Genomic DNA, 54693 nt, shown 5'->3' with positions numbered 1-54693 from the left:
TGGTCGTCAACGTGCTCGACCAGAGCGCCGCGCAGACCGTCGAGGAGGCCGGCGCCAAGGCGAGAGTCGTCGAGAACTCGCTCGCCGACCTGAAGAGCGCGCGCAGCACCCTCACCGAGGACGCGACCATCCCGGGCACTTCCTGGGCGACCGACCCGACCACCAACAAGGTCGTCGTCACCGCCGACCGCACGGTCTCCGAGGCCGAACTGGCCAAGCTGACCAAGGTGGTCGACGGACTGGGCGCCAAGGCCGAGCTCAAGCGGACCAAGGGCGAGTACAAGCCCTTCGTCTCGGGCGGCGACGCCATCACCGGAGGCGGCGGGCGCTGCTCGCTCGGCTTCAACGTGACCAAGGGCGGCGAGCCGTACTTCATCACCGCCGGCCACTGCACCGAGTCCATCTCGACCTGGTCGGACTCCTCCGGGAACGTCATCGGCGAGAACGAGGCGTCCAGCTTCCCGGACAACGACTACGGCCTGGTCAAGTACACCGCCGACGTGGACCACCCGAGCGAGGTGAACCTCTACAACGGCTCCTCGCAGGCCATCTCGGGCGCCGCCGAGGCCACCGTCGGCATGCAGGTGACCCGCAGCGGTTCCACCACCCAGGTGCACGACGGGACGGTGACCGGCCTGGACGCCACCGTGAACTACGGCAACGGCGACATCGTCAACGGCCTGATCCAGACCGACGTCTGCGCCGAGCCCGGCGACAGCGGCGGCTCGCTCTTCTCGGGCGACCAGGCCATCGGCCTCACCTCCGGCGGCAGCGGCGACTGCACCTCGGGCGGCGAGACCTTCTTCCAGCCGGTGACGGAGGCCCTGTCGGCCACCGGTACGCAGATCGGCTGAGCAGCACCCGCACACCTGTGAAGTCCCGTCCCGCGCGCGAGGGGCGGGACTTCCGCGTGTCCGGCCGGAATTCCCGCGCGCGTACGACGGTCAGGCGGCCGGCGGCGCGGGCAGGTCCGTCTCCGGCCGCGCGTACGACGGTCAGGCGGCCGGTGACGTGGGCAGGTCCGTCTCCGGCCGCCCCCGGCGCGGCAGCACGGCCGCCAGCATCGTGATCACCGTCCCCGCGACCGCCCACGCCCACAGCACCAGCAGGGAGACGGTCACGTCGTTCCCCTTGAAGTAGGCGATCGAGCGGGCCGTCCAGGTGCCCGCACCGGGCGGCAGCCACGGGCCGATCGCCTTCCAGAACGGCGGGAGCAGCGGCAGCGGGAAGGCGCCGCCCGCGCTCGGGTTGCCCGCGATCACCACCAGCAGGATCGCGAGACCGATGCCGACGATCCCGAAGACGCCCTGGAGGGCCAGCGTGGCGGCGCCCACCGCGAAGGTGATCAGCGCGCCGAGCCCCCACAGGTCCAGCACGCCGCCGGGCAGTGCGCCCAGGATCGGCCCGATGATCACCGCGCCGCCGAGCCCGCCGACGATCGCGACCAGGGCCATCACGATGAGCCGGATCGCCGCCCGGCGCGGGTTGGCCGGCCGGGCACCGGTGCTGATCGCCAGGATCGAGGCGCACAGGTAGCCGCCGACGCACCAGCCCACGACCAGGTAGAAGGACGACAGCCCGTCGAAGTCGTGACGGGAGGCCGGGGCCACGTCGACCGCCCGCACCGCGCGTCCCTCGGCCTGCTCCGCCTTGCCGACGATGCCCTCCAGGGTGGTGGCGAGGACGGTGCCGCCGCCGGAGGCGACCAGCAGGGTGTCCCGCCTGCCGTCGGGGTCCAGGACCAGGGCGCCGTCGATCTCCCGGTTCATGATCTGCCGCCGGGCGGCCGCCTCGTCGGCCACCGTGCGCGGGTCCAGCGGGGAGCCGGGCAGTCCTTCCAGCCGGTCCACCGTCTGCCCGGCGGCCGCCCCGGGCGCGACCACTCCGAAGGGCACGTCCTTGGGCCGCGGGTCGTGCAGCGCCCCCACGTAGGAGGCGATGAACAGCAGCTGGAGCGCGATCACGCCGAGCACGAGCAGGGTGGCCCGCGGGGTGACGGCGTCCTTCACCTCACCGAGGAAGGAGCCGCCTCGCGTGCCTCTTCGCGTGCCGGGGCCCGGTGTGTGCGACATGTCCCCACAGTCCGGGTCGGGGAGCGTTTGCGCAGGTGGGACGGGGCCGAACGGATGTCGCACACACATTCGACGATGGGGGTATGGTGGGTGGAGTAGCTGAGAACAGACGTTCGATAATGGCGTTCGGGCATACGTGGTCATGCGTCGGTTCATGAGTCGGGAGGTGCGTGATGCCGGGTTTCACGCATCTGCACACCGTCTCCGGGTTCTCCGCCCGCTACGGCGCCTCCCACCCGGAGCGGCTGGCCGAGCGCGCCTTCGAGCGGGGCATGGACGCCCTCGCCCTCACCGACCGCGACACCCTCGCGGGGACGGTCCGCTTCGCCAAGGCCTGTGCGAAGGCGGGCGTCCGTCCGCTGTTCGGCGCGGAGCTGGCGGTCGCCGCCCCCGAGCCCGAAGCCGACCGCACGGACACCTCCGTACGCCGGGACCGCCGCCGCGTCCCCGTGCGCGGCGGCGCCTTCGTCGACGAGTCGGCCCCGAGGGTGACCTTCCTCGCCCGTGACGGCGCCCGCGGCTGGGCCGACCTGTGCCGCCTGGTCTCCGCCGCCCACACGGCCGAGGGCACCCCGCTGCTGTCCTGGCCCGACAACCACGCCGACGGCCTGACCGTCCTGCTCGGCCCCGGCTCCGACGTCGGCCGCGCCCTCGCCGCCGGGCGTCCCGACCGCGCCGCGCGGCTCCTCGCCCCCTGGCGTGAGGTCTACGGCGACGCCCTGCGCCTGGAGGCCGTCTGGCACGGCCGCGAGGGCACCAGCCCCGGCTCCCTGCGGCTGGCCGCCCGCACCGTCGGCTTCGCCGCCGAGCAGGGGGTGCGGCCGGTGCTCTCCAACGCCGTCCGCTACGCCGACCCCGGCCAGGGCGAGGTCGCCGACGTCCTGGACGCCGCCCGACGCCTCGTCCCGATCGACGCCACCAAGGAACTGGACTCCGGCGAGGCCTGGCTCAAGGACGCCGGTGCCATGCGGGGCGCCGCCGAGCGGATCGTCGAGTCCGCGGGCTTCAGGCGCGACACCGCACACCGGCTGCTGGAGCAGACCCGGGCCACGGCCGCCGAGTGCCTGGTCGACCCCGAGGACGACCTCGGCATGGGCGCCGTCCACTTCCCCGAACCGCACCTGGTGGGCGCCGGCCGCCGCACCGCCCAGCGGGCGCTCGCCTCCCGGGCGGCGTCGGGCATGGTACGGCGCGGCTACGACCGGCGGCCGGACCACCGCGCGTACTGGGAGCGGATGCACCACGAGCTGGACATCATCGCCCACCACGGCTTCGCCTCGTACTTCCTCACCGTCGCCCAGGTCGTGGACGACGTACGGCACATGGGCATCCGGGTCGCCGCGCGCGGCTCCGGCGCGGGCTCGCTCGTCAACCACCTGCTCGGCATCGCGCACGCCGACCCGGTCGAGCACGGGCTGCTGATGGAGCGGTTCCTGTCCAAGGAGCGGGTGGTGCTGCCCGACATCGACATCGACGTGGAGTCCGCGCGCCGCCTCGAGGTCTACCGCGCGATCATCGGCCGGTTCGGCACCGAGCGGGTCGCCACGGTCGCCATGCCGGAGACGTACCGGGTGCGCCACGCCATCCGCGACGTCGGCGCCGCCCTGTCCATGGACCCGGCCGAGATCGACCGGGTCGCCAAGTCCTTCCCGCACATCCGCGCCCGCGACGCCCGCGCGGCGCTGGAGGAGCTGCCCGAGCTGAGGGAGCTGGCGGGGGAGAAGGAGAAGTACGGGAAGCTCTGGGAGCTGGTCGAGGGCCTCGACGCCCTTCCGCGCGGTGTCGCCATGCACCCCTGCGGCGTCCTGCTGTCCGACGCCTCCCTGCTCTCCCGTACGCCGGTCATGCCGACCAGCGGCGAGGGCTTCCCGATGGCCCAGTTCGACAAGGACGACGTGGAGGACCTCGGGCTGCTCAAGCTGGACGTGCTCGGGGTGCGGATGCAGTCGGCGATGGCGCACGCGGTCGCCGAGGTGAAGCGGGCGACCGGCACCGAGGTCGACCTGGACGCCGTACCGGAGGGCGACCCGGCGACGTACCGGATGATCCGGTCCGCCGAGACGCTGGGCTGCTTCCAGATCGAGTCGCCCGGCCAGCGGGACCTGGTGGGGCGGCTCCAGCCGGCCACCTTCCACGATCTCGTGGTCGACATCTCGCTCTTCCGGCCGGGGCCGGTCGCCGCCGACATGGTGCGGCCGTTCATCGAGGCCCGGCACGGTCGGGCGCCGGTGCGCTACCCGCACGAGGACCTGGCGGAGCCGCTGGAGGGCACGTACGGGGTCGTCGTCTTCCACGAGCAGATCATCGACATCGTCGCCATCATGACCGGCTGCGGACGCGGCGAGGCGGACCGGGTGCGCCGCGGGCTCTCCGACCCGGAGTCGCAGGGGCGGATCAAGGTGTGGTTCGCCCAGCACGCGACGGCGAACGGCTACGACGCGGAAACGATTCAGCGCACCTGGGAGATCGTCGAGGCCTTCGGCAGCTACGGCTTCTGCAAGGCGCACGCCGTCGCCTTCGCGGTGCCGACGTACCAGTCGGCGTGGCTGAAGGCCCATCACCCGGCCGCCTTCTACGCGGGCCTGCTCACCCACGACCCCGGCATGTACCCCAAGCGGCTGCTGCTGGCGGACGCGCGGCGGCGCGGGGTGCCGATCCTGCCGCTGGACGTGAACGAGTCGGGGGTCGCCCATCGGATCGAACTGGTGTCTGAATCGGGTAAGCCGCGCAGGGCGAAGACCTGGGGCCTGCGCCTCGCCCTCTCGGACGTGCACGGCATCAGCGAGGCCGAGGCGGAGCGGATCGCCGAGGGGCAGCCGTACGCCTCCCTGCTCGACTTCTGGGAACGGGCCCGCCCCAGCAGGCCGCTGGCCGGGCGGCTCGCCCAGGTCGGCGCGCTGGACGCGTTCGGCGCCAACCGCCGCGACCTGCAACTGCACCTGACCGAACTGCACCGCGGCGCCCGGGGCGGACGCGGCGACCAGCTCCCCCTGGCCGGGGGCCGCAAGACCGCCTCCGCCGGACTGCCCGACCTCACCTCGGCGGAGCGGCTCAGCGCCGAACTCGGCGTGCTCTCCATGGACGCCTCGCGCAACCTGATGGACGACCACCGCACCTTCCTGCGCGAGTTGGGCGTGGTGTCGGCCAAGCGGCTGCGCGAGGCACGGCACGGGGAGACGGTGCTGGTCGCGGGCGCCAAGGCGGCCACCCAGACCCCGCCGGTCCGCTCCGGGCGACGCGTCATCTTCTCCACCCTGGACGACGGCTCCGGCCTGGTCGACCTCGCCTTCTTCGACGACTCGCACGACGCCTGCGCGCACACCGTCTTCCACTCCTGGCTGCTGCTGGTGCGCGGGGTGGTGCAGCGGCGCGGCCCGCGCAGCCTCAGCGTGGTCGGCTCCGCCGCCTGGAACCTCGCCGACCTGCTGGAGGTGCGCCGGGAGGAGGGCCTGGAGGGCGTCGCCGCCCGGCTGGCCGGAACGGGCGGGACCCAGGGGGCGGACGGGACCGGGGACGACGACCCCGAGGGCGGCCCGGCGCGCCGCCGTCTCGCCGGTTCGGACGGGCGGCCCGCGCCGGCCGGGTCCGCGGCCCAGGACCCGATGGAGCAGCGGAGGATCCGCATGTCCACCGGGTACGAGATGCATCCCTGGGCCGATCTGCGCCCCGCGGGCGAAGGGCCCGCGGTCGGAAGGAAGTTGTGGCACCAGAGTCCGGGGAGTGCGGGATGACGATCCTCTGCGTACGTTTCCAGCTGCCGCCGACGCGCGAGGCGGCCCTGCCCGAACTGCTCGGGCTCCTGGAGGAGTTCACGCCGGTCGTCGAGGCGCTGCCGCCCGACGGCGCGCTGGCCGACCTGCGCGGCGCCGAACGGTACTTCGGGCGCGACGCCGTGGCACTGGCCTCGGTGATCCGGGTCCGCGCCCTCGCGCTGCACGGCGTGGACTGCGCGATCGGCGCCGGACCCGGCCCGATGCTGGCCCGCATGGCCCTGCGCGACGCCCGGCCGGGACTGACCCGCGCGGTGTCCGGCGGCGAGGAGCGCGCCTTCCTCGACGGCAGGCCCGTCGCCGCACTGCCCGGCGTCGGCACCGCGACCGCCCGCACCCTGTGCGAGTACGGCCTCGACACCCTCGGCCGGGTCGCCGCCGCGCCGCTGTCCACGCTCCAACGCCTGGTCGGCGCGAGGACCGGCCGCGAACTGCACGAGAAGGCCCGGGGCGTCGACCGCGGCCGGGTCGTCCCCAACGGCGTCTCCCGGTCCCTGGCCGCCGACCGCCCCTTCGACCGCGACGAACTCGACCCCGACCGCCACCGCCGCGCCCTGCTCTCGGCCGCCGGAGACCTGGGCGCCCGGCTGCGCGCCGTGGACAAGGTCTGCCGCACCCTCACCCTCACCGTCCGCTACGCCGACCGGTCGGCCACCACCCGCAGCCGCACCCTGAAGGAGCCGACCGCGCACTCGGCGGCCCTGACCCGGACCGCGTACGACCTGTACGAGGCGCTCGGCCTCCAGCGCGCCCGGGTCCGTTCGATCGCCCTGCGCGCGGAGAGCCTCACGTCCGCCGAACACGCCTCTCACCAGCTCACCTTCGACCCCGTGGACGAGAAGGTCCGCCGGATCGAGGAGGTCGCGGACCGCGCGCGGGCGAAGTTCGGGCCGAGGGCGGTGATGCCGGGGTCGCTGGCGGCGTGAGGCCCCCGCGGGTCAGTTGGCCCACGGGGGAGTGAGGCGGGTGCCGTCGGCCAGCTCCGCCGTCAGGCCCACGGAGGTGGTGACCCAGGAGGTCGCGGTCCGGTCGGTGGGGTTCTCGACGGCGAGGGTCGCCCCGGAACCGATGATCACGGTGTCGCCCGCGGCGACGCGCTCGGTGCGGCCGTCGAGGGTGATCAGCAGCTCGCCGGTGAGCAGGTGGAAGATCTCCTCCCGGTCGACGGTGTGCGCGGGCGCCTTCGTCCCCGCCGGGATCTCGCCCCGCCAGGCGCACAGCTCCTTGCTGCCGGCGCGGGGACTGGCGTACGAGACGAAGCGGGCGCCGTGGATCTCGTGGGTGACGCCTTCGGACGAGCGGACGACGGGCATGACGGGGCTCCTCTGGACATACGACCAACATGGTCAAGTGGCTTGACTATCCTTACGGCTCTTATGGTCAAGCTGCTTGACCAACGTGTCAAGGGTGTTTCAATGCCCCCGTGCAGAACTCCGACGCCATGGCCCTGACCGCCGCCCTGCTCGCCGCGGCCGGTGGACTCACGCAGCGCATCCATGAAGGGGTCGTCGCCCGCGGCTTCGAGGGGGTGCGGCCCGCGCACGGGTTCGCCTTCGCCCGGCTCGCCCCGGACGGCGCGACGGTCACCGACCTGGCCGTGCACCTCGGAGTGACCAAGCAGGCCGCCAGTCAGCTCGTCGACGAGCTGGTCCGCAAGGGGTACGCCGAGCGCCGGCCGCATCCCGCCGACGCGCGCGCCCGGCTCGTCGTCATGACGGAGGCGGGGTGGGCCTGCACGCGGGCGGCGGAGGCGGCGGCCGCGGAGGCCGTGGGCGCGTGGGCCGACGTGCTCGGCGAGGACGGGGTACGGGCGCTGCGCGACGGCCTGCTGCGCGTGGCGCCGAACGGGCCGATGCGGCCCACCTGGTGATCTGACCCGCTGCCACCTGCGGTGCCGACGGCGTCGGTTATCACTGGAAGTTTTTACTGACGCGTAACTTCACACTTGCACTACTCGCCCGTAACTTGACGAGTGAACAGCATCCCGTGATCCGGATCACAGGGCATCCCTGCCGTCGCAACTCCCCCGATCCGCAAGGAGATCACCCGATGCTGCCCTGGAGTCGAGTGTTCAGACCGCTGGCCGCACTGCTGCTGGCCGTCGCGGTCGCCCTGGTCCCCGCCGTCACCGCCACCGCCGCCCCCACCGCGGACGCCCGCCCCGGCTCCGGCTGGAACGACTACACCTGCAAGCCCTCAGCCGCCCACCCCCGCCCCGTCGTCCTCGTCCACGGCACCTTCGGGAACTCCGTCGACAACTGGCTCGGCCTCGCGCCCTACCTGAAGAACCGCGGCTACTGCGTCTTCTCCCTCGACTACGGCCAACTGCCCGGCGTCCCGCTCTTCCACGGGCTCGGACCGGTCGAGAAGTCGGCGGAACAACTGGCCGCCCACGTCGACAAGGTGCTCGCCGCGACCGGCGCCGCCGAGACCGACCTCGTCGGCCACTCGCAGGGCGGCATGATGCCCCGCTACTACCTCAGGTTCCTCGGCGGAGCCGCCAAGGTGAACGCCCTGGTCGGCATCGCGCCCAGCAACCACGGCACCACGCTGTCCGGCCTCACCCGCCTGCTGCCGTACTTCCCCGGCGTCGAGGACCTGCTCAACGAGCACACCCCCGCCCTCGCCGACCAGGTCGTCGGCTCCGACGTCCTCACCAAGCTCAACGCGGGCGGCGACACCGTGCCCGGCGTCCGCTACACCGTCCTCGCCACGAAGTACGACGAGGTGGTCACGCCGTACCGCAGCCAGTTCCTCGACGGCCCCGGCGTGCGCAACGTCCTGCTCCAGGACCTGTGCCCGCTCGACCTCTCCGAGCACCTGGCGATCGGACTGTTCGACCGGATCGCCTTCCACGAGGTGACCAACGCCCTGGACCCGGCGCACGCCACGCCCACCACCTGCGCCTCGGTCTTCGGCTGACGGGCGCCGCCCCCGCCCCCCCCCGGCGCACGTCACGCGGGGCCCGCCCGGCCTGAGCCGCCGGATGGGCCCCGCGTTTCCCCGTTCCCCCGTGGTTCCCCCGCGTTCCGCGTCAGTGGCCGTGCCGGCCACCGGTCGTCGCGCGTCGCCGGACCGACGCGAACAGGACGGCCGCGCCGAGGGCCAGGGCCGCGGCGCCGCCGACGGCGATGTACGGCGTGGTGCTGTCCCCGCCGGTCTCGGCGAGGTTCTCCGTGCCCCCGCCGGCGGCCTTGACCCGGTTGGGCTCGGCGGCGGTACCGGGCGCCTGCTCCGGGGCGGCGGCCGGGTCCGTCGGGTCCGTGGTGGTCGCCGCGTCCTGGTCGCCGTGACCGTGGTGCTCGATCGTCGACTTCTCCGCCGCGGCCGCGAGCTGCTCCTCGGAGGGCGCGGAGGCCTCCGGAGCCGGGGCGGCGCCCGCCTCCGCGTCGCCGGACGCGGTGCCGTCGCCGCTGCCGCTGCCGCCGTCGCTGCCGCCGAAGGTGACGTCCGAGCAGGAGTAGAACGCCTCCGGGCTGTCCGAGCGCTGCCACACCGCGTACAGCAGGTGCTTGCCGGACCGCTCCGGCAGCGTGCCGGAGAAGGTGTAGAAGCCGCCCGAGGCGACCGGGTCGGTGGAGGTCGCCACCGGGGCGGACAGGTCCAGGTCGCCCCAGCCGAGCGGCTGCGAGGGGTCGTAGCCCGGCTTCGTGATGTAGACCTTGAACGTGCCCTTGTGCGGGGCCGTCACGCGGTACTTGAAGGTGTACGAGCCGCTGCTCACGCCGGTCGCGGGCCAGTCGGCGCGGGCCAGGTCCAGGCCCTTGAACGCCGGGTCGCCCGCGCTGCACAGCTTGCCGTCCGGGATCAGCTCCTGGTGCTTGCCGGCGGCGTTGCCGATGCGGATGCCGTTCCAGTCGTAGAGCGCCTGCGTGCCGCCCGCCGCGACCGCCGCCCTGCACGCGGCCGACTTCGGGCTCTCGGGCCCCTCGGCGTGGCACTGCGACACCCGGCTGACCGGGTCGCCCATCGAACCGTGCGCCGAGGCGGGGGCGGCGGCCAACGTGGTCAGGGCGAGCGGGGCGAGACCGGCGACGACGACGGCTGCGGCCCTGCGGGACGCGGACGGTGCGGGCATGGGGAACTCCTCGAAACGGTCACTGGGGATGCGGCAACTCGGGCCGGAACCCGTGGGGTTGATCAGCAAGCTAGCCCCGGAGGACCGCGAAATCGCCTGTTGGAGGCGGGTGACGGAGATCCTTATGGTCGCGTTAAGGGAGTGCTCAGGCTGGGCTGAGGTAGCTACCGTTCGCGGCATGGAACGAGAACGGATCCGGCCCGCGACCGCCGCGGACGTGCCGGCGGTGAAGGCCGTGACCGACGCCGCGTACGTCCCCTACGTCGAGCGCATCGGGGTGGTGCCGCAGCCCATGGAGGCGGACCACGCGGCGGACGTGGCGGCGGGGAAGGTGTTCGTCACGGACGAGCCCGGCACGGGCCGGGCGGGACCCGTGGGACTCGTCGTCGTCGAGGCGCACGCCGACCACCTGTTCCTCGACAGCGTCGCCGTCCACCCCGACGCGCACGGCAGGGGCGTGGGCCGGCGGCTGCTGCGGTTCGTGGAGGCGCACGCGCGGGCGCTGGGCCTGCCCGAGATCAGGCTCTACACGAACGCGATGATGCGGGAGAACCAGGAGATCTACCCGAGGTACGGCTACGAAGTCGTGGAACGCCGTGTGGACGGGCCCTACGACCGCGTCCACTACCGCAAACGGCTGCTGCTCTGAGGCGTCTCATGCCCGGACCTGCCGGTCAGCTCTCCGGCCACCAGGTGCGCGCGATGTCCTTGCGGACCTCGGGGCGCCCGGAGGGGCGCTCGTCGATCTCCTCGCGGACTCGGCGGGCGTCGGTCTTCTTCAGGGGCTTCTGCACGGTCAGACGGCGCATGGCTGCCTCCTTACGGATCCACCGGGTTCCGCGTTCTCACGGAGGTAGACCCTTTCCCCGAGACTCACTCATCGATGCATGACTGTCAGTGGCGGTTGTCACGTTCCCGCGCCCCGATTCCGTTGTCAGTGGCGGGTGTCACCCTGGGCGCATGAGTGGGAACAGTGACGAAGCGACCGCACCGGGTGCCGACTGGGACGCGCTGGCCGCCTCCTTCGACGACGAGCCGGACCACGGCCTGCGCGACGCGGAGGTGCGCCGGGCCTGGGCGGCCAGGCTGGCCTCCTGGCTGCCCGCGCTCCCCGGTGACGTGCTCGACCTGGGCTGCGGCACCGGCAGCCTGTCACTCCTCGCGGCCGAGCAGGGGCACCGGGTCACCGGCGTCGACCTCTCCCCGGCCATGGTGGAGCTGGCCAGGACCAAACTCGCCGGCCGTGACGCGGTGTTCCTCACCGGTGACGCCGCGGCACCGCCCGTGGGGGAGCAGCGCTTCGACGCCGTGCTGGTCCGGCACGTCCTGTGGACGCTGCCCGACCCCGGCCGGGCGCTGCGGCACTGGCGGCAGTTGCTGCGCCCCGAAGGGCGGCTGGTCCTGGTCGAGGGCGTGTGGGGGAGCGTCGCCCCGGTCGGCATACCGGCCGACAGGGTCACCGCCCTGCTCGGCCCGCTCGCCGGGCAGGCCCGGGTGGAGCGGCTGTCGGACGACCCGTCGCTGTGGGGCAGGGAGGTGGCGGACGAGCGGTACGCGGTGGTGGCGACGTACGGGTGAGCCGCGCGGCGGCCTACTCCAGCAGGCCGGTGAAGCCGTCCCCGCGGGCCAGCCGCTCCAGTTCCTCCAGCGCGGCCACCGCGGCGGCGGCGGCCTCCGGGTCCCGGCCCGCCAGTCCGCTCTCGGCGAACTCGTCCTCGTCCAGGCGCCGTACGTCCGTGCCGTCGGCGGAGCGCCACAGGTCCAGGTCGAGGTCCTCGACGACCAGTTCCGTGCCGGTGAGGACGGCGGGGCGGGCGATGTCGCAGTACCAGCCCTTCAGCACACCGGCGTCGGTCCGGACCTCCTTCACCGAGTACCACCGGTCGCGCCAGTAGTACTCGGTGAAGACGTCCCCGGCCTCGAAGCGCACGAAGCCGAAGTCGCGCACACCGTCCCCCGCCCAGGGGGCACGCACGGCGAGGCGGACGCCGTCGTCGTGCAGCAGCGCGGCCGCGTACCGGATCTTCGTACGGCCCGCCTTGACCAGGATCACGTCCACCTCGGTGGGCGGTTCAGCCGACTTCACGGACATGGCGCACCTCCGTCGCGCAGATCTCGTACCCGAGCCACTTGTTGACGGCGAGCATCGGGCCGTTGTCGGTGTCGTTGCCGGTGAGCGCCTCCGTGTACCCGGCCGCGCGGGCCCGGTGCAGGGAGTCGGTCTTGGCGAGCTTGGCCAGGCCCCGGCCGCGCCGGGCGCGGACCGTGCCCGTCATCGCGGTCGCGTACCGGGTGCCGTCGGTGTGGGCGACGGTGAAGGCGGCCGGGCGGCCGTCGACGACCACGACCGTGGTCAGTTCGCGGTCGAGCAGCGGGTGCCGCCAGGTCTCCGCGAGCCAGGCCTCGTAGTCCGTGAACTCGACGCCGACGTCGCTCGGTTCGTCCGCGACCGTCTCCGCGTCCAGCTCGAACACGGGCCGGGGGTCGTCCGCGTAGTCGGCGGCGGTGCGCAGCTCGACACCCGGGGGAGGGGACGCCAGGGGCGGGAGCGCGGCGTTCGCCAGGTCCAGCCGGAGGAAGTGCGAGGCGCGCCGCCGTTCGTAGCCGTGCCGCTCGGCGAAGGCCAGGTGGGCGGGCCCGTCCAGCACCCAGGAGTACAGCTTCCCGGCGCCCTCGCCGGTCAGGTACTCCTCGGCCGTACGCACCAGCAGTCCACCGGCCCCGCGCCGGAACCGCTCGGGATGGACGTAGACGTTCAGGTAGCCCTGACCGGGCTCCGGGCTGTCGTGCACCAGCCCGAGCTGGGCGGTGCCGATCACCTCCCCGTCCTCCTCCGCGACCAGGGACCGGCTCCGGGCGTCCGGGTGGGTGTGGACGAGCCGGTGCACGACTGCCTCGGGCGTCCACAGCATGAACGGCACGGCGAGATGGCGGACCTGGGCGAAGGCCGCGACGTCGGCCGGGTCGTCGGAACGCAGGTCGCGTACAAGAACGGTCATGGGGGCGCACGCTACGGCGGCCGGGCGGTCGGGTGCCTCTCATTTTCGCGGGGATACGGGACAATCGCCGGGTGACCTTGAAGATCCATGTCGACGACGGCGCGCCGCCCTACGAGCAGGTGCGGGCGCAGATCTCCGAACAGGCCCGCTCGGGAGCGCTGCCGGTCGGGTACCGGCTGCCCACCGTGCGCGGACTGGCCGAATCCCTCGGGCTCGCCGCGAACACGGTCGCCAAGGCGTACCGGGCGCTGGAGGCGGACGGGGTGATCGAGACGCGGGGGCGCAACGGCACGTTCGTCGCTGCCGCGGGCTCTGCGGCTCAGCGGGAGGTGGCCCTCGCGGCCCAGGGATATGCCGAGCGGGCTCGGCGGCTCGGGCTCAGCGAGGGGGACGCGCTCGCCGCGGTGCGGGATGCCCTGCGGGCGGCTTACGGGTGAGCGCCGTTTTGGTTCGGGCCGCCAGCCTGCTGCGGGTTCGTTGTGGCTGGTCGCGCCCACGCGGCGGAGCCGCACATGTCTCAGCCCCGCGCCCCTTTGGGGCGCGTTCGGGTGACCCTGAGGTTCGAAGTGCGGGCCAGTGTGGCCAACAACGCCGCGTCCGTCACTGCTGCCCCCTTCGGGTCGTTGTTGAAGTAGGCGTAGACGTCGCTCGTGTTCGGCCAGGTCGTGGTGATGCGGTCGATCCAGGTGGCCAGGGAGCGGCGGCCGTAGTGCGGCCAGGCCGCGGCCCGGCCCTCGTGGAAGCGGACGTAGCCCCAGTCGGTGGTGCGCCACAGAGGTGTGACGGGGCGGGCCCGAACGTCCGCCCAGCACAGGGCCGCTCGCCGGGACACGAGGACCTCGCGGGTCTCGGGCGTCCACCAGGACGCGTGCCGGGGTTCCACCGCGACCCGGGTGCCCGGCGGGAAGCAGGCCAGGCAGGTGTCCAGGAGGTCCGGGTCGGCGCGCAGGGTCGGGGGCAGTTGCAGCAGGACCGGGCCGAGACGCTCGCCCAGGCCGGCCGCGTGGGTCATCAGGCGGTCGACCGGTTCGGCCGGGTCGCGCAGGCGTTTGATGTGCGTCAGGTAGCGGCTGGCCTTGACCGCGACCGTGAAGTCCGGTGGGACGCGGTCCCGCCATGCGGCGAAGGTCTCCCGGGCGGGCAGGCGGTAGAAGGCGTTGTTGATCTCGACCGTCGCGAAGGCGGCCGCGTAGTGCTCCAGCCAGAGCCGGACCGGCAGACCGGGCGGGTAGAAGGCCTCCCGCCAGTCCCGGTACTGCCAGCCCGACGTGCCGACGAACAGGGTCATATCACTATCAAAGCACCGCGCTGCGGCGGGCGGGCTACAGGTACAGCCCGGCCTCCGTGCCCGCCCGCGGCTCCGGCAGCGCGGTCGGCGAGGTGCCCCGGCGCAGGGCGTACAGCTCCGCCAGGGAGGCGCCCTCGCGGCCGACCCCTTCCTCCGTGCCGAGCCAGTCCACCGCCTCCCGCCGGGTCAGCGGGCCGACCTCGATGCGGGCCAGGCAGCGGCCGGGGCGGACGACGGCGGGGTGCAGGCGCTCCAGGTCCTCGTTGGTCGTGACGCCGACCAGGACGTTGCGACCCTGGCCCAGGAGTCCGTCGGTGAGGTTCAGCAGGCGGGAGAGCGCCTGGCCCGCCGTGTGCTTGGCCTCGCCGCGGATCAGTTCGTCGCAGTCCTCCAGCAGCAGCAGCCGCCAGCGGCCCTTGCCCGCCTCGTCCTCCTCGCCGATGGCGATGTCCATCAGATAGCCGACGTCGGAGAAGAGCCGCTCCGGGTCGAGGACGCAGTCCACCTGGCACCAGTCCCGCCAGGAGCGGGCCAGCGTGCGCAGCGCTGAGGTCTTGCCGGTGCCCGGCGGACCGTGCAGGAGCAGCAGCCGGCCCGCGATGTCCTCGGGCGTCGTCTTCATCAGGCCGTCCATCGCGTCGGCGACCGGCGCCGTGTAGTTGGCCCGGACCTCGTCCCAGGTGCCCGCGGCGATCTGACGGGTGGTGCGGTGCGGGCCGCGGCGCGGGGAGACGTACCAGAAGCCCATCGTCACGTTCTCCGGCTGCGGCTCGGGTTCGTCCGCCGCTCCGTCCGTCGCCTCGGCCAGCACCTTCTCGGCGAGGTCGGCGCTGGTCGCCGTCACCGTGACGTCGGCGCCCCGGTTCCAGCGGGAGATCAGCAGCGTCCAGCCGTCGCCCTCCGCCAGCGTCGCGCTGCGGTCGTCGTCGCGGGCGATCCGCAGTACGCGCGCGCCGGGCGGCAGCAGCGTGGCACCGGACCGTACGCGGTCGATGTTCGCCGCGTGCGAGTACGGCTGCTCACCCGTGGCGAAACGGCCGAGGAACAGCGCGTCGACGACATCGGACGGGGAGTCGCTGTCGTCCACGTTGAGCCGGATCGGCAGGACTTCGTGCGGGTTCACGGACATGCCGCCATGATCGGGCACCCGGCCGCCGCGTGCACCCGCTTTCCCGGGCACACGGGGCAGGCACGTTCCCGTCGGCTTTCGTCCGGACTTGAACGAGTGTCAGCCATTTCTTGGCATGCACACTTCCAGTCAACGCGCGTAGCTGCTACCACGGTTGTGGCAGCAATCCTGCTAAGGGAGGTTCCATGAGACGTTTCCGACTTGTCGGCTTCCTGAGTTCGTTCCTCCTCGCCGCCGGCGCCGCCCTCACCGGGGCAGCGACCGCCCAGGCGGCCCAACCCGCCGCCGCCGACGGCTATGTGGCCCTCGGCGACTCCTACTCCTCCGGGGTCGGAGCAGGCAGCTACATCAGCTCGAGCGGCGACTGCAAGCGCAGCACGAAGTCCCATCCGTACCTGTGGGCGGCTGCCCACTCACCCTCCACGTTCGACTTCACCGCCTGTTCCGGCGCCCGTACGGGTGAAGTTCTGGCCGGACAGCTCGGTCCGCTCAACTCCGGCACCGGCCTGGTCTCGATCAGCATCGGCGGCAACGACGCCGGATTCGCCGACGTCATGACGACGTGTGTGCTCCAGTCCGACAGCTCCTGCCTGTCGCGGATCGCCACCGCGGAGGCGTACGTCGACTCGACGCTGCCCGGCAAGCTCGACGGCGTCTACTCGGCGATCAGCGACAAGGCACCGAACGCCCACGTCGTCGTCATCGGCTACCCGCGCTTCTACAAGCTCGGCGCCACCTGCATCGGCCTGTCCGAGACCAAGCGGACGGCGATCAACAAGGCCTCCGACCACCTCAACACCGTCATCGCCCAGCGCGTCGCTGCCCACGGCTTCACCTTCGGCGACGTACGCACCACCTTCACCGGCCACGAGCTGTGCTCCGGCAGCCCCTGGCTGCACAGCGTCAACTGGCTGAACATCGGCGAGTCGTACCACCCCACCGCGGCCGGCCAGTCCGGTGGCTACCTGCCGGTCCTCAACGGCGCCGCCTGACCTCAGGCGGCAGGAGAAGAAGAAGGAACGGAGGGAGACGAGGAGTGGGAGGCCCCGCCCGTCGGGGTCTCCGTCCCGGTCTCCGTCCCGGTCCCGGTCCCGGTCCCGCAGGTCACCGAGAACGCCACCGCGTTGGACGTGGCCCGCACCGGGCTCCGCACCTCCACGCGCACGGCGCTCTCGAACGCGCCGGTGTCGTCGTGCGTCGTCACCACCACGCTGTCCTGACGCGAGCGGTCGCCGCCCGAGGGGAAGGACAGCGTCCGCCACCCCGGGTCGGAGACCGACCCGTCCGCGGTCACCCACCGGTAGCCGACCTCCGCGGGCAGCCGCCCGACCGTGAACGTCGCCGTGAACGAGGGCGCCCGGTCGTGCGGCGGCGGGCAGGCCCCCGAGTAGCCGGTGCGCGAGCCCGCCACGGACACCTTCACCGACTGCGGTGCGGGGCTGCTCTCCCCGCCGCCGCTCCCGGACGACGCCGAGGGGCTGGGTTCCCCGGCGCCGCCGCTCGTCGCCGCGGACGTGGCCCCCGGGCCCGGGCTCCCGCCCGAACCCTCCGTCCCGCCACCGCCGTCCGAGCGGTCCAGCAGCGTGTACGTCAGTCCTGCCAGCGCCAGGACCAGTACGGCCAGCCCCACCACCAGCACGGCACGCGCCCGCCGGTCCCGGCCCGCCGGCGTACCGGGGACACCCGCCGCGGACGCGTCCCCGGCCGCCGGTACGGGCATCGGCGGCGTCGGCGCGGCGGGCGGCCCCGGGTGGGCCACGACCGTCGGGGCGAACGCGCCGGACGGCGTCGCGCCGGTGCGCGGACCCCGGCCGGACGGTGCCCCGCCGGTGCCCACGAGGCGCAGCGCGCGCTCGGCCTCCTCCGCCGGGAGCCGCTCGGCGGGATCCTTGCGCAGCAGGCCCTCCACCACCGGCCCCAGCGGACCCGCGCGGTGCGGCGGCGGCAGCTCCTCGTCGACGATCGCCCGCAGGGTGCTCAGGGGAGTGTCCTGACGGAACGGCGAGGCCCCCTCCACCGCCGCGTACAGCAGCACGCCCAGCGACCACAGGTCGGACGCGGGACCGGGCGTGCGGCCGAGCGCCCGCTCCGGGGCGAGGAACTCGGGCGAGCCGACGACCTCACCGGTCATGGTCAGCGCCTCGCTGCCCTCGACCCTCGCGATCCCGAAGTCGGTGAGCACCACCCGGCCGTCGTTCGCCAGCAGCACGTTGGCCGGCTTCACGTCCCGGTGCAGCACCCCCGCGGCGTGCGCGGCCCGCAGCGCGGCCAGTACCTCGGCGCCGATCAGCCCGGCCCGGCGGGGCTCCAACGGGCCCTCGGCGTCCAGCAGGTCGGCCAGGGACAGCCCGCGGACCAGCTCCATCACGATCCAGGGCCGGCCTCCGTCGGTGGCCACGTCGTACACCGTGACCACGTTGGGGTGGGAGATCCGGGCGGCGGCCCACGCCTCGCGCTCCAGCCGGGCGTACATCCGCCCGACGTCGGTCTGCGACAGCCCGGCGGGGGCGCGCACCTCCTTGACGGCGACCTCGCGGCGCAACACCTCGTCGCGGGCGCGCCACACGGTGCCCATGCCGCCCTCGCCGAGCGGCGACAGGAGCCGGTAGCGACCGGCGATCACACGCTCGCCGTCGGGTTCTCCGGACACGGGCGCCCCCTATGACGTCGCGCGCGGACCCTCACAAAGTAGCCCAACCCTGCGCGGACGCGACCCCCTTGGCGTCGATCCCGCCCCGGCGACTGGCGTTTTCGGGCCGTGCGTCCGTAACCCTGCGGAGGGCGTGCCACCGCGCGCCCGGCGGTGGCGTCGACGGGCCGGACGCGGTCCGCGGAGAGGGGGACGGGGTGGAGGGCGACCGGGTGGAGGACCGGGTGGCGGCGGACGAGCTGCTGGTGCTGGTGGCGGACGGCGACCAGAAGGCCTTCGAGGAGCTGTACGGGCTGGTGTCGGGGCCGGTGTTCGGGCTCGTGCGGCGCGTGGTGCGCGACCCGGCGCAGTCCGAGGAGGTGGCACAGGAGGTAATGCTCGAACTGTGGCGGTCCGCGGCCCGCTTCGACCCCCGCCGGGGGAGCGCCCTGTCGTGGATCCTCACCGTCGCCCACCGCCGCGCCGTCGACCGGGTGCGCAGCGCCCGTGCCGCCGGCGAACGCGACCGGCGCGAGGCCCACCGCTCCCACCACCCCGCCTTCGACCAGGTCGCGGAGGAGGTCGAGGCGGGGCTCGAACGCGAAGGGGTGCGGCGCTGCCTGGACCGGCTGACCGCCCTCCAGCGCCAGTCGGTCACCCTCGCCTACTACGACGGCTACACCTACCGGGAGGTGGCCGAGCGCCTCTCCCTCCCGCTGGGCACCGTGAAGACCCGGATGCGGGACGGGCTGGGCCGCCTGCGCGAGTGCCTGGGAGGCGCCGCATGAGCCTCTTCGGCCACTCGCTCGCCGCCCCCTACGCCCTGGACGCCCTGGAGGGCGCCGAACGGGTCCGCTTCGAACGGCACCTGGAGGGCTGCGCCCGCTGCGCCGCCGAGGTGCGGGCGCTGTCCGAGGACGCCGTCCGGCTGGCCCGCTCCACGGCCGCCCCCGCGCCGCCCGCCCTGCGTGAGCGGGTCCTGGCCGCCGTACGCACCACCGCGCAGGAGCCCGCGCCCGCGCGCGGACCGGTTCCGCGGCGGTCGGTCGGGCACGTCCGGCCGCGTCCCCCGCTCGTGCCGTTCGCCACGGTGACGGCCGCCGCGGCGCTCGTGGTCGCCTCGCTCTTCGCGGTGCGGGCCGACCACACCCGGGACGAGTTGGACACCGCACGGGACCGGGCACGTGAGATCGCCCACGTTCTCGCCGCTCCGGACGCCCGGGCGGCGCGTGGTGCGGACGCACGCGGCCGCGGTGTCGCGGTGGTCGCCTCCGTGTCCAGGGGGCGCGCGGTGGTGACCCTGAGCGGGTACGGCGAGCCGCCGGGCGACCGCGTGCGCCAACTGTGGCTGCTGCGCCCCGGCGCCGAGCCGCGCTCCCTCGGGCTCTTCGACGGCGACACGCCCCTGATCGCCTCCGGCCTGAGCCGCTCCGCGACGTCACTCGCGGTGACGGTGGAACCCGACGGGGGCTCGGACCTGCCGACGAGTGAGCCGGTCGTCCAACTCGCCCTGGAATCTGTCGGATTCGGAGAGTAATCGTCAACCCCCTTACGGGGAAGGTGAATCCTGTGACCGCGATACACGCATGCCGTACCGGGGCGATAGGGTTACCCTGCCCGGGCCGGGTGGACTCGTACGGGTGGGGAGTGACATGGAACAGATAACAGTGCGCAGCAGGGCAAGGGTCCCTGCGATCACCTGCGGGAGCAGCGCGACCAGCTCGCGCCTCGACCGTCATCTCGCGGTACTCGGAGGGCCCGCCCTCCCGCCGCGGGAGACCGTGGAGGCGACGTCGCTGATGCGTGAGCTGACCGCGCGTGAGCCCGCACACAAGCGCAGCAACCGGGGCGCCAGGGTGCGCCGCGTCTCGCTGTTCGCGCCACTGCGTCGACTGCGCCGCTCGCTGTTCGGCGGCAACTGAGGCCCGCGCTCCGGCGGTCACACCTCCCGGCGCGGCGCCGCGGCACTCGTCCGTCGTCCCCACGGCACGCAGCGGCGCCCCGGTGTGCTCCCCGAGCGCGGGTCGTCCCCGGTACACCCGACCTCGTACGTCCGTCCCGCACGCGTTCGCACGTTCTCGTCCCGCACGGCACGTCCCCGTCCCCGCCGTCTCCCCACCGGCGGTGACGCGCTGCCCCGGCCCGTTCAGCGGTTCCCGTGCGCGTACCGGCGTACCGCGAGCGGGACGAACACCGCCAGCAGTACCGCGCACCAGGCCAGCGACCCGGCGACGGGATGCGTCACCGGCCAGGCGGCCCCGTCCGGCACCGGCGCGTTGCCGAAGAGGTCCCGCAGCGCCGTGGTGACCGCGCTGATCGGGTTCCACTCCGCCACCGTGCGCAGCCAGCCCGGCAGTCCGTCGGTCGGGATGTACGCGTTGGACAGCAGCGGAAGGATGAAGGTCGCGCCGCCCAGTTGACCGGCGGCCTCCTCGTTGCGGGTGAGCAGTCCCAGGAAGATCCCGATCCACGTCGTCGCGAACCGGAACAGCAGCAACAGCCCGAGCGCGCCCACCGCGCCGAGCGCGCCGCCCTCCACCCGCCAGCCCACCGCGAGCCCGACGAGCAGCAGCGGCACCGTCCCGGCGGCCGTGACGAGCACGTCGGCGACCGACTGCCCGAGCGGCACGGCGGCCCGGCTCACCGGCAGCGTCCGCAGGCGGTCCGTCACGCCCCGGTGGGTGTCCTGGGCCGCCTGGAACATGCCCGTCATGATGCCGTTCGCGGCGGTGGCGACCAGCAGGCCCGGCACCAGGAAGGCCCGGTACTCCTCGCCCGGCATCGCCAGCGCGCTGCCGAAGACATAGCCGAAGAACAGCAGCATCGTGATCGGCATGGTCTGGGTGAGGATCAGCAGACCCGGGTTGTTGCGGGCCCGCCGCAACTGGCGTCCCAGCATGGCCGCGCCGTCGTACGCCAGACCGTACGCCGGGCCGTGCGGCTCCGTCGGCACCGCGCTCATGCCACCAGCTCCTTGCCGTCGTTGCTCTCGTCGCTGTCGTTGCCGCCGGTCAGGCGGAGGAACACGTCGTCGAGGGTCGGCGGCCGCAGGCTCGCGTCCGCCAGGGGCACGCCCGCCGCGTCGAGCTCGCGCACCAGACGGGGCAGGGTCAGGGTCGGATCGGTGCTGACGGCGCCGACCCTGCGCCGCTCGTGGTCGAGGACCGGTTCGGCGCCGGTCAGCCGGTCCAGGACCGCCGCCGCACGCACCAGGGCGTCCGCGTCCGGGACGACGGCCTCCGCGTAGGCCCCCACCAGAGCCTTGAGTTCGGCCGGCGACCCGGTGTGCGCGACCCGGCCCCGGTCCACCAGTGCGATGTCGTCGGCCAGGCGGTCGGCCTCCTCCAGGTACTGCGTGGTCAGCAGCACGGTCGTGCCGTCCGCCTTCAAGGCGCGCACGGCCTCCCAGATGTGGTTCCGGCTGGCCGGGTCGAGCCCGGTCGTCGGCTCGTCCAGGAACAGCACCTCGGGGCGGCGCACCAGGCTCGCGGCCAGGTCGAGACGGCGCCGCATGCCGCCGGACAGGGTCGCGGCGGGCCGGTCGGCGGCGTCGGCCAGGCCGAAGCGGTCCAGCAGCTCGTCGGCCCGCGCCGCCGCGTCCCGCACCCGGTGCAGCCGGGCGAACAGCCGCAGGTTCTGCCGCCCGGTGAGGTCTCCGTCCACCGAGGCGTACTGCCCGGTCACCCCGATCAGGCGACGCACCGCGGTCGCCTCCCGCACCAGGTCGCGCCCGGCCACCCGCGCCGAGCCCGCGTCCGGTCGCAGCAGGGTCGTCAGCAGCCGGACCGCCGTGGTCTTGCCCGCCCCGTTCGGCCCGAGCAGCCCGCAGACGGTGCCCTGGGCCACCGCGAGATCCAGGCCGCGCAGCGCGTGCACGGCACCGAAGCGCTTCTCCAGACCCTCACTAAGTACAGCGTACGTAGTAGTCATGGATCGACCATAGCGCACTACGTACGGTGTACGTAACTAGGATGGTGGCCGAGGTGATGCACGATGGCGGGCCGAGCGGCCGTACCCGAAGTGATCTGGTCGCGCCCCGAGCGCACCGGCCGCGGTCCGAGACCGGCGTACACCCGCGCCGACATCGCCGCCGCCGCGGTGCGGATCGCCGACGCAGAGGGCCTGGACGCGGTCTCCATGCGCCGCGTCGCCGGCGAGCTGGGCTGCGGCACCATGTCGCTCTACAACTACGTCCCCCGCAAGGAGGACCTGTACGAGCTGATGATGGACGCGGTCAGCGGCGAGCACGAGCTGTGGGAGCCGAGCGGCGACTGGCGCGCGGACCTGATCCGGGTCGCCCACCAGACCCGCGCCCTGATGCACCGCCACACCTGGTTGCCCCGCCTGATGTCCCCCGTCTACGGCTTCAGCCCCAACGCCCTGCGCTACCTGGAGCACTGCCTGGCCTGCCTCGACCCCTTCGAGGCGCCCTACGGCACCAAGATGGAGCTGGTCGCGATGGTCAACGGCGTGGTGACGACGTACGTCGCCAACGAGATCGCCACCGTGGAGCGCACCCGCTCCCTGCCCTGGTCCGAGGAGCAGGAGACCGCGATGCGCATCGCCTACCTCGGCCGGCAGGTCGCGAGCGGCGCCTACCCGCGGCTGGCGGCGTCCTTCGCCGAGGACGCGGGACCGATCGACCTGGAGGGAGTCTTCGAGCGGGCGCTGACCCGGGTGCTCGACGGGTTCGCCTGAGCCGGGGCCGTGTTCCCGCGGCCGGTGGCCCCGAGGGTCACAGCAGCGTCGCGGGTCACAGCAGTGCCGCGGGTCACAGCAGCGCCAGCTGTCCCTCCGGCCCCTCCTCGCGGGCGTCCAGGACGGAGGCGGGCCGACGGGCCGACGCCGGGACCGGCAGGACGCCCGTCTCGCGCAGCTCGGTCGCGGTGATTTCGTCCGTGATCGTCAACTCCCGGCATGCGTCCCGCACTTCGGCCAGGAGTGCGAGCACCGTGATCAGCTCCAGCAGCTCGGACGTCCAGGTCTGCGGCCAGCCCACCGGGCGGATCGCGGTCAGCGTGCCCGGTTCGCCCTCCGCCGTGCGGGCCGCGAACCACTGTTCGAGCACCCGCACCCCGCCCACCTCGAAGTCCCAGGCTCCGGCCGGCACGGGGGAGACGCGGCCCTCGTCCAGGAGGAGGGCCTCCTCGTCGCGGTCGTAGCGCAGGGTCAGCGGCTGCGGGGGCAAAGGGGCGCGGACGTACGGGCGGCGGCCGCCGGGCAGCCTGGGGCGTTCGCCGTCGCGGCGCATCAGCCACAGGGCGCGCCGGCCCAGTCCGACCCCGTGCTCCCACAGCGCGGGGTCCGCGGTGAGCGGCACCAGCGAGCCGGGCCGCACGGCCGCCACCGACCAGGCGAGCACGTCCGCAGGGTCGGGACGCCGGCCGAGGCGGGCGGCCAGGTGGTCCAGGAGGCCCGGGGCGAGGTTGGGCTCCGCGCCGCCGGGACGGCGATGCAGCGGTCGGATCCGGGCGGGCCCGAACAGCGGCAGCAGCGAGGTCGCGAGGAGCAGCGGCGGACCGGCGGCGTCGGGCGCCTCCACGACGAACACCTGCCGCGCGTCGGCCACCCGCCACAGCTCCGGACGGGCCGCGTCGATCAGCCGGTGGTCGGGAATCAGCCACTGCTCGTCGAACGGCGCCCGCAGCACCCTGACCGGCTCCGGACAGGGCCCCGCGGCACGTGACAGCCGCTCGGTGCCCCCGGCGCCGCCCGGCAGCCGCCCGACCGCCGAGTACGGCGTGCGCGAACGGGTCGGCTCGAACAGGGTCGCGCGGTCCGGTCCCTCGGCCTTCAGCAGGGCGTCCCAGCGGGCCTTGAGGGACGCCGCGTCGGGAGCCGTCGGCCACCCCCGGCCGAGCCGCGGCGGTGCGACGGACCACGGCATGAGGTCCGCCAGCGGCGGGGCGTCGTCGTGCGTCACGCCGGGCATCGTACGACGGGGCACCGCGGCCTCACGTGGCATCCAGGGTGACCGTGAAGGAGAAGCGGTCGCCCCGGTAGTGGATGACCGCCACGTCGAGGACCCGGCCGTCGGTGTCGTAGGTGATGCCCGTGTAGTGCAGGATCGGGCTGAGCAGCGGGACTTCGAGCAGCCGTGCCGTCTCCGGGTCCGCGAGCCGCGCCTCCACCGTGTCCGTGATCCGGCTGATGTCCGTGCCCACCACGTCCCGCAGCACCTTGGTCATCGGCCACCTGGCGAGGTCGTCCAGGTCGATGCGGCCGGCCAGTTCGGGACGGACGTAGTTGCGGGCGTGGTTGGTCGGCTCGCCCGTCTTCTCGTCGCAGCGCAGCCGGTGGTATGTCGCCACTTCCAACAGCTCCGGGAAGAACTCGGCGAGTTCGGGGGGTACGGCGGCGGTGCCGTGGTCCAGCAGCTCGGCCTTCATGCCGGACTGCTGGGCCACGATCGCGTCCACCGAGCCGAGCAGCCGCACCGGGGCGCCCCGGCGGGCGTCCGGCTCGATGAACGTGCCCCGCCGGCGGTGCCGGGTGATCAGCCCCTCGTCCTCCAGCTCCTTCAGCGCCTGCCGCATGGTCAGCACGCTCACCCCGTAGTGCCCGGCCAGCTGCTCCTCGGTGGGCAGACGGAGCGGGTCCCGGGGCGAGCGGCCGAGTATCGAGGCGCGCAGCGACTGCGACACCTGGTACCAGAGCGGCAGCTTGCGGTTCAGGACGATGGAGTCCGGGGCGAAGGAGGTCACGGGCCATCCGTACCGGTAGGAAAACCTCAGTGCAAGGGGCGGAAGTGCCGCTCCAGGCCCTGCCAGACGTCGTCGTAGCGGGCTTGCAGGTGCTCGGCGCGGGCCGCCTGGGGGGTGAGGGTCACCGGCCACCGCGTCTCGAACATGAACGCCAGCCCGTCGTCGATCCGCTGCGGCTTCAGCTCCGCGGCGCTCGCCCGGTCGAAGGTCTCCCGGTCCGGGCCGTGCGCCGACATCATGTTGTGCAGGGACCCGCCGCCCGGCACGAAGCCTTCCGCCTTCGCGTCGTAGGCGCCCTCGATCAGGCCCATGTACTCGCTCATCACGTTCCGGTGGAAGTACGGCGGCCGGAAGGTGTCCTCGCCCACCAGCCAGCGCGGCGCGAACACCACGAAGTCCACGCCCGCCAGGCCCGGGGTGTCCGACGGGGAGGTGAGCACCGTGAAGATCGACGGGTCCGGGTGGTCGTACGAGAGGGAGCCGATGACGTTGAAGCGGCGCAGGTCGTAGACGTAGGGCACGTGGTTGCCGTGCCAGGCGACGACGTCCAGCGGGGAGTGGTCGTACTCGGCCGTCCAGAGGTTGCCGCAGAACTTGTTGACCACCTCCACCGGGCCCGGCGCGCTCTCGTCGTCCTCGTACGCGGCGACCGGCGCGCGGAAGTCCCGGGCGTTGGCCAGGCCGTTGGCGCCGATCGGGCCCAGGTCGGGGAGCTGGAACGGCGCGCCGTAGTTCTCGCAGACGTAGCCGCGGGCGTCCTCGTCCAGCAGTTGCACGCGGAAGCGGACCCCGCGCGGGATCAGCGCCACATGCCCCGGCTCGGCGTGCAGCAGCCCGAACTCGGTGCGCAGCAGCAGGCCGCCGCGCTCCGGGACGATCAGCAGCTCGCCGTCCGCGTCGCTGAAGACGCGCTCCATGGACGCGGTGGCGTGGTACAGGTGCACGGCCATGCCGGTGCGCTGGGTCGCGTCGCCGTTGCCACCGAGCGTCCACAGCCCCTCGACGAAGTCCGTGGCGGGCCCGGGCACCGGCAGCGGGTTCCACCGCAGCCGGTTCGGGTCCGGCACGGCCTGGTTGAAGGGCGCGGTGCGGATCGTGCCGTTGCCCGAACGGGTGAATGCCGGGTGTGCGGCCGACGGGCGGATCCGGTACAGCCACGAGCGCCGGTTGTGCGCCCTCGGCTCCGTGAACGCCGTGCCGCTCAGCTGCTCCGCGTACAGGCCCAACGGCGCACGCTGCGGCGAGTTCCGGCCCTCGGGCAGCGCGCCCGCGACGGCTTCCGAGGCATGCTCGTTGCCGAAACCGGACAGATAGGCCAGCCCCTCCGCGGTCTTCCGTGCGTCCCCGCTCATTGATCGCTCCCTCGCAACCCGATTCCCACCCGATTCCTATGGCACACCGTAGGATTGCGGTTTCCCGCGCGCAAGAGGGCGCAAGAGGACTTCCCCGCTCCGCTCCTGCTCGTCCGCTCCGTCCTGGCATCCGTCGTGAGGATGACCGGAACCAGACCCCCGGGGGATCCGGACTGTCGGACCCGTGTTCTAGTCTCGCGTCATGTCGTGGACGCGGGGAGTGCTCGCCGTGCTCGCGGTCTGTGTCCTGCTGTTGACGGGATCGGCGGGCTGCGGCTCCGGTGACGTGGAGGAACCGGAGGCCGGGGATTCGGCCACTCCGGTGGGCAAGCTGCTCGAGGACACCGACGAGGAGGGCCGGCGCTACCGCGAGGTGGACGCCGAGCGCGCTCCCGAAGTCGGCATCGAGGTGCAGCCCGAGACCGACGACAGCTGGGACGTGCGCCTGACCGTCCGCGACTTCAGGTTCTCGCCGGAGGGCACGGAGGCGAGAGCGGTGGCCGGCCGCGGCGTCGCCCACCTCTTCCTCGACGGCGACCTCCTCACCCTCCTGCGCGGCCCCCGGTACCGCCTCCCCGCCGGCCTGGTCCCGCGCGGCACGCACCAGCTCACGGTCCGCCTGTACGCCGACGACGGCACCGTCTGGGCCGTCGACGGCAAGCCCGTGGAGAGCACGGCGGACATCACGGCGTCGGACGCCGAGCCGACCGGGGCGACCCGGCCGGAGACGGTCGAGGGCCGGACGGTCACCGAACCGGCGGCGGAGCGGTGAGCGCGCCCGCCACCCTCCTCCGGCGCCCCGGAGGCCCGGCGGGCGCCCGGGGCCGCAGCGGAGGCCACGGTTCACCCGGCCGGGTGGGCAGGGCATCATGAGGACCGTGTCCCACGCGACCCCGCTCCGCCGCGCCCCCGTGCAGCGACGCAGCGCCGAACGGCTGACCCGGATCCTCGACGCCTGCGCCGACCTCCTCGACGAGGTCGGTTACGACGCCCTCAGCACCCGGGCCGTGGCGCTGCGCGCGGACGTGCCCATCGGGTCGGTGTACCGCTTCTTCGGCAACAAGCGGCAGATGGCCGACGCCCTGGCCCAGCGCAACCTGGAGCGCTACGCGGAGCGCGTGACCGAACGGCTGACGGAGACGGGCGACGGCGGCTGGCGCGGTGCGCTGGACGCCGTGCTCGACGAGTACCTGGCGATGAAGCGGACCGCGCCCGGCTTCTCCCTGATCGACTTCGGCAACCAGATCCCGGTCGGCCGGCGCCACGCCGTCCCCAACCACCGCGTCGCCGAGCGGCTCACCGAACTGCTCTCCGGCTACCTTGGCCGCCGCCCCGACGACGACCTGCGCCGCGTCTTCCTCGTGGCCGTGGAGACCGCCGACACCCTCGTGCAGCTCGCCTTCCGGGTCGCGCCGGACGGTGACGAGAAGATCATCGAGGAGGCCCGGGAGCTGCTGCGGGCGTATCTGGGGCGCGTGCTCGACTGACCGGGCGCGGCCGCACAACCGCCCGAACACCCCTGCCGCCGTCCGTCCGACCCCTCCCCAACATGCCTACCGGTCGGTATGCTCGCCGGGCACAGCGCGCCACCGCCGCCTTCCGGGAGGACCCCGTGCCCCGCACCGCCCTGCGTATCTGCCCCCTGTGCGAGGCCACCTGCGGCCTGGCCCTCACCGTCGACGGCAGCACGGTCACCGCCGCCCGCGGCGACCGCGACGACGTCTTCAGCCGCGGCTACATCTGCCCCAAGGGTGCCACCTTCGGAGCCGTCGACGCCGACCCCGACCGGCTGCGCGCGCCCCTGGTGCGCAGGGACGGCGAACTGCGCGAAGCCACCTGGCAGGAGGCCTTCGACGCGGTCGCCGCCGGGGTCCGGCCCCTCGTCGAGCGGCACGGGCCGCACTCCGTCGGCGTGGTCCTCGGCAACCCCAACGTGCACACCGTGGCCGGCGCCCTCTACCCGAACGTCCTGCTCGGCGCCCTCGGCACTCGCAGCCTCTTCACCGCGTCCACGCTCGACCAGATGCCCAAGCACGTCTCCAGCGGACTGCTCTTCGGCGACGCGAACGCCATCCCGGTGCCCGACCTCGACCGCACCGACCACCTCCTGCTCATCGGCGCCAACCCGCTGGAGTCCAACGGCAGTCTGTGCACCGCCCCCGACTTCCCCGGCCGTCTCAAGGCCCTGAAGGCCCGCGGCGGCACCCTCACCGTCGTCGACCCGCGCCGCACCCGCACCGCGAAGCTCGCCGACCGGCACGTGGCGATCCGCCCCGGCACCGACGCGCTGCTGCTGGCCGCGATGGCCCACGTGCTGTACGAGGAGAGCCTGGTCGACCTCGGCGCACTCGCGCCGCACGTCGAGGGGGTCGACGAAGTCCGCCACGCCGTACGCGACTTCACCCCCGAGTCCGTCGCCGCCGCCTGCGACGTGGCACCGGAGGTGACCCGCGCCCTCGCCCGCGAACTCGCCGCCGCCCCCACCGCCGCCGTCTACGGCCGCATCGGCAGCTGCACCGTCCCGCACGGCACCCTCGCCAGCTGGCTCGTGGACGTCCTCAACATCCTCACCGGCAACCTCGACCGGCCCGGCGGCGCGCTCTTCCCGCAGGCCGCCACCGACCGGACCCCGCGCCCCGCCGGGCCCGGCCGCGGCTTCGCGCTCGGCCGCTGGCGCTCCCGGGTGGGCGGACACCCGGAGGCGAAGGGCGAACTGCCCCTGTCCGCCCTCGCCGAGGAGATCGACACCGCCACCGACGCGGGCGAGCCCGTCCGCGCGCTGCTCACGATCGCCGCCAACCCCGTCCTGTCCGCGCCCGACGGCGACCGGCTCGACAAGGCGCTGGACTCCCTCGACTTCATGGTGAGCGTCGACCCCTACCTCAACGAGACCTCCCGCCACGCCCACGTCGTCCTGCCGCCGCCCCCGCCGGCCCAGAGCCCGCACCACGACTTCGCCTTCAACACCCTCGCCGTGCGCAACCAGGTCCGCTACACCCGCCCCGCCGTCCCGCTCGAACCCGGCAGGAGGGCCGAGACGGAGATCCTCGCCCGGCTGACCCTGGCCGTCGGCGGCGGGCACGGCACCGACCCCGCCGCCGTCGACACCATGGTGATCGAACAGACCCTCGCCAGGTCCGTACGGGAGCCGTACTCACCCGTGCACGGCCGCGACCCCGGCGAACTGACCGCCCTGCTCACCGGTGAGGACGGCCCCGAGCGGCGCCTCGACCTGATGCTGCGCCTCGGCCCCTACGGCGACGGCTTCGGCGCCCGGCCCGACGGGCTGACCCTGGAGCGGCTCCTCGCCCACCCGCACGGCATCGACCTCGGCCCGCTGCGCCCACGCCTGCCGCAGCCCCTGAAGACCCGCAGCGGCAAGGTGGAGCTGCTCCCGGGGCCGATCGCCGCCGACCTGCCGCGCCTGGTGCGGGCCCTCGCCGAACGCCCTGCCGGAATCGTCCTGGTCGGCCGCCGCCATCTGCGCTCCAACAACAGCTGGATGCACAACATCCCCGCCCTCACCGGCGGCTCCAACCGCTGCACCCTGCACGTCCATCCCGAGGACGCCGCACGGCTGGGTCTGCGCGGTGCGCAACCGGTGCGCGTGCAGGGGCCCGGGGGAGCGGTGGCCGTCCCCGCCGAAATCACCGACACCGTCCGCCCCGGCGTGGTCAGCCTCCCGCACGGCTGGGGCCACGACCGGCCCGGCACCCGCCAGACGCACGCCGCCGCCGATCCCGGCGTCAACGTCAACCAGCTCCTCGACGGCAGCACCCTCGACCCGCTCTCGGGCAACGCCGTCCTCAACGGCGTACCCGTAACGCTCACACCGCTGACCGGCGCAGAGCTGTGACCTGGAGTTCTGCGCTTATTGCTCGCATGTCAACGTCTTGTTAACGCTGCTTCGCGCCACCTAACGTCGCTCGCACCGCCTGCCCCGGTGGGATGTTCAAGGGCGAACGTTAGGTACTCACTCATGCTGACCATCCTCGGCTTCGCCATGATCGCGACCTTCCTGGTCCTGATCATGATGAAGAAGATGTCGCCGATCGCGGCGCTCGTGCTGATTCCCGCGCTGTTCTGCGTGTTCGTCGGCAAGGGCGCCCATCTCGGCGACTACGTCATCGACGGCGTGTCCAGCCTCGCCCCCACCGCGGCGATGCTCATGTTCGCGATCGTCTACTTCGGTGTGATGATCGACGTCGGGCTCTTCGACCCGATCGTCCGGGCCATCCTGAAGTTCTGCAAGGCCGACCCGATGCGCATCGTCGTCGGTACGGCGCTGCTCGCCGCGATCGTCTCGCTGGACGGCGACGGCTCCACCACCTTCATGATCACGGTCTCGGCGATGTACCCGCTGTACAAGCGGCTGAAGATGAGCCTGGTCGTGATGACCGGCGTCGCCGCGATGGCCAACGGCGTGATGAACACGCTGCCCTGGGGCGGCCCCACCGCCCGCGCCGCCACCGCCCTGAAGGTCGACGCCACGGACATCTTCGTCCCGATGATCCCGGCCCTCGCCGTGGGCCTGGTCGCGGTCGTCGTCCTGGCGTACGTGCTCGGTCTGCGCGAGCGCAGGCGGCTGGGCACGCTGTCGCTGGACGAGGCACTGGAGCGCGAGCCGGAGACCGAGACGGTGCTGGTCGGTGCGGGTGCGACTACGGGGGCCGCCGGGGCGTCCGGTGTGCGTGCCGGTGCCGGTGCCGGTGCCGGTGCGGGTCGCGGTGCCGCGGGGGGCTCCGGCGAGGCGGGCGACCGGGAGGCCGAGTCCGGCGGCACGTCCGACGACGACTTCAAGGGCCTCGACCCGAACCGGCCCACCCTGCGGCCCAAGCTGTACTGGTTCAACGCGCTGCTCACGGTCGCGCTGCTCACCGCCATGATCATGGAGCTGCTGCCGATCCCGGTGCTCTTCCTGATCGGCGCCGCGCTCGCCCTCACCGTCAACTTCCCGCACATCCCGGACCAGAAGGCCCGCATCGCGGCCCACGCCGACAACGTCCTCAACGTCTCCGGCATGGTCTTCGCCGCCGCCGTCTTCACCGGCGTCCTCACCGGCACCGGCATGGTCGACCACATGGCCAACTGGCTCGTGGACACCATCCCCGACGGCATGGGCCCGCAGATGGGTCTGGTCACCGGCCTGCTGAGCCTGCCGCTGACGTACTTCATGTCGAACGACGGCTTCTACTTCGGCGTCCTGCCGGTGCTCGCCGAGGCCGGCCAGGCGCACGGCGTGTCGACGCTGGAGATCGCCCGCGCCTCGATCGTCGGCCAGCCGCTGCACATGTCCAGCCCGCTCGTCCCGGCCGTGTACGTCCTGGTCGGCATGGCCAAGGTCGAGTTCGGCGACCACACGCGGTTCGTGGTGAAGTGGGCCGTCCTGACGAGCCTGGTGATCCTCGCGGCGGGCATCCTGTTCGGCATCATCTGATCGTCAGAGATCATCGGATCATCGGAAGGAAACGCGATCATGGTGCCCGGTGGGAACCGCGGCTGGCTGCTCCGCCTCGTCATCGCCTTCGGTTTCGCGCAGGCCGCGGTGTCGATGGCCCGGCCCGCCGTCTCCTACCGGGCCCTCGCGCTGGGCGCGGACGAACGGGCCGTCGGTGTCATCGCCGGCGTGTACGCACTGCTGCCGCTGTTCGCCGCCGTTCCGCTGGGCCGCCGCACCGACCACGGCCGCTGTGCGCCGCTGCTGCCCGTCGGGGTGGTGCTCATCGCCGGGGGCTGCGCGCTGAGCGGCGCCGCCGGGTCCCTGTGGACGATGGCCCTGTGGAGCGGGGTCATGGGCCTCGGGCACCTCTGCTTCGTCATCGGCGCCCAGTCATTGGTCGCCCGCCAGTCCGCGCCGCACGAACAGGACCGCAACTTCGGCCACTTCACCATCGGCGCCTCGCTCGGCCAGCTGATCGGCCCCGTCGCCGCGGGCGCGCTCATCGGCGGCCCCGACATGGCCGGCAGCAGTGCGCTCGCCCTGGTGGTGGCGGGCGCGGGCGCGGCGGTCGCCTTCACCTCCCTGTGGCGCATAGAGTACCCGGGGGCCGCCAAGTCCCGTACGCAGCAGGGTGCGCGCGTGCCCGTGGGGAGCATCCTGCGCGCCCGGGGCGTGCCCGCGGGCATCCTGATCAGCCTCTCCGTGCTCTCCGCGACCGACATCCTCACGGCCTACCTGCCGGTGGTCGGCGAGCACCGGGGGATCTCCCCGGCCGTGATCGGCGTACTGCTCAGCCTGCGGGCCGCCGCGACGATCGCCTGCCGGCTCGTGCTGACGCCCCTGCTGCGGCTGCTCGGCCGCACGGTGCTGCTCACGGTCACGTGTCTGCTGGCCGCTCTGCTGTGCGCCGGGGTCGCGCTGCCGGTGCCGGTGTGGGCGCTCGCGCTGATGCTGGTCGTCCTCGGCTTCTGCCTGGGCGTCGGCCAGCCGCTGTCCATGACCACGGTCGTGCAGGCGGCCCCCGACGCGGCGCGCTCCACGGCCCTCGCCCTGCGCCTGACCGGCAACCGCCTCGGCCAGGTCGCCGCCCCCGCGGCCGCGGGCCTGATCGCGGGCGTCGCGGGCGTGGCCGCCCCCTTCGTGATGCTGGGCGCACTCCTCCTGCTGTCCTCGGGCGTCGCTCTGCGTTCGCCTTCGGCCGGCGCGGCCGGTGCGGCCGGTGCGGGCGGCCGGGCCGCCGGTCCCCGTAGTCCGGAGGTCGGGCAGGATGTCCCGGACGGGGCGGGCGACAGCCGGCCGTGCCGGGAGTCGAAGGGATGAGCATGATCCTGATGGTTCTGTCCGTCGTCCTGCTCCTCGTGGTCGGCGGCTGCGTCTGCGTCGTGTGGGCGGGCCGGGGCGGCCCGCCGTGGACGCGCGCGGTGGCGACGGCGACCCTGGCGGCGGGCGAGCTGGTCCGCACCTCCCGCCGCTCCGGCGGCAACCGCGGAGGCGGCGACCCGGACGGCTCGTCGGACGGCTGACGCGGCGGACGGCTGACGCGGCGGCCGGTCCCGGCATGATCACGTCGTGAGACGCCCCGCCCCCTGAATCCGGCCGTCCGCTTTCTCACCAGATGGACGGTCGCGTCGAGATGTCGTCGGGTGTCTTCCCCAGGCCGGGCACGGTCCGTTAACTTCCGTGACTCACACGCCCCGTACGACCCGCACGAGGGCGTCCGACCGCGGAGCACCAGAGCTCAGTGAGCCCCCGGGGGCACCTCCATGACACGCGCCATCTCCCTGCACGATGTGAGCAAGACCTACGCGCGAGGCGTCCGCGTGGTGGACCGGCTGTCGCTGGACATCGCGCCGGGCGAGTTCCTCGTCCTGCTCGGCCCCTCCGGCTGCGGCAAGTCGACCGTGCTGCGCATGATCGCCGGACTGGAGGAGATCACCGAGGGGGAGCTGACGCTGGACGGCGCGTACGCCAACGACCTGCTCCCCGCCGAGCGGCGGATGGCGATGGTCTTCCAGAACTTCGCCCTGTACCCCAACATGACCACCCGCGGGAACATCGGCTTCCCGCTGCGTGTCGAGGACCCGCAGACCGACCACACACCCCGCGTGGACGCCACCGCCCGCATGCTGGGCATCGAGGACCTCCTCGACCGCCTCCCCGCCCAGCTCTCCGGCGGCGAACGCCAGCGGGTCGCCATGGGCCGGGCCATCTCCCGCCACCCGACCGCCTTCCTGATGGACGAGCCGCTGTCCAACCTCGACGCCAAGCTCCGCAACCACCTGCGCGCCGAGATCACCCGGCTGACCCGGGAGCTGGGCGTGACCACGATCTACGTCACCCACGACCAGTCCGAGGCCATGTCGCTGGGCGACCGCGTCGCCGTCCTGCGCGGCGGCGTCCTCCAGCAGGTGGACACCCCGCGCGCCGTCTACGCCCTGCCCCGCAACGTCTTCGTCGCCGCCTTCATCGGCACCCCCCGCATCAACCTGCTGCGCGGCCTCGTGCGCGCCCCGCTGGACGGGGCGATGACCATCAGCCTGGGCAAGCAGTTCCTGCGCCTGCCCGAACCCCTCTCCCTGGACCACCAGCTGCTCCGCGTCCAGCAGGGCCGCGAGGTCATCGTGGGCCTGCGCTCGGAGGCCGTCCGGATCGCGAAACCCTCGTCCGCACGCCCGGGCGAGGTGCTGCTCACCGGGCTCGTGGAGCATGTCGAGTTCCAGGGCCACGAGGTGCTCGTGCACTTCAACACCGGTTCACAGCCGGCCGTCGTGCCCGACCTGGAGGCCCCGCGCCCGGCCGCCCGCCCGGTCAGGCGCCGCCGCCGCGACGGCACGGTCCTGGACCGGCTGCGGGAGCGGGCGGGCGCCCTGCGCGCCGGACCGGTGGTCGTCATGGACGAACCGGAGGAGCCCGAACCCGCGGTCGCCCCACCCGACGGCCGCCTCCCCGGCGACCTCATCGTCCGGACCACCCCCGACATCGACCTTCGCCACGGCATGCAGGTGCCCCTCCTCGTCGACCTCGCCCACCTGTTCGTCTTCGACCAGCACGGCGACCGGATCTGCCCCGCCCCGGCGCGGCTGCCGGACCTGGAGGAGTGATCACGTCGAGACACCGCACTCCGGGAGGGTGAGCCGCGCCACCATCGGGGGAGCCCCTGGTGCCGTAAAACTAACGGCGCTAGTTTGGGGTCGGACGACGAGGCCCGCCCGGAAGGAACCCGATGAAGGCACACGACGGCATGTACATCGACGGAGCCTGGCGCCCCGCCGACGGACGGGACACGATCGACGTCGTGAACCCGGTCGACGAGCAGGTGATCGGCAAGGTCCCGGCCGGCAACGCCCTGGACGTCGACACCGCCGTACGGGCCGCCCGCGCCGCCCTGCCGGCCTGGGCCGCCACCCCGCCCGCCGAGCGGGCGGCACGCCTGGCCGCGCTGCGGGACGTCCTGGTGGCCCGCAAGGACGAGATCGCCGAGACGGTCACCGCCGAGCTGGGTTCCCCGCTGAAGTTCTCGCAGGCCGTGCACGCGGGCGCCCCGATCGCGGTCGCCGGTTCCTACGCCGAACTGGCGGCGGCCCACGCCTTCGAGGAGAAGGTCGGCAACTCCGTGGTCCACCAGGAGCCGGTCGGCGTGGTCGGCGCCATCACCCCCTGGAACTACCCGCTCCACCAGATCGTCGCCAAGGCCGCCCCGGCGCTCGCGGCCGGCTGCACGATGGTGCTCAAGCCCGCCGAGGACACCCCGCTCGTCGCGCAGCTCTTCGCCGAGGCGGTGCACGAGGCCGGGATCCCCGCGGGCGTCTTCAACCTCGTCACCGGACTCGGTCCGGTCGCCGGACAGGCGCTCGCCGAGCACCCGGGTGTCGACCTGGTCTCCTTCACCGGCTCCACCGCCGTCGGCCGCCGCATCGGCGCCACCGCGGGCGCCGCCGTCAAGCGGGTCGCCCTCGAACTCGGCGGCAAGTCCGCCAACGTCATCCTCCCGAGCGCCGACCTCGCCAAGGCGGTCAACGTCGGCGTCGCCAACGTCATGTCCAACTCCGGCCAGACGTGCAGCGCCTGGACGCGCATGCTGGTCCACCGCGACCAGTACGACGAGGCGGTGTCGCTCGCCGCCGAGGCCGCCGCGAAGTACGGCGACCGGATCGGCCCCGTCGTCAACGCCAAGCAGCAGGCGCGGGTGCGCGGCTACATCGAGAAGGGCGTCGCCGAGGGCGCGCGCCTGGTCGCGGGCGGCCCCGAAGCCCCGCGCGAGCAGGGCTACTTCGTCAGCCCGACGGTCTTCGCCGACGTCAGCGAGGAGATGACGATCGCCCAGGAGGAGATCTTCGGCCCCGTCCTGTCCATCCTCCGCTACGAGGACGAGGACGACGCCCTGCGCATCGCCAACGGCACGGTCTACGGCCTCGCCGGCGCCGTCTGGGCCGGGGAGGAGGCCGAGGCGGTCGCCTTCGCCCGCCGGATGGACACCGGGCAGGTCGACATCAACGGCGGCCGGTTCAACCCGCTGGCGCCCTTCGGCGGCTACAAGCAGTCCGGCGTGGGCCGCGAACTGGGCGCGCACGGCCTCACCGAGTACCTCCAGACCAAGTCCCTCCAGTTCTAGCCCGCAGGGGAGCCGTCCACGTCATGGCCGTCCGTACCGCAGTCCGTGCCGCCGTCGTACCCGCCCTGGGGGCCCCGCTGGAGGTCACCGGCATCGAGCTGCCCGAGCCCGGCCCCGGCCGGGTCCGGGTGAAGCTCGCCGCCGCCGGGGTCTGCCACTCCGACCTGTCCCTGTCCAACGGCACCATGCGGGTGCCGCTGCCCGCCGTCCTCGGCCACGAGGGCGCCGGCACCGTCGTCGCCGTCGGCGAGGGCGTCACCCATGTCGCGCCCGGCGACGAGGTCGTCCTCAACTGGGCTCCGTCCTGCGGCGCCTGCCACGCCTGCTCGCTCGGCGAGGTCTGGCTGTGCGCCAACGCGCTCGCCGGCGCCGCCGACGTGCACGCCCGCCGCGCCGACGACGGCACCGACCTGCACCCCGGCCTGAACGTCGCCGCGTTCGCCGAGGAGACGGTGGTCGCCGCCGGCTGCGTCCTGCCCGCCCCCGAGGGCATCCCCCTCACCGAGGCGGCGCTGCTCGGCTGCGCCGTCCTCACCGGCTACGGCGCCGTCCACCACTCGGCGAAGGTCCGCGAGGGCGAGACGGTCGCGGTCTTCGGCGTCGGCGGAGTGGGCCTCGCCACCCTCCAGGCGGCCCGGATCGCGGGCGCGTCGAAGATCGTCGCGGTCGACGTGTCCCCCGAGAAGGAGGAACTGGCCCGCGCCGCGGGCGCCACCGACTACCTCCTCGCCTCCGACACCACCGCCCGCGAGATCCGCGCCCTCACCGGCAAGCAGGGCGTCGACGTCGCCGTGGAGTGCGTGGGCCGCGCGGCCACCATCCGCGCCGCCTGGGAATCCACCCGGCGCGGCGGCCGCACCACGGTCGTCGGCATCGGCGGCAAGGACCAGCAGGTCACCTTCAACGCCCTGGAGATCTTCCACTGGGGCCGCACCCTGGCCGGCTGCGTCTACGGCAACGCCGACCCCGCCCGCGACCTCCCGGTCCTCGCCGAACACGCCCGCGCCGGCCGCCTCGACCTCAGCGCCCTGGTCACCGAACGCATCGCCCTGGACGGCATCCCGGCGGCCTTCGAGAACATGCTGGCGGGCAAGGGCGGACGAGCACTGGTGGTCTTCTAGCCCGACCCGTGCGCCGCGCCCCGCCGGGCCGTCCACGGAACCCTCCCGGGCCGGGACCGGCCGTGTGACGGTCCGGGCGGGGTCTCTCGCGGGGCCGCCGGCACCCTGGACGGGGCCCGCGGCCTCCGAGCCCGATCGCCGCCATGGCGCGGAGCGGGGGACGCCTGGGCAACCTCTGGGGACCGGGCGGGCCCTGTGGCCGTACGGTGCCGACAAGGTCCGTGCCCGGGCGGAAGCCCCCCGTAGGCCGCGATGTCGGTGGGTCTCGGGCCTCCCCTGCAGGCGGGCCGGTGACAGAGGCGGCCCGGTCTCTCACGCCACGGCGCCGCGGACGGTCCGGGGCCCAAGGGGTGTCGTGTGGATCTTGCCGGGGTCGCGGGGTCCGGCACGCATCCGCGGAGTTGTCGTCGGTTGCCAGGGCACCGCCCCGGCGCCCTCCTCCGCCTTGCGGCTGCACGCTCGGCTTCTCCCCCACTCCCGACTGCGCTCGAGCCGGGGGACCCCCATGCGCGGGAGGGGCCCCGTCTCTCTCCCCCCCCCGCTCGGGTCGGCCACAAGGCAACGCAGGCTGCGGCCGGCCGCCTGATCCGAACGGCACCCCTAGGGCCGCCCCGCGTCCTCGCGCCGCGGCACCGCCGTGGGCTCGGCCCGGTCGGGGACCGCGGCAGGGCGCCTCCGCGAGCGGGACACCGCCACGCCCGCCAGGCACAGCGCTCCGCCTGCCAGGGTGAGCAGTCCCGGGACCTCACCCAGTGCCAGCCACGACATCAGCACGACCAGCGCGGGCACGGCGTACGTGGTCGCGCCCATGCGGCCGGCGGTCGTACGGGCCAGGGCGTAGGCCCACGTCGTGAACGCCAGCGCGGTCGGGAACACGCCCAGGTACACCATGTTGAGCGTGGCGGAGACCGGCGCGCCGGCCGCCTCGTGCACCAGCTGCCCGGCGAACGGCAGGCAGAGCACCGCCCCGACCAGGCACCCGAACGTCGTCACCTGAAGGGCGCTCGCGTGCGCCAGCGCGGGCTTCTGGGCCACCACCCCGCCCGCGTACGCCACCGCGGCCAGCAGGCACAGCACCACCCCGAACAGTGAGGAACCGCCCTCGCCGGACATGGACAGGCCCACGGTCACCGCACCGGCGAACGACACCGCCATCCCCGCCAGCAGCCGCGGCGGCAGCGCGTCGCCCAGCAGCTGGGCACCGAGCAGCGCGATGAGGATCGGGCCGACGTTGACCACGAGGGCGGCCGTCCCGGCGTCCACCTGCTGCTCGCCCCAGTTCAGGACGACCATGTAGAACCCGAACCACAGCAGCCCCGATATCGCGATCCCCCGCCAGGCGGACCGCGGCGGCAGCCCTTCCCCGCGCAGCAGCCAGATCACGCCGAGGGTCAGGGCCCCCGACAGCAGCCGGCCGAGCGCCAGCGCGCCCGGCGAGTACGCCTCGCCCGCGCTGCGGATGGAGACGAACGCGGACGCCCACAGCACGACGGTGACGGTGGCCGCGCCGGCCGCGAGCAGTTCGGGACGGCGGTGCCAGGGAGCGGCAGGGGAGGTGCGGGCAGTGCTCATCATGCTCCAGAGACTAGGCAGTGGAAGGTCGCTCCCACTGGCGGATTTCGGACCGGGAACCCGTGCTCAGCGCAGCGCCGCCGCATGGATGCCCAGCAGTTCGGACAGCGCCCGCTCACCCGACGGCGTCACCTTCACCGCCCGCTCCGACCCGATGCGCACGCACCAGCCCGTGTCCAGGGCGTGCCGGCACAGGGCGGCGCCCGCCACGCCCGCGAGGTGGGGACGGCGTTCCGTCCAGTCGAGGCAGGCCCGGGCCAGTGGGCGGCGACCGGTGGGCCGCAGCGGGATCCCGGCGGTGTCGAACCAGCCGAGCCCCGCGTCCGTGAGCGCGAAGCCGGTGTCCTGGCGCAGCAGCCCGCGTCCGGTCAGCGCGTCGGTGACCGCGATGCCGAGCCGTCCGGCGAGATGGTCGTAGCAGGTGCGCCCCCGGGCCATCGCCGAACCGGCGCTCGACGCCCGCAGGGTGCGTGGCCGCCGGTCCGCGGCCTCGGGCGCGACCTGCGCCGCCAGGTCCTCCACGAGCTGCGCCACCCGGTCGTCGGCCATCCGCACGTAACGGTGCCGCCCCTGCCGTTCCTCGGCCAGCAGCCCGCCCGCGACCAGCTTGCCCAGGTGCTCGCTGAGCGTCGACGCGGCGACCCCGGCGTGCCGGGCCAGCTCACCGGCGGTCCAGGCCCGCCCGTCCAGCAGGGCCAGCAGGCAGGCGGCACGCGTCTCGTCGGCGAGCAGCCCGGCCAGTCGTGCGAGGCCGGGAGCCCCGGCGTCCCTCTCGGTCATGCGTCCAGGATGCGCCACGCACGGTTCGGCGGGCGCCGAAGTGTCCGGGGAGCCCTCGACGGCCTCAGACGCCCTGTGCCACCTGCGCGTACTGCTGCGCCAGCCCGTCCAGGAGTGCCGTCAGGCCGGTCTCGAAGGCGCGCTCGTCGATCTTCTCCTGCTGCTCGGCCAGGAGGTGGGCCTGCTGGAGGTGCGGGTAGTCGGCGGGGTCGTAGGCGCCGGCGTCGTCCACGAAGCCGCCGGCGAAGGAGCCGAGCGCCGAGCCCATGATGAAGTAGCGCATCAGCGCGCCGATGGAGGTGGCCTGGGCCGGGGGCCAGCCCGCCCGGACCATGGCGCCGTAGACGGCGTCCGCGAGGTGCAGCGCGGCCGGTCGGCGGCCGGGGCCGTGGGCCAGCACCGGGACGATGTTGGGGTGGTCGCGCAGCGCCGTCCGGTAGGAGACGGCCCAGTCGTGCAGCGCGGTCCGCCACTCCCGGCCGTCCTCGAACATCGACAGGTCCACCTGCGCGCTGACCGAGTCCGCGACGGCCTCCAGGATCTCGTCCTTGGTGCGGAAGTGGTTGTAGAGCGAGGGTCCGCTGACCCCCAGTTCCGCGGCCAGCCGGCGCGTGGAGACGGCCGCGAGGCCCTCCGCGTCCACCAGAGCGCGGGCCGTCTCGACGATCCGGTCGGTGCTGAGCAGGGGCTTGCGCGGTCGGGCCATGGCGCACATAGTAGGGCTGCGAGCCGAAACTAGCAGTGCTAATTTAAATGTACGGCTTTCAAGATTTCTTTTCTGTGGGGTGACTCGGCATGAACCTGGAGCTCAGCGAGGAGCAGACCGCCGTACGGCAGCTCGCCCGGGACTTCGTGGAGCGTGAGATCGCCCCCCATGTCGTCGAGTGGGACCGTGCCGAGGAGGTGGACCGCTCCCTGGTGAAGAAGCTGGGCGAGGTCGGCTTCCTCGGCCTCACGATCGACGAGGAGTACGGCGGCAGCGGCGGCGACCACCTTGCGTACTGCCTGGTCACCGAGGAGCTGGGGCGCGGCGACAGTTCCGTGCGCGGGATCGTCTCGGTCTCCCTCGGCCTGGTCGCCAAGACCATCGCCGCCTGGGGCGACGAGGAGCAGAAGCGGCGCTGGCTGCCGGGGCTCACCTCCGGCGAGTACGTCGGCTGCTTCGGCCTCACCGAGCCCGGTACGGGGTCGGACGCCGGGAACCTCACCACCCGCGCGGTCCGGGACGGCGACGACTACGTCGTCAACGGCACCAAGATGTTCATTACCAACGGCACCTGGGCCGATGTGGTCCTGCTCTTCGCCCGCTCCACCGACGCCCCCGGCCACAAGGGCGTCTCCGCCTTCCTCGTGCCCACCGACACGCCCGGCCTGACCCGCCGCACCGTCCACGGCAAGCTCGGGCTGCGCGGCCAGGCCACCGCCGAACTGGTCCTGGAGGACGTCCGCGTCCCCGCCTCCGCGATGCTCGCGCCCGAGGGCAAGGGCTTCTCGGTGGCCATGTCGGCCCTCGCCAAGGGGCGGATGTCGGTCGCCGCCGGCTGCGTCGGCATAGCCCAGGCCGCGCTGGACGCGGCCGTGCGGTACGCGGGCGAGCGGGAGCAGTTCGGGAAGACCATCGCCCACCACCAGCTCGTGCAGGAGCTGATCAGCGACATCGCCCTCGACGTGGACGCGGCCCGGCTGCTGACCTGGCGGGTCGCCGATCTGATCGACCGCGGGCAGCCCTTCGCCGTCGAGTCCTCCAAGGCCAAGCTCTTCGCCTCGGAGGCCGCCGTGCGCGCCGCCAACAACGCCCTCCAGGTCTTCGGCGGCTACGGCTACATCGACGAGTACCCGGCCGGCAAACTGCTGCGCGACGCCCGGGTGATGACCCTCTACGAGGGCACCAGCCAGATCCAGAAGCTGGTCATCGGGCGTGCGCTGACCGGGGTTTCGGCATTCTGACCGCCGGGCCCTGAGTACGCGAACTGAGTACGACGGCGGATGTGGCGCGGGCCACATCCGCCGATCCTTGTCCCCATGAGCGACACACCGGTCAAGCAGCAGAACACGGCGGCCTTCTACGGGCAGGCCGTCGCCTCGTTCGCGGTGGCCATGGCCGCCACCGCCATCGGCATCTACCAGCTCCAGGCCGACGCCTGGGTGCGCGCCTTCCTCGCCATCGCCGTCCTGTACCTCGTCACCTCGGCCTTCACCCTGGCCAAGATCATCCGGGACCGCCAGGAGGTCGGGCAGATAGTGAGCCGGGTGGACCAGGCGCGGCTGGACAGGATCCTCGTCGAGCACGACCCCTTCCAGAAGCCCGGCGGCGCCCCCGCCGGACAGCGCCCCCAGAACCTGCCCTAAGCGCCCGCTCACCTTCGGCGGTATGGTGGTGCTCCTGTCACCGAGAGGGGCGAACAAGCGATGAGTACGGCGGCCGAGACGACGGGCGGCGACATCGAGCCGTGGGAAGAGGTCACGCCCGACGCGGCCCGGCGGCTCCTGGTCGCCGCCGTGGAGGCGTTCGCCGAACGCGGGTACCACGCGACCACGACCCGCGACATCGCCGGACGGGCCGGCATGAGCCCGGCCGCGCTCTACATCCACTACAAGACCAAGGAAGAGCTGCTCCACCGCATCAGCCGCATCGGTCACACGCGGGCGGTGGCCATCCTGCGCTCCGCGGCCCAGGGCGAGGGCGGTGCGACCGAACGGCTCGCCGACGCCGTGAGCTCCTTCGTCCGCTGGCACGCCGGGCGGCGCACGACCGCGCGGGTCGTGCAGTACGAACTGGACGCCCTCGGTCCCGAGGCCCGGGAGGAGATCCTCACGCTTCGCCGGCAGTGCGACGCCGCGGTGCGCGGCATCATCGACGACGGCGTGGCGACGGGCGAGTTCGACGTGCCGGACGTCAAGGGCACAACCCTCGCCGTGCTGTCGCTCTGCATCGACGTGGCCCGCTGGTTCAACGTGAACGGCCCCCGCACGCCCGACGAGGTCGGCGCGCTCTACGCCGACCTCGTGCTGCGCATGGTGGGTGCCGAACCGTCCGGGCCGGCTCAGAGGTAGTAGCGCGATACCGACTCGGCGACGCACACCGGCTTGTCGCCGCCCTCGCGCTCCACGGTGAAGGCCACGCTCACCTGGATGCCGCCCTTGACGTCTTCGACCCCCGTGATCGTCGCCGTGGCGCGCAGCCGCGAGCCGACCGGGACGGGGGAGGGGAAGCGGACCTTGTTGGTGCCGTAGTTGACGCCCATCTTCACGCCGTCGACCCGGATCAGCTGGGGCCCGAAGAGCGGAAGCAGCGACAGGGTCAGATAGCCGTGCGCGATGGTGCCGCCGAACGGGCCGGCGGCGGCCTTCTCCGGATCCACGTGGATCCACTGGTGGTCGCCGGTCGCCTCGGCGAACAGGTCGATCCGCTTCTGGTCGACCTCCAGCCAGTCGGTGTACCCCAACTGCTCGCCCACCGCCGCCTTCACCTCGTCGGCGGACGTGAAGATCCTCGGCTCTGCCATGTTCCGGCCTCTCTGCTCGCTCGCCCGGTGGGCTCGACTCTAAGCGACTGCTTAGCATGGTCGCCCGTAACGCCCCTGTCAACGGACCGGACCGGTCCGCGAGGGCGATCGGGTCGGTAGGGTTCGAGGGGTGCCTCAGATTCCAGAGAAGATCCAAGAGCTCACGGTCGGCCAGCTCGCCGCCCGCAGCGGCGCCGCGGTCTCCGCCCTGCACTTCTACGAGTCCAAGGGTCTGATCAGCAGTCGCCGCACCTCGGGCAACCAGCGCCGCTTCAGCCGTGACGCGCTGCGCCGGGTCGCCTTCGTCCGTGCGGCCCAGCGGGTCGGCATACCGCTGGCCACGATCCGCGAGGCCCTCGCCGAGCTGCCGGAGGGGCGCACGCCCACCGAGGACGACTGGGCCCGGCTCTCCGAGTCCTGGCGCTCCGAGCTGGACGAGCGCATCAAACAGCTCAACCGGCTGCGCGACCACCTCACCGACTGCATCGGCTGCGGCTGCCTGTCCCTGGAAACCTGCGTCCTGTCCAACCCCGACGACGCCTTCGGCGAACGCAGCGCCGGCTCCCGCCTGCTCGTGGAGCGCCGCGGCTCCACCGCCAGGGGCGGCCGAGCGCCGACCCGCGTCCGCGAGCCGGAAGTGCCGTGCTGCGGTGACTGACCGTGCGGTGACCCGGGCCGGGTCGTCGGCCGTCGCCGCCCCGGCGTGCTGCGGCGCCGTCGCCGGGGCGGTTGCGGGTCGAGCCGCGCCCGGGGACCGCAAGTGCCGTGCTGCGGTGACTGACCGCGCGGTGACCCGGGTGCGGTCGTCAGCCGTCGCCGCCCTGGCGTGCTGCGGCGCCGTCGCCGGGGGCGGTTGCGGGTCGAGCCGCGTCCGGGGATCGCAAGTGCCGTGCTGCGGTGACTGACCGTGCGGTGACCCGGGTGCGGTCGTCAGCCCTCGCCGCCCCGGCGTGCCGCGGCCCACTCCCGCGTCCCCGCGGTCACCAGCTCGGCGTTGGAGGCGGCGCGGGCGCCGTCCGGCAGGCACAGGGTGTCCTCCAGGCCGATCCGGGTCGCCAGCCCCAGCCGGCCGGCCAGGCGCAGCACGGGCCAGGCGCCGCCCTCCTCGCCGTGCAGCAGGACGGGGCGGCCGTGGGCCGTGCCGAGGCGGGCCAGCAGGGTGTGCGCGGACTCCCGCGCGGCCGCCGGGTCGCGGTCCGTCACCTCCGCCAGCACCCGCAGGACCTTCGGTCCGAGGGGTGAGCGCCGGAACAGGGTCGCCCCGTCCGTGCCGGACCAGACGCCCGCCTCCACCGCGACCCCGCGTTCGATCAGCGCGGCGGCGACCTCCTCGGCGCCCGGCTCGTGCCAGTTGACCGAGGCGTGGTCGGGCAGCACCGTCCAGCTCCGGATCCGCGCCACCCGGGCCGCGGGCTCCGGTTCGGCCCAGGCGCCCGTCGTGACGCCGACCGGCACCGACGCCGGGACCCGCGCCCTGATCGCCTCCAGCGTCGCCGCGAGCACGCGCGGGGACAGCGTGTCCCGCCCACACGGTGTCTTCGGGTGGACGTGGACGTCGGTGGCTTGGGCGGCGACCGCTTCGGCCACCGAGTCGGCGACCGCCTCCGGCGACACCGGCACCACGGCACCGTCGGCGCTCCCCCGCGCCCCGTTCACACACAGCTGCACCATTCCCCCATGGTGCCGGGCGCCACTGACGGCGCCCGGCGGACCCGGTGCCGTACCGTCGTACCGGCCACCGGGGGTGCGACATCCCCGGCACACCCCCGCGGCCGGTTACGCCGACATCAGCAACCGGCCCCGCCGGGCGTCCGCGCGCGCGTCGGCAGTGAGGACGGGCCGTGGCACGAGGATGCCGCAGTCCGTGCAGACCGGGCCCGTCGAGGGCTCGTGGTCCAGGTCGTACTTCCAGACGAGGCGCTCCCCGTCGCACACCGGGCACACGGCGCCCGGCTCACGCTCCAGCGCGGAGATCAGCCGGCGCAGCACCTCCGCCAGCGGTCCGTCGGGATGGACCCGGGGGTCGTCGCACCAGGCCACCCCGAACCCGCCCCAGGTCAGCCGGTGCCAGTCGTCCACGCTGCCCGGCCTGCGCAGCCCGTCGTGCTTCTCCTTCCTGCGTCGCTCGGCGAAGGCGACCTCGTAGGCCAGCCACACCGAACGCGCCTCCTCCAGCTCCTCCAGTGCGGCCACGAGCCGCGCTGGGTCGGGGGAGCGGTCCTCGGGACCGAACCCGGCCCGGGAGCAGAGATGGTCCCAGGTCGCCCTGTGTCCATAAGGGGCGAAACGCTCAAGGCACTTGCGCAGCGAATAGCGCCGCAGCGCCAGGTCGCACCGTGGATCGCGGACCTGTCTCGCCAGACTTCGGAAACCGGCCATCGCCCTGCACCTCCGTCACACCTGCACCTGTACTTGGGTCACTTCGGCGTCGTCGTACGGACGTCGCCGAATAGACGTATCGACAACCGATTCGGCTCCATCCGATTTCCGATGCCCCCCCATAAGCCGATCCACCCGCTCCAAAAAAGTGACGCATGTTCACCTTCCCACTCGGGGATACCGGCGGTAACGTCCCGCCACACCCCCGTCGGGAGGAGCTGCCATGCCACGGCGCACCCCACGCAACGCCCTCGACAGACTGAGAACTCCCCGCGGCTTCCACGGGTTCCTGAAGACCGCATCCGTATGCGCCCTCGTTGCCGGACTTTTGTCACCGCTTTCCCCGGCGATGGCCGCCGGGAACGCGACCCCTGAGGTCACGGCTGCCGCAGTGGCCCCCAACGACCACTGCGGCGGCCAGTGTTCCGACATCCTGCCGCCCGGCCAGAACGGCAACGCCACCCTGGCCCAGATCCTCCTCAACCAGGCCTTCGGCTCCCAGCCCGCGCACGCCGAGGACCAGCTCGGCCCCTACGCGAACCTCGCCACCGGCTACCAGGGCCTCACCAACGACAAGATCAACACCTTCTTCAACGACGCCTCCTTCGGCGTCCCCGACGGCCAGGTCGCCTCCACCGTCCGCCCCGCCGGACGCGGCGACGTGACCATCGTCCGCGACAAGAGGACCGGCGTGCCGCACATCACCGGCACCACCCGGTACGGCACCGAGTTCGGCGCCGGTTACGCCGCGGCCCAGGACCGGCTGTGGCTCATGGACCTCTTCCGGCACGTCGGACGCGGCCAGTTGACCCCCTTCGCCGGCGGCGCCCCCGCCAACCAGGGCCTGGAGCAGCAGTTCTGGCGCAGCGCCCCCTACACCGAGGACGACCTGGAGGCGCAGATCGAGAGCGCCGCCGCCAAGGCCGGTGAGCGCGGCGAGCTGGCCCTGGCCGACGTGGACGCCTACGTCGCCGGCGTCAACGCCTACATCGACGCCTCCGACAAGGGCCGCTACTTCCCCGGCGAGTACGTCCTGACCGGCCACAAGGACGCCATCACCAACTCCGGCACCATCGAGCACTTCAAGCGCTCCGACCTGATCGCGCTGGCCTCCGTCATCGGCTCCCTCTTCGGCGCCGGAGGCGGCGGCGAGGTCAACAACGCGCTCTCCCTCCTCGCCGCCCAGGAGAAGTACGGCGTCGCCGAGGGCACCGAGGTCTGGGAGTCCTTCCGCCAGCGCAACGACCCCGAGGCCGTCCTCACCCAGCAGGACGGCAGCTTCCCCTACCTGCCCACCCCGGACGACCCGCAGGGCCGCGCCCTGCCCGACGCCGGGTCGGTCGAGCCGGAACCGCTGGTGTACGACCGCACGGGCAGCGCGGGTGCGGCGAGCGCGACCGGTGCCTCCACGAAGGCGGCGGACACGGCCGTGACCTCGGCGCGGCGCGGCATGTCCAACGCCCTCGTCGTCAGCGGCGAGAACACGGCCAGCGGCCACCCGGTCGCCGTCTTCGGACCGCAGACCGGCTACTTCGCCCCGCAACTGCTCATGCTCCAGGAGATCCAGGGCCCCGGCATCAGCGCCCGCGGCGCCTCCTTCGCGGGCCTGAGCATGTACGTCGAACTCGGCCGGGGCCAGGACTACGCCTGGAGCGCCACCACCTCCGGCCAGGACATCATCGACACCTACGCGGTCGAGCTGTGCCAGGACGACCACCACTACCTCTACCGCGGCACCTGCACGCCGATGGAGAAGGTCGAGCGGCACAACGCCTGGAAGCCGACCGTCGCCGACTCCACCGCCGCAGGCTCCTACACGATGCGCGTCTGGCGCACCAAGTACGGCCCCGTCGAGTCCCGCGCCACCGTCGGCGGCAAGAAGGTCGCCTACACCACCCTGCGCTCCTCCTACCTCCACGAGGCCGACTCCATCATCGGCTTCCAGATGCTGAACGACCCGGACTACCTCAACAGCCCGGAGCGCTTCCAGGGCGCCGTCCAGCACATCAACTACACCTTCAACTGGTTCTACGCCGACTCCGAGCACACCGCGTACTACAACAGCGGCGACAACCCGGTACGGGCGAACGGCGTCGACGCCGAGTTCCCGGTCTGGGCCCGGCAGGCGTACGAGTGGCAGGGCTGGGACCCGGCCGACAACACCGCCCGGTACACCGGAGCCTCCGCCCACCCGCAGTCGGTCGACCAGGACTACTACATCTCCTGGAACAACAAGCAGGCCAAGGACTACCCGGCCGCCTCCTGGGGCAACGGCTCCGTCCACCGCGGCAACCTCCTCGACGACCGGGTGAAGAAGCTGGTCGCCGAGGGCGGCGTCACCCGCAGCGCGCTGGTCGGGGCGATGGCCGAGGCGGCTCTCGCCGACCTGCGGGCCGAGGACGTCGTGCCCGGCCTGCTGAAGGTGGTCGAGTCCGCCCCGGTGACCGACCCGGCGGTGAATTCGGCCGTGGACGGGCTGAAGGCGTGGCTGTCCGCGGGCGGCCTGCGCACGGAGACCTCGGCGGGCGCCAAGAAGTACGCCCATGCCGACGCGATCCGCACCCTGGACGCCTGGTGGCCGCTGCTGGTGAAGGCCGAGTTCGAACCGGGCCTCGGCACCGACCTGTACACCGCCTTCACCCGCAACCTGCCCGTCGACGAGTCCCCGTCCGCCGCCCACGGCCCGACCGGCGCCCACGCCGGCAGCGCCTTCCAGTACGGCTGGTGGAGCTATGTCGACAAGGACATCCGTGGCGTGCTCGGTGAGTCCGTCAAGGGTCCGCTGGCGCGTCCGTACTGCGGCGACGGCGACCTCGCCGCCTGCCGGGGCACCCTGGTCTCGACGCTCAAGGAGGCTGCGGGCCGTACGGCCGCCCAGGTCTACCCGGGTGACGACAACTGCTCCGCCGGGGACCAGTGGTGCGCCGACTCGGTGATCCACCGCACCCTCGGCGGCATCAAGCACGGCGGCATCAGCTGGCAGAACCGGCCGACCTACCAGCAGGTCGTGGAGTTCACCTCCCACCGGTGACCGGCCGGCCCGAGGGTCACCTGTAGAGCAGGTACTGGCGGCGTGTCCTTCGGAACGCCGCCAGTTCCCTCTCCCAGCCGTCCACCACCTCGTCGGTGTCCGCGCCCGCGTCGATCATCGTGCGCACCTGCGTGGAGCCGGTGAGCTTGTCGATCCAGTTGTCCGACCGCCAGGCGAAGCCCTCCCAGGACCGCTTCGCCGTCACCAGGAGGGCGATTCCGGTGCGCACCGGGTCGAACGCGGCCCGGTCGTGCACGTGGAGCTGCACGCCCCCGACGGTCTTCCCCTGGAACTTGGAGAAGGTGGGCGCGAAGTACGCCTCCCTGAAGCGCACACCCGGCAGGCCGAGTTCGTTCGCGGCGGCGGCCCAGCGCCCGTCGACGCCCTCGGCGCCCAGCAGCTCGAACGGGCGGGTGGTGCCGCGCCCCTCGGAGAGGTTCGTGCCCTCGAAGAGGCAGGTCCCCGAGTACACCAGCGCGCACTCCGGCGTGGGCATGTTCGGGCTCGGCGGCACCCAGGGCAGCCCCCAGGCGTCGTAGAACTCCGAGCGCCTCCAGCCCGTCATCGACACCGTCTCCAGCGGCACCGGCGACGGCAGGAACTCGCCGTTGAAGAGCAGCGCCAGCTCGGCGACCGTCATGCCGTGCGCCTGCGCGATCGGCTGCCGGCCGACGAAGGTCGCGAACTCCTTGTGCAGGATCGGGCCGAGGGCCGCCCGCCCGGTCACCGGGTTCGGCCGGTCCAGGACCACGAAGCGCTTCCCCGCGAGCCCGGCCGCCTCCATGCAGTCGAACAGCGTCCAGATGTAGGTGTAGAAGCGCGCGCCCACGTCCTGGATGTCGAAGACGACGGTGTCCACGCCGGACGCCGTGAACACGTCCGCGAGCGGCTGCCCGCTCTTCAGGTACGTGTCGTAGACCGGCAGTCCGGTGGCGGGGTCGTCGTAGCGGCCCTCGGAGCCGCCCGCCTGCGCCGTTCCGCGGAAGCCGTGCTCGGGGCCGAAGACGGCGGTCAGGTTCACCCGGTCGTCGGCGTGCATGACGTCGACGATGTGGCGCACGTCCCGGGTGATGCCGGTCGGGTTGGTGACGACGCCGACCTTCTGCCCGTCGAGCCGGGCGTAGCCGTCGTCGGCGAGGCGCTCGAAGCCGGTGCGCAGCCGGCGGCCCCCGCCGCCGCCCCCGTGGCCCGCGGGTGCCGCGTGAGCCGTGCCCGCCGCGGCGGCGGTGGTGCCGGCCGCCACCGCGGCCGTCGTGGCGAGCAGGTTTCGTCTGGACAGCGTCATGCGGTGACCTCCGTGATCGCGGCGGGTGTCATGCGCACGCACGCTAACCCCCACCCCGGGCCGCGGGGAATGGAGTAGACCGCGGTTCGCCTCTTCCGTACGACATACCGACTGGTTAGTCTGACGCTGCAACGGGGAGCGAGCCGTGCCCGAGCCATGTCGAAGGAGACCGATGGTGGAAGCCGTGCAGGACGCCGGAGTCGTCGTCACCGGGGCGGGAGGCGGCATCGGGGCCGCGCTGGCCCGCCGCTTCGCCGCCGAGGGGGCCAGGGTCGTCGTCAACGACCTGGACGCCGCCCGGGCGAAGGACGTCGCCGACGAGATCGGCGGCACAGCGGTCCCCGGCGACGCCTCGGCGATCGTCACCGAGGCCCGTGAGGCACTCGGCGGCACGGTCGACGTGTACTGCGCCAACGCGGGCGTCGGCTCCGGCGGTTCGGAGGCCGCGGAGGAGGCCGTCTGGGCGCTCGCCTGGGACGTCAACGTCATGGCCCACGTGCGGGCGGCCCACGAGCTGCTCCCCGACTGGCTCGAGCGCGGCAGCGGCCGCTTCGTCTCCACCGTGTCGGCCGCCGGGCTGCTCACCATGATCGGCGCCGCCCCCTACAGCGTCACCAAGCACGGCGCGTACGCCTTCGCCGAGTGGCTGTCCCTGACGTACCGCCACCGCGGGATCAAGGTGCACGCCATCTGTCCGCAAGGGGTGCGCACCGACATGCTGTCCGCCACCGGCAGCGCGGGCGACCTGGTGCTGCGGCCCACCGCGATCGAACCGGCGGACGTCGCGGACGCCCTGTTCCAGGGCATCGAGGAGGACCGCTTCCTGATCCTGCCGCACCCCGAGGTGGCCGGGTACTACCAGGCCCGGGCGGCCGATCCCGACCGCTGGCTGCACGGCATGAACCGGCTCCAGCGGCAGTGGGAGGAGACGACGGCCCGGTGACGCCCTCCCGGGTGCGCGCACCGGTCCGGGCCGCCCTGCCCGACACGCCGGGCACGGCAAGTGGGAAGATCCTCCGTCGGGAACCGCGTTCCCACAGGCATCAGGACGGACACTGAACGCACTGAACCCACAGAACGGACAGTGCAACGGAAAGGCAGGTGACGGCAGTGCCCAGGACCACGGACGGGGACGGCACTCCGGTGCCGCAGCGGCTCCTGGCCGCCGCCACCCGGCTCTTCGCCGAGCAGGGCTACGACCGCACCTCGGTACAGGAGATCGTCGAGGCGGCGGGCGTCACCAAGGGGGCGCTCTACCACTACTTCGGCTCCAAGGACGACCTCCTGCACGAGGTGTACGCGCGCGTGCTGCGCCTCCAGCAGGAACGCCTGGACGCCTTCGCGGACGCCGACGAGCCGGTCGAGAAGCGGGTGCGCGACGCCGCGGCCGACGTCGTCGTCACCACCATCGAGAACCTCGACGACGCGTCGATCTTCTTCCGCTCCATGCACCAGCTCAGCCCGGAGAAGAACAAACAGGTGCGCGCGGAGCGCCGGCGCTACCACGAGCGCTTCCGCGCGCTGATCGAGGAGGGGCAGCGGACCGGCGTCTTCACCAAGGAGACCCCGGCCGACCTGGTGGTGGACTACCACTTCGGGTCCATCCACCACCTGTCCACCTGGTACCGCCCCGACGGGCCGCTCAGTCCGCAGGAGGTCGCCGACCATCTCGCCGACCTGCTGCTGCGCGCCCTGCGCCCCTGAGGCGTCGCCTCACAGGTACTTCTTGAGCTCCCTGCGGGCCAGCGAGCGCTGGTGCACCTCGTCGGGGCCGTCGGCGATCATCAGCGTCCGCGCCCCCGCGTACAGCTCGGCCAGCGGGAAGTCCTGGCTCACGCCGCCCGCGCCGTGCAGCTGGATCGCCCGGTCGATGATGTCGACCACCGCGCGGGGCGTGGCGATCTTGATGGCCTGGATCTCGGTGTGCGCGCCCCGGTTGCCGACCGTGTCCATCAGCCAGGCCGTCTTCAGCACCAGCAGCCGCAGCTGCTCCACGGTGACCCGGGCGTCCGCGATCCAGTTGTGGACCACGCCCTGCTGGGCCAGCGCCTTGCCGAAGGCGTTGCGGGACACCGCGCGGCGGCACATCAGCTCGATCGCCCGCTCGGCCATGCCGATCAGCCGCATGCAGTGGTGGATCCGGCCGGGACCGAGCCGGGCCTGGGCGATGGCGAAGCCGCCGCCCTCCTCGCCGATCAGGTTCGACACCGGCACGCGCGCGTGGTCGAAGGCCACCTCGGCGTGGCCGCCGTGGTAGTGGTCCTCGTAGCCGAAGACCTGCATGGCGCGATTCACCGTCACCCCGGGCGTGTCGCGCGGGACCAGCACCATCGACTGCTGGCGGCGCACGTCCTCGCCGTCGGGGTCGGTCTTGCCCATCACGATGAAGATTTTGCAGTCCGGGTTCATCGCCCCGGAGATGTACCACTTGCGGCCCGTGACGACGTACTCGTCGCCGTCGCGCTCGATGTGCGTGGTGATGTTCGTGGCGTCCGAGGAGGCCACGTCCGGCTCCGTCATCGCGAACGCGGACCGGATCTCCCCGGCGAGCAGGGGCTCCAGCCACTGCTTCCGCTGCGCCTCGTCGGCGAACTGGGCCAGCACCTCCATGTTCCCGGTGTCCGGCGCCGCGCAGTTCGTCGCGGTCGGCGCCAGCTGCGGGCTGCGGCCGGTGATCTCGGCGAGCGGGGCGTACTGGAGGTTGGTGAGGCCGGCGCCGTGCTCGGCGTCGGGCAGGAACAGGTTCCACAGGCCCTGGCGGCGGGCCTCGGCCTTGAGGTCCTCCACGACCTGCGGGGTGTCCCACGGGGAGGCGAGGCGGGCGCGCTGCTCGTGGGCGACCTGCTCGGCCGGGTAGACGTACTCGTCCATGAAGGCGAGCAGCTTGGCGCGGAGTTCCTCGGTGTGTGCGTCGTACGCGAAGTCCATGCGGGTCAGCCCTTCTGAAGGGTGGTCAGGCCGTGCTCGATGAAGACGGGGACGAGGTCGCCGATGCGGTCGAAGCCGCGGCCGACCGTCTGGCCCAGCGTGTAGCGGTAGTGGATGCCCTCCAGGATCACGGCGAGCTTGAACCAGGCGAACGCCGTGTACCAGGCGACCGTGGAGACGTCGCGCCCCGAGCGGGCGGCGTACCGCTCGATCAGCTCGGCGGGGGCGGGGTGGCCGGGGGCCTGGGCGGTGGTGGAGACGGGGGAGTCGGGCATGCCGAGCGGGCTGCTGTACATCACCAGCAGGCCGAGGTCGGTCAGCGGGTCGCCCAGTGTGGACATCTCCCAGTCGAGGATCGCTCGGATCTCGTCGCCCTCGCCGCCGATCAGGACGTTGTCGAGGCGGTAGTCGCCGTGTACGACCGTGGGGGCGGGGGAGCGGGGCAGCTCCCGGCCGAGGGTGGCGTGCAGCTCGTCGATCCCGGCCAGGTCGCGGTTGCGGGAGGCGTCGAGCTGCTTGGCCCAGCGGCGCAGCTGGCGGTCCAGGAAGCCCTCGGGGCGGCCGAAGTCCGCGAGGCCCACCTCGGCCGGGTCCACCGCGTGCAGCCCGACCAGGGTGTCGACGAGGTTCAGCACGGCGGCGCGGGTGCGCTCGGGGCCGAGGGGGGCGAGCTGTTCGGCGGTGCGGTACGGGGTGCCGTCCACGAACTCCATCACGTAGAAGGGCGCTCCCAGCACCTCCTCGTCCTCGCACAGGAGCACCGGGCGCGGCACGGGCACGTCGGTCGGGTGCAGGGCGCGGATGACGCGGTGCTCGCGCCGCATGTCGTGGGCGGTGGCCAGGACGTGGCCGAGCGGGGGGCGGCGCACCACCCAGCGGGCGGTGCCGTCGGTGACGGCGTAGGTGAGGTTCGACCGTCCGCCCTCGATCAGCCGGCCGGACAGCGGGCCGGTCACCAGGCCGGGCCGCTCGCGATCGAGCAGGACGCGCAAGCGGTCGAGATCGAGTCCGGGCGGGTGGTCGGGGCTCATCGGCTCTCCCTGGGACAGGTGAACAGTACCCGACATATGATGCCGACCGGTCGGTATGCCGTCCAGTGGGCGGGCGGAACGTGATCGGTGTTACGGGGGCGGGCCGTGGGCCTCGTGCCCTCAGAGCACGAGGAACGCCCCGCAGGCGGCGAGGGCGAGTGTGCACAGGGCCGCGGCGGCGGCGTGCGGCGGGGTGAGGGCCCTGGGTCGGTTGGCCGAGGTGAGGGTGCGGATGCGGCCGTGGGCGATCTGGAGGAAGGCCAGCCAGAGGACGCCGCACAGGGAGGCGGCGAGCACCGGGACGGCCGTCGCACCGCCGTGCAGCGCGGTCTTCGCGGCGAGCACGGCGACGACCGTGCCGGACAGGGTGGTGCGGCGCCAGGCGAGCCGGGTGCGCTCGGGCTGGAGGCCGGGGTCGCGGTCCTGGGGTGTCGCGTCGGCCCCGCTCACGGTCAGCCCTCCCAGCCGACGAGGACCACGACGACCATCACCACGGCGACCACGGCCACGACCAGGCCGAGCAGCGCCGGGAAACGGGAGACGGGCAGGTCCTCGCCCCGGCGCATGGCGCGTTCGCAGCGCGCCCAGTGGTTCACGGCCCGCAGCGAGCACAACACGCCCGCGGCGAGCAGCGCGAGCGCGAGGCCGACCCGCCAGCCCCAGCGCAGGTCGGGCAGGAACTGATCCACCGCGAACCCGCCGCCGATCAGGGCGAGGGCGGTACGCAGCCAGGCCAGGAACGTACGCTCGTTGGCCAGCGAGAACCGGTAGTCGGGGGTGGTTCCCTCCCGCCGCACCTCCGCAGGCACGAACCACAGCCGAACGCTCCGCACGAATCCGATCATCCCGGGACCCTATCCGGCACCCGCCGCGAGTGCCTGCGGCGGCCTGCGCGGGTTCGGTGGGGGTGCGCGTGGCGCGGTGCGTGCGGTGGTGGGTCGGGGCCGCGCCGGGGGGTGTCCGTCCTCGGAACGGCGCGAAATCGGT

Annotated in this window: 54 protein-coding genes (1 of these 54 only partly in view); 29 read left to right on the top strand and 25 right to left on the bottom strand. The window is 73.3% G+C overall.

All coding sequences use genetic code 11. From position 1 onward, the window contains the following. Positions 1-854, top strand: the 3' portion of a protein-coding gene (locus ACFYZ3_RS35755) for a S1 family peptidase (RefSeq protein ID WP_388526801.1). 229 nt of this gene lie to the left of the window's left edge; 854 of the gene's 1083 nt are visible here — the last part of the coding sequence; its start codon lies beyond the left edge, outside the window; the stop codon is at positions 852-854. A gap of 141 nt (positions 855-995) precedes the next feature. Here ACFYZ3_RS35755 and ACFYZ3_RS35750 read toward each other — a convergent pair whose 3' ends face one another. Further along, positions 996-2072 carry a DUF3533 domain-containing protein gene (locus ACFYZ3_RS35750; protein WP_388526799.1) on the bottom strand — a complete coding sequence of 359 codons (1077 nt, stop codon included), beginning with the start codon at positions 2070-2072 and terminating at the stop codon, positions 996-998. A 173-nt stretch (positions 2073-2245) separates the two neighbouring features. Here ACFYZ3_RS35750 and ACFYZ3_RS35745 point away from each other — a divergent pair, with 173 nt between their 5' ends. Together ACFYZ3_RS35745 and ACFYZ3_RS35740 are read left to right on the top strand one after the other, a co-directional pair. Continuing rightward, a complete protein-coding gene (locus tag ACFYZ3_RS35745; protein ID WP_388526796.1) occupies positions 2246-5803 on the top strand; it encodes a DNA polymerase III subunit alpha in 3558 nt (1185 codons plus the stop codon). Further along, positions 5800-6768 (top strand): hypothetical protein, encoded by a 969-nt coding sequence (locus ACFYZ3_RS35740; RefSeq protein ID WP_388526793.1) that lies wholly within the window; start codon positions 5800-5802, stop codon positions 6766-6768. The genes ACFYZ3_RS35745 and ACFYZ3_RS35740 overlap by 4 nt, the downstream gene beginning before the upstream one ends. A 12-nt stretch (positions 6769-6780) precedes the next feature. On the opposite strand, the gene ACFYZ3_RS35735 is transcribed toward ACFYZ3_RS35740, so the two are convergent. Further along, entirely contained in the window at positions 6781-7155 is a 375-nt protein-coding gene (locus ACFYZ3_RS35735; RefSeq protein WP_388526791.1) for a cupin domain-containing protein, read from the bottom strand. A 110-nt stretch (positions 7156-7265) separates the two neighbouring features. Between ACFYZ3_RS35735 and ACFYZ3_RS35730 the strand changes: the two genes are divergently transcribed. Both ACFYZ3_RS35730 and ACFYZ3_RS35725 read left to right on the top strand, forming a co-directional pair. After that, positions 7266-7712: a MarR family transcriptional regulator gene (locus tag ACFYZ3_RS35730; RefSeq protein WP_356865489.1), complete on the top strand. Its 447-nt coding sequence runs from the start codon at positions 7266-7268 to the stop codon at positions 7710-7712. 179 nt (positions 7713-7891) lie between these two features. After that, positions 7892-8764 (top strand): esterase/lipase family protein, encoded by an 873-nt coding sequence (locus ACFYZ3_RS35725; RefSeq protein ID WP_388526788.1) that lies wholly within the window; start codon positions 7892-7894, stop codon positions 8762-8764. Positions 8765-8876: 112 nt separating this feature from the next. Here ACFYZ3_RS35725 and cbcC read toward each other — a convergent pair whose 3' ends face one another. Continuing rightward, the gene (gene cbcC / locus ACFYZ3_RS35720; protein WP_388526785.1) at positions 8877-9920 is read right to left on the bottom strand and encodes a carbohydrate-binding protein CbpC; all 1044 of its coding nucleotides are present in this window, start codon (positions 9918-9920) and stop codon (positions 8877-8879) included. A 178-nt stretch (positions 9921-10098) separates the two neighbouring features. Here cbcC and ACFYZ3_RS35715 point away from each other — a divergent pair, with 178 nt between their 5' ends. After that, positions 10099-10569 (top strand): GNAT family N-acetyltransferase, encoded by a 471-nt coding sequence (locus ACFYZ3_RS35715; protein ID WP_388526783.1) that lies wholly within the window; start codon positions 10099-10101, stop codon positions 10567-10569. Positions 10570-10594: 25 nt separating this feature from the next. Here ACFYZ3_RS35715 and ACFYZ3_RS35710 read toward each other — a convergent pair whose 3' ends face one another. Then, complete coding sequence (locus ACFYZ3_RS35710; RefSeq protein ID WP_003977094.1) at positions 10595-10729, bottom strand: hypothetical protein; 135 nt, start codon at positions 10727-10729, stop codon at positions 10595-10597. A 151-nt stretch (positions 10730-10880) separates the two neighbouring features. Here ACFYZ3_RS35710 and ACFYZ3_RS35705 point away from each other — a divergent pair, with 151 nt between their 5' ends. After that, positions 10881-11498: a class I SAM-dependent methyltransferase gene (locus tag ACFYZ3_RS35705; RefSeq protein ID WP_388526780.1), complete on the top strand. Its 618-nt coding sequence runs from the start codon at positions 10881-10883 to the stop codon at positions 11496-11498. A 13-nt stretch (positions 11499-11511) separates the two neighbouring features. Here ACFYZ3_RS35705 and ACFYZ3_RS35700 read toward each other — a convergent pair whose 3' ends face one another. Both ACFYZ3_RS35700 and ACFYZ3_RS35695 read right to left on the bottom strand, forming a co-directional pair. Continuing rightward, the gene (locus ACFYZ3_RS35700; protein WP_388526777.1) at positions 11512-12012 is read right to left on the bottom strand and encodes a DUF402 domain-containing protein; all 501 of its coding nucleotides are present in this window, start codon (positions 12010-12012) and stop codon (positions 11512-11514) included. Further along, positions 11993-12919, bottom strand: a complete 927-nt coding sequence (locus ACFYZ3_RS35695; RefSeq protein ID WP_388526775.1) for a GNAT family N-acetyltransferase — start codon at positions 12917-12919, stop codon at positions 11993-11995. Before ACFYZ3_RS35695 ends, ACFYZ3_RS35700 begins: the two co-directional genes overlap by 20 nt. Before the next feature lie 71 nt (positions 12920-12990). Between ACFYZ3_RS35695 and ACFYZ3_RS35690 the strand changes: the two genes are divergently transcribed. Then, a complete protein-coding gene (locus tag ACFYZ3_RS35690; protein WP_388526772.1) occupies positions 12991-13356 on the top strand; it encodes a GntR family transcriptional regulator in 366 nt (121 codons plus the stop codon). A gap of 80 nt (positions 13357-13436) precedes the next feature. Here ACFYZ3_RS35690 and ACFYZ3_RS35685 read toward each other — a convergent pair whose 3' ends face one another. Further along, complete coding sequence (locus ACFYZ3_RS35685; RefSeq protein ID WP_388526770.1) at positions 13437-14207, bottom strand: DUF72 domain-containing protein; 771 nt, start codon at positions 14205-14207, stop codon at positions 13437-13439. Between the two features lie 34 nt (positions 14208-14241). Then, positions 14242-15336 carry a DUF5925 domain-containing protein gene (locus ACFYZ3_RS35680; protein WP_388526768.1) on the bottom strand — a complete coding sequence of 365 codons (1095 nt, stop codon included), beginning with the start codon at positions 15334-15336 and terminating at the stop codon, positions 14242-14244. Positions 15337-15521: 185 nt separating this feature from the next. Between ACFYZ3_RS35680 and ACFYZ3_RS35675 the strand changes: the two genes are divergently transcribed. Then, on the top strand, positions 15522-16328 hold the full coding sequence (locus ACFYZ3_RS35675; protein WP_388526765.1) for an SGNH family lipase: 807 nt from the start codon (positions 15522-15524) through the stop codon (positions 16326-16328). A gap of 2 nt (positions 16329-16330) precedes the next feature. Here ACFYZ3_RS35675 and ACFYZ3_RS35670 read toward each other — a convergent pair whose 3' ends face one another. Beyond that, on the bottom strand, positions 16331-17986 hold the full coding sequence (locus ACFYZ3_RS35670) for a serine/threonine-protein kinase (RefSeq protein ID WP_388526762.1): 1656 nt from the start codon (positions 17984-17986) through the stop codon (positions 16331-16333). A 224-nt stretch (positions 17987-18210) separates the two neighbouring features. Between ACFYZ3_RS35670 and ACFYZ3_RS35665 the strand changes: the two genes are divergently transcribed. The 3 genes from ACFYZ3_RS35665 to ACFYZ3_RS35655 all read left to right on the top strand — a co-directional run bounded on the left by ACFYZ3_RS35665 (position 18211) and on the right by ACFYZ3_RS35655 (position 19887). Continuing rightward, positions 18211-18753, top strand: coding sequence for a sigma-70 family RNA polymerase sigma factor (locus tag ACFYZ3_RS35665; RefSeq protein ID WP_388526910.1), 543 nt, complete (start codon positions 18211-18213; stop codon positions 18751-18753). Then, the gene (locus ACFYZ3_RS35660) at positions 18750-19502 is read left to right on the top strand and encodes an anti-sigma factor domain-containing protein (RefSeq protein WP_388526759.1); all 753 of its coding nucleotides are present in this window, start codon (positions 18750-18752) and stop codon (positions 19500-19502) included. Before ACFYZ3_RS35665 ends, ACFYZ3_RS35660 begins: the two co-directional genes overlap by 4 nt. Positions 19503-19617: 115 nt before the next feature. Further along, the gene (locus ACFYZ3_RS35655; protein ID WP_003977105.1) at positions 19618-19887 is read left to right on the top strand and encodes a hypothetical protein; all 270 of its coding nucleotides are present in this window, start codon (positions 19618-19620) and stop codon (positions 19885-19887) included. A 224-nt stretch (positions 19888-20111) separates the two neighbouring features. On the opposite strand, the gene ACFYZ3_RS35650 is transcribed toward ACFYZ3_RS35655, so the two are convergent. After that, positions 20112-20927 carry an ABC transporter permease gene (locus ACFYZ3_RS35650; protein ID WP_388526756.1) on the bottom strand — a complete coding sequence of 272 codons (816 nt, stop codon included), beginning with the start codon at positions 20925-20927 and terminating at the stop codon, positions 20112-20114. Beyond that, on the bottom strand, positions 20924-21895 hold the full coding sequence (locus ACFYZ3_RS35645; RefSeq protein ID WP_388526753.1) for an ATP-binding cassette domain-containing protein: 972 nt from the start codon (positions 21893-21895) through the stop codon (positions 20924-20926). Before ACFYZ3_RS35645 ends, ACFYZ3_RS35650 begins: the two co-directional genes overlap by 4 nt. 63 nt (positions 21896-21958) lie before the next feature. Here ACFYZ3_RS35645 and ACFYZ3_RS35640 point away from each other — a divergent pair, with 63 nt between their 5' ends. After that, a complete protein-coding gene (locus ACFYZ3_RS35640) occupies positions 21959-22663 on the top strand; it encodes a TetR/AcrR family transcriptional regulator C-terminal domain-containing protein (RefSeq protein ID WP_388526750.1) in 705 nt (234 codons plus the stop codon). Between the two features lie 73 nt (positions 22664-22736). Here ACFYZ3_RS35640 and ACFYZ3_RS35635 read toward each other — a convergent pair whose 3' ends face one another. From ACFYZ3_RS35635 to hmgA, 3 genes are read right to left on the bottom strand one after another with little or no spacing between them, the layout of a single operon-like run. Continuing rightward, complete coding sequence (locus tag ACFYZ3_RS35635) at positions 22737-23897, bottom strand: type ISP restriction/modification enzyme (RefSeq protein ID WP_388526747.1); 1161 nt, start codon at positions 23895-23897, stop codon at positions 22737-22739. Positions 23898-23919: 22 nt separating this feature from the next. Further along, positions 23920-24669: a GntR family transcriptional regulator gene (locus ACFYZ3_RS35630; protein ID WP_388526744.1), complete on the bottom strand. Its 750-nt coding sequence runs from the start codon at positions 24667-24669 to the stop codon at positions 23920-23922. A gap of 26 nt (positions 24670-24695) precedes the next feature. After that, the gene (hmgA, locus tag ACFYZ3_RS35625) at positions 24696-26021 is read right to left on the bottom strand and encodes a homogentisate 1,2-dioxygenase (protein WP_388526741.1); all 1326 of its coding nucleotides are present in this window, start codon (positions 26019-26021) and stop codon (positions 24696-24698) included. Positions 26022-26223: 202 nt separating this feature from the next. Here hmgA and ACFYZ3_RS35620 point away from each other — a divergent pair, with 202 nt between their 5' ends. From ACFYZ3_RS35620 to ACFYZ3_RS35580, 9 genes are all read left to right on the top strand, one after another. Then, positions 26224-26793, top strand: a complete 570-nt coding sequence (locus tag ACFYZ3_RS35620; protein WP_388526738.1) for a hypothetical protein — start codon at positions 26224-26226, stop codon at positions 26791-26793. Between the two features lie 97 nt (positions 26794-26890). Continuing rightward, positions 26891-27508, top strand: coding sequence for a TetR family transcriptional regulator (locus tag ACFYZ3_RS35615; RefSeq protein ID WP_388526735.1), 618 nt, complete (start codon positions 26891-26893; stop codon positions 27506-27508). A gap of 125 nt (positions 27509-27633) precedes the next feature. Next, positions 27634-29877: a molybdopterin-dependent oxidoreductase gene (locus ACFYZ3_RS35610; RefSeq protein WP_388526732.1), complete on the top strand. Its 2244-nt coding sequence runs from the start codon at positions 27634-27636 to the stop codon at positions 29875-29877. A 123-nt stretch (positions 29878-30000) separates the two neighbouring features. Beyond that, the gene (locus ACFYZ3_RS35605) at positions 30001-31458 is read left to right on the top strand and encodes a CitMHS family transporter (protein ID WP_388526729.1); all 1458 of its coding nucleotides are present in this window, start codon (positions 30001-30003) and stop codon (positions 31456-31458) included. A 39-nt stretch (positions 31459-31497) separates the two neighbouring features. Further along, the gene (locus tag ACFYZ3_RS35600; protein WP_388526726.1) at positions 31498-32781 is read left to right on the top strand and encodes an MFS transporter; all 1284 of its coding nucleotides are present in this window, start codon (positions 31498-31500) and stop codon (positions 32779-32781) included. 2 nt (positions 32782-32783) lie between these two features. After that, the gene (locus ACFYZ3_RS35595; protein ID WP_388526719.1) at positions 32784-32984 is read left to right on the top strand and encodes a hypothetical protein; all 201 of its coding nucleotides are present in this window, start codon (positions 32784-32786) and stop codon (positions 32982-32984) included. Positions 32985-33224: 240 nt separating this feature from the next. After that, positions 33225-34562 carry an ABC transporter ATP-binding protein gene (locus tag ACFYZ3_RS35590; RefSeq protein WP_388526717.1) on the top strand — a complete coding sequence of 446 codons (1338 nt, stop codon included), beginning with the start codon at positions 33225-33227 and terminating at the stop codon, positions 34560-34562. 122 nt (positions 34563-34684) lie between these two features. Continuing rightward, positions 34685-36073, top strand: coding sequence for an aldehyde dehydrogenase family protein (locus ACFYZ3_RS35585; RefSeq protein ID WP_388526715.1), 1389 nt, complete (start codon positions 34685-34687; stop codon positions 36071-36073). Positions 36074-36096: 23 nt separating this feature from the next. Further along, positions 36097-37194, top strand: coding sequence for a Zn-dependent alcohol dehydrogenase (locus ACFYZ3_RS35580; protein WP_388526712.1), 1098 nt, complete (start codon positions 36097-36099; stop codon positions 37192-37194). A 600-nt stretch (positions 37195-37794) separates the two neighbouring features. Here ACFYZ3_RS35580 and ACFYZ3_RS35575 read toward each other — a convergent pair. From ACFYZ3_RS35575 to ACFYZ3_RS35565, 3 genes are all read right to left on the bottom strand, one after another. Beyond that, entirely contained in the window at positions 37795-38769 is a 975-nt protein-coding gene (locus tag ACFYZ3_RS35575) for a DMT family transporter (protein WP_388526709.1), read from the bottom strand. A 63-nt stretch (positions 38770-38832) separates the two neighbouring features. Continuing rightward, positions 38833-39546, bottom strand: a complete 714-nt coding sequence (locus ACFYZ3_RS35570; protein WP_388526705.1) for an ArsR/SmtB family transcription factor — start codon at positions 39544-39546, stop codon at positions 38833-38835. Between the two features lie 64 nt (positions 39547-39610). Beyond that, entirely contained in the window at positions 39611-40252 is a 642-nt protein-coding gene (locus tag ACFYZ3_RS35565; protein WP_109033612.1) for a TetR/AcrR family transcriptional regulator, read from the bottom strand. Between the two features lie 89 nt (positions 40253-40341). On the opposite strand from ACFYZ3_RS35565, the gene ACFYZ3_RS35560 reads away from it, so the two are divergent. The 3 genes from ACFYZ3_RS35560 to ACFYZ3_RS35550 all read left to right on the top strand — a co-directional run bounded on the left by ACFYZ3_RS35560 (position 40342) and on the right by ACFYZ3_RS35550 (position 42600). Beyond that, entirely contained in the window at positions 40342-41493 is a 1152-nt protein-coding gene (locus tag ACFYZ3_RS35560) for an acyl-CoA dehydrogenase family protein (RefSeq protein WP_388526702.1), read from the top strand. Between the two features lie 75 nt (positions 41494-41568). Next, on the top strand, positions 41569-41895 hold the full coding sequence (locus ACFYZ3_RS35555) for a YiaA/YiaB family inner membrane protein (protein ID WP_388526699.1): 327 nt from the start codon (positions 41569-41571) through the stop codon (positions 41893-41895). A 60-nt stretch (positions 41896-41955) separates the two neighbouring features. Next, positions 41956-42600, top strand: coding sequence for a TetR/AcrR family transcriptional regulator (locus tag ACFYZ3_RS35550; RefSeq protein ID WP_388526696.1), 645 nt, complete (start codon positions 41956-41958; stop codon positions 42598-42600). Here the strand turns inward: ACFYZ3_RS35550 and ACFYZ3_RS35545 are convergent. After that, on the bottom strand, positions 42591-43052 hold the full coding sequence (locus ACFYZ3_RS35545) for a MaoC family dehydratase (protein ID WP_361016038.1): 462 nt from the start codon (positions 43050-43052) through the stop codon (positions 42591-42593). The two genes, ACFYZ3_RS35550 and ACFYZ3_RS35545, sit on opposite strands and share 10 nt — an antisense overlap. A 130-nt stretch (positions 43053-43182) precedes the next feature. On the opposite strand from ACFYZ3_RS35545, the gene soxR reads away from it, so the two are divergent. Then, positions 43183-43710 (top strand): redox-sensitive transcriptional activator SoxR, encoded by a 528-nt coding sequence (soxR, locus tag ACFYZ3_RS35540; RefSeq protein WP_388526693.1) that lies wholly within the window; start codon positions 43183-43185, stop codon positions 43708-43710. A 272-nt stretch (positions 43711-43982) separates the two neighbouring features. Here the strand turns inward: soxR and ACFYZ3_RS35535 are convergent, their stop codons facing one another. Beyond that, positions 43983-44723: a 3-keto-5-aminohexanoate cleavage protein gene (locus tag ACFYZ3_RS35535; RefSeq protein WP_388526689.1), complete on the bottom strand. Its 741-nt coding sequence runs from the start codon at positions 44721-44723 to the stop codon at positions 43983-43985. A gap of 105 nt (positions 44724-44828) precedes the next feature. After that, positions 44829-45431, bottom strand: coding sequence for a hypothetical protein (locus ACFYZ3_RS35530; protein ID WP_388526687.1), 603 nt, complete (start codon positions 45429-45431; stop codon positions 44829-44831). Positions 45432-45654: 223 nt separating this feature from the next. On the opposite strand from ACFYZ3_RS35530, the gene ACFYZ3_RS35525 reads away from it, so the two are divergent. Next, on the top strand, positions 45655-48462 hold the full coding sequence (locus ACFYZ3_RS35525; RefSeq protein ID WP_388526684.1) for a penicillin acylase family protein: 2808 nt from the start codon (positions 45655-45657) through the stop codon (positions 48460-48462). Between the two features lie 16 nt (positions 48463-48478). Here the strand turns inward: ACFYZ3_RS35525 and ACFYZ3_RS35520 are convergent, their stop codons facing one another. Then, entirely contained in the window at positions 48479-49747 is a 1269-nt protein-coding gene (locus tag ACFYZ3_RS35520; RefSeq protein WP_388526681.1) for an exo-beta-N-acetylmuramidase NamZ domain-containing protein, read from the bottom strand. Between the two features lie 172 nt (positions 49748-49919). On the opposite strand from ACFYZ3_RS35520, the gene ACFYZ3_RS35515 reads away from it, so the two are divergent. Together ACFYZ3_RS35515 and ACFYZ3_RS35510 are read left to right on the top strand one after the other, a co-directional pair. Then, positions 49920-50690, top strand: a complete 771-nt coding sequence (locus ACFYZ3_RS35515; RefSeq protein WP_388526678.1) for an SDR family oxidoreductase — start codon at positions 49920-49922, stop codon at positions 50688-50690. A 167-nt stretch (positions 50691-50857) separates the two neighbouring features. After that, complete coding sequence (locus ACFYZ3_RS35510) at positions 50858-51451, top strand: TetR/AcrR family transcriptional regulator (protein WP_102930292.1); 594 nt, start codon at positions 50858-50860, stop codon at positions 51449-51451. 9 nt (positions 51452-51460) lie between these two features. On the opposite strand, the gene ACFYZ3_RS35505 is transcribed toward ACFYZ3_RS35510, so the two are convergent. From ACFYZ3_RS35505 to ACFYZ3_RS35490, 4 genes are all read right to left on the bottom strand, one after another. Beyond that, on the bottom strand, positions 51461-52675 hold the full coding sequence (locus tag ACFYZ3_RS35505; RefSeq protein ID WP_388526675.1) for an acyl-CoA dehydrogenase: 1215 nt from the start codon (positions 52673-52675) through the stop codon (positions 51461-51463). A 5-nt stretch (positions 52676-52680) separates the two neighbouring features. Further along, positions 52681-53706 carry a phosphotransferase family protein gene (locus tag ACFYZ3_RS35500; RefSeq protein ID WP_388526673.1) on the bottom strand — a complete coding sequence of 342 codons (1026 nt, stop codon included), beginning with the start codon at positions 53704-53706 and terminating at the stop codon, positions 52681-52683. Between the two features lie 120 nt (positions 53707-53826). Beyond that, positions 53827-54156, bottom strand: coding sequence for a DUF202 domain-containing protein (locus tag ACFYZ3_RS35495; RefSeq protein ID WP_388526670.1), 330 nt, complete (start codon positions 54154-54156; stop codon positions 53827-53829). Positions 54157-54158: 2 nt separating this feature from the next. Beyond that, positions 54159-54551: a YidH family protein gene (locus ACFYZ3_RS35490; protein WP_388526667.1), complete on the bottom strand. Its 393-nt coding sequence runs from the start codon at positions 54549-54551 to the stop codon at positions 54159-54161. Positions 54552-54693: the final 142 nt, after the last annotated feature.

It is taken from the genome of Streptomyces sp. NPDC001599 (assembly GCF_042893535.1).
Classification (GTDB): Bacteria; Actinomycetota; Actinomycetes; order Streptomycetales; family Streptomycetaceae; genus Streptomyces.
Note: the sequence above shows the minus strand (reverse complement) of the source record. Positions and strands in the feature narration are given on the sequence as shown.

Excerpts from the sequence above, each read along its gene's own strand:
- ACFYZ3_RS35750 (WP_388526799.1), bottom strand. The coding sequence starts at position 2,072 with ATGTCGCACACACCGGGCCCCGGCACGCGAAGAGGCACGCGAGGCGGC.
- ACFYZ3_RS35745 (WP_388526796.1), top strand. The coding sequence starts at position 2,246 with ATGCCGGGTTTCACGCATCTGCACACCGTCTCCGGGTTCTCCGCCCGC.
- ACFYZ3_RS35740 (WP_388526793.1), top strand. The coding sequence starts at position 5,800 with ATGACGATCCTCTGCGTACGTTTCCAGCTGCCGCCGACGCGCGAGGCG.
- ACFYZ3_RS35735 (WP_388526791.1), bottom strand. The coding sequence starts at position 7,155 with ATGCCCGTCGTCCGCTCGTCCGAAGGCGTCACCCACGAGATCCACGGC.
- ACFYZ3_RS35725 (WP_388526788.1), top strand. The coding sequence starts at position 7,892 with ATGCTGCCCTGGAGTCGAGTGTTCAGACCGCTGGCCGCACTGCTGCTG.
- cbcC (WP_388526785.1), bottom strand. The coding sequence starts at position 9,920 with ATGCCCGCACCGTCCGCGTCCCGCAGGGCCGCAGCCGTCGTCGTCGCC.
- ACFYZ3_RS35715 (WP_388526783.1), top strand. The coding sequence starts at position 10,099 with ATGGAACGAGAACGGATCCGGCCCGCGACCGCCGCGGACGTGCCGGCG.
- ACFYZ3_RS35710 (WP_003977094.1), bottom strand. The coding sequence starts at position 10,729 with ATGCGCCGTCTGACCGTGCAGAAGCCCCTGAAGAAGACCGACGCCCGC.
- ACFYZ3_RS35705 (WP_388526780.1), top strand. The coding sequence starts at position 10,881 with ATGAGTGGGAACAGTGACGAAGCGACCGCACCGGGTGCCGACTGGGAC.
- ACFYZ3_RS35700 (WP_388526777.1), bottom strand. The coding sequence starts at position 12,012 with ATGTCCGTGAAGTCGGCTGAACCGCCCACCGAGGTGGACGTGATCCTG.
- ACFYZ3_RS35695 (WP_388526775.1), bottom strand. The coding sequence starts at position 12,919 with ATGACCGTTCTTGTACGCGACCTGCGTTCCGACGACCCGGCCGACGTC.
- ACFYZ3_RS35685 (WP_388526770.1), bottom strand. The coding sequence starts at position 14,207 with ATGACCCTGTTCGTCGGCACGTCGGGCTGGCAGTACCGGGACTGGCGG.
- ACFYZ3_RS35680 (WP_388526768.1), bottom strand. The coding sequence starts at position 15,336 with ATGTCCGTGAACCCGCACGAAGTCCTGCCGATCCGGCTCAACGTGGAC.
- ACFYZ3_RS35675 (WP_388526765.1), top strand. The coding sequence starts at position 15,522 with ATGAGACGTTTCCGACTTGTCGGCTTCCTGAGTTCGTTCCTCCTCGCC.
- ACFYZ3_RS35660 (WP_388526759.1), top strand. The coding sequence starts at position 18,750 with ATGAGCCTCTTCGGCCACTCGCTCGCCGCCCCCTACGCCCTGGACGCC.
- ACFYZ3_RS35655 (WP_003977105.1), top strand. The coding sequence starts at position 19,618 with ATGGAACAGATAACAGTGCGCAGCAGGGCAAGGGTCCCTGCGATCACC.
- ACFYZ3_RS35650 (WP_388526756.1), bottom strand. The coding sequence starts at position 20,927 with ATGAGCGCGGTGCCGACGGAGCCGCACGGCCCGGCGTACGGTCTGGCG.
- ACFYZ3_RS35645 (WP_388526753.1), bottom strand. The coding sequence starts at position 21,895 with ATGACTACTACGTACGCTGTACTTAGTGAGGGTCTGGAGAAGCGCTTC.
- ACFYZ3_RS35640 (WP_388526750.1), top strand. The coding sequence starts at position 21,959 with ATGGCGGGCCGAGCGGCCGTACCCGAAGTGATCTGGTCGCGCCCCGAG.
- ACFYZ3_RS35635 (WP_388526747.1), bottom strand. The coding sequence starts at position 23,897 with ATGCCCGGCGTGACGCACGACGACGCCCCGCCGCTGGCGGACCTCATG.
- hmgA (WP_388526741.1), bottom strand. The coding sequence starts at position 26,021 with ATGAGCGGGGACGCACGGAAGACCGCGGAGGGGCTGGCCTATCTGTCC.
- ACFYZ3_RS35620 (WP_388526738.1), top strand. The coding sequence starts at position 26,224 with ATGTCGTGGACGCGGGGAGTGCTCGCCGTGCTCGCGGTCTGTGTCCTG.
- ACFYZ3_RS35615 (WP_388526735.1), top strand. The coding sequence starts at position 26,891 with ATGAGGACCGTGTCCCACGCGACCCCGCTCCGCCGCGCCCCCGTGCAG.
- ACFYZ3_RS35605 (WP_388526729.1), top strand. The coding sequence starts at position 30,001 with ATGCTGACCATCCTCGGCTTCGCCATGATCGCGACCTTCCTGGTCCTG.
- ACFYZ3_RS35600 (WP_388526726.1), top strand. The coding sequence starts at position 31,498 with ATGGTGCCCGGTGGGAACCGCGGCTGGCTGCTCCGCCTCGTCATCGCC.
- ACFYZ3_RS35595 (WP_388526719.1), top strand. The coding sequence starts at position 32,784 with ATGATCCTGATGGTTCTGTCCGTCGTCCTGCTCCTCGTGGTCGGCGGC.
- ACFYZ3_RS35590 (WP_388526717.1), top strand. The coding sequence starts at position 33,225 with ATGACACGCGCCATCTCCCTGCACGATGTGAGCAAGACCTACGCGCGA.
- ACFYZ3_RS35585 (WP_388526715.1), top strand. The coding sequence starts at position 34,685 with ATGAAGGCACACGACGGCATGTACATCGACGGAGCCTGGCGCCCCGCC.
- ACFYZ3_RS35580 (WP_388526712.1), top strand. The coding sequence starts at position 36,097 with ATGGCCGTCCGTACCGCAGTCCGTGCCGCCGTCGTACCCGCCCTGGGG.
- ACFYZ3_RS35575 (WP_388526709.1), bottom strand. The coding sequence starts at position 38,769 with ATGATGAGCACTGCCCGCACCTCCCCTGCCGCTCCCTGGCACCGCCGT.
- ACFYZ3_RS35570 (WP_388526705.1), bottom strand. The coding sequence starts at position 39,546 with ATGACCGAGAGGGACGCCGGGGCTCCCGGCCTCGCACGACTGGCCGGG.
- ACFYZ3_RS35565 (WP_109033612.1), bottom strand. The coding sequence starts at position 40,252 with ATGGCCCGACCGCGCAAGCCCCTGCTCAGCACCGACCGGATCGTCGAG.
- ACFYZ3_RS35560 (WP_388526702.1), top strand. The coding sequence starts at position 40,342 with ATGAACCTGGAGCTCAGCGAGGAGCAGACCGCCGTACGGCAGCTCGCC.
- ACFYZ3_RS35555 (WP_388526699.1), top strand. The coding sequence starts at position 41,569 with ATGAGCGACACACCGGTCAAGCAGCAGAACACGGCGGCCTTCTACGGG.
- ACFYZ3_RS35550 (WP_388526696.1), top strand. The coding sequence starts at position 41,956 with ATGAGTACGGCGGCCGAGACGACGGGCGGCGACATCGAGCCGTGGGAA.
- ACFYZ3_RS35545 (WP_361016038.1), bottom strand. The coding sequence starts at position 43,052 with ATGGCAGAGCCGAGGATCTTCACGTCCGCCGACGAGGTGAAGGCGGCG.
- ACFYZ3_RS35535 (WP_388526689.1), bottom strand. The coding sequence starts at position 44,723 with ATGGTGCAGCTGTGTGTGAACGGGGCGCGGGGGAGCGCCGACGGTGCC.
- ACFYZ3_RS35530 (WP_388526687.1), bottom strand. The coding sequence starts at position 45,431 with ATGGCCGGTTTCCGAAGTCTGGCGAGACAGGTCCGCGATCCACGGTGC.
- ACFYZ3_RS35525 (WP_388526684.1), top strand. The coding sequence starts at position 45,655 with ATGCCACGGCGCACCCCACGCAACGCCCTCGACAGACTGAGAACTCCC.
- ACFYZ3_RS35520 (WP_388526681.1), bottom strand. The coding sequence starts at position 49,747 with ATGACGCTGTCCAGACGAAACCTGCTCGCCACGACGGCCGCGGTGGCG.
- ACFYZ3_RS35515 (WP_388526678.1), top strand. The coding sequence starts at position 49,920 with ATGGTGGAAGCCGTGCAGGACGCCGGAGTCGTCGTCACCGGGGCGGGA.
- ACFYZ3_RS35505 (WP_388526675.1), bottom strand. The coding sequence starts at position 52,675 with ATGGACTTCGCGTACGACGCACACACCGAGGAACTCCGCGCCAAGCTG.
- ACFYZ3_RS35500 (WP_388526673.1), bottom strand. The coding sequence starts at position 53,706 with ATGAGCCCCGACCACCCGCCCGGACTCGATCTCGACCGCTTGCGCGTC.
- ACFYZ3_RS35490 (WP_388526667.1), bottom strand. The coding sequence starts at position 54,551 with ATGATCGGATTCGTGCGGAGCGTTCGGCTGTGGTTCGTGCCTGCGGAG.